Below are 57,671 nucleotides of genomic sequence, written 5' to 3'. Positions count from 1 at the left end.
TCACCGGCGTCGGGCAGCGCGTAGACGTCGCCGTCCGCCGTGAGCGCGGCCAGATCCGGGCCGAGGGTCACGATCTGCGCGACCTGCTTTCCGGGCAGCTCCCAACGCCGCTGCACGGCCGCCTGGACGACGCGCGCGGCACCGCCGCTGTAGCCGTAGACGACGCGGTCACGCACGCGCGTCACGCTCAGGACGGGCCGGTCGTCGAGCCGGGTCCAGCGCCGCAGCGCCGGGTCGTAGGCGTACACCCCGGTGCGTCCGGCGACGACGAGCGTCCGCCCTTGCAAATCGGCGAAGAACAACGCGGCCGAATCCAGTTCGGCGTACCGGTTGCGCTCGTCCATCAGGAGGCTGACGCTCCCGCCCGGCCGGTCCAGCGCCGACACGCGCAGGCAGCCGTCGCCGCCTTCGGCGCAGGCGCGCTTTTCCAGCACGAGCAGGCGCCCGGAGTCGTCCACCAGCAGATCGGCGATGGCACCATCGATCGCCGCCAGGCGCCGGGCGCTTGGGGTGTTGCCGCGCGGGTCGAGGAAGGCGAGGCCACCCGGCCCGCCGACCGCGAACTCGCCGCGCCACGAGACCGCCCGCTCGAGGCTGCCGTCCGGCAGAACGTCCTGCGCCTTGTCCAGTGGCGTCCAGCGCCGTTCGCTCACGCTGTACAGCCCGCCGCCCTGCGCCTTGGTCCCGAGGAACAGCCACTCGCCGTCGGCCGACAACGCCGCGGTGGTCAGCGCGTCCCCGTCCACCGGCTTCCCGTCGCGACCGACGAAGGCGCTGTCACCGAGGACGGCGCGCCAGCGCCCGTCCAGGCGGCGCACCAGCGCTCCCCGTTCGCCCAGGCCCCACAGCGGCGCCGCATCGGCGCAGCCCTGACGCGCCGCCGGATCACCGCCGCACCCGCCTCTCAGCTGGACGAGGTCGCTGGCGAGACCGGTCGCCTCGGCGGCGGGCCACTCGCGCGACCAAAGGCCGGTGGCGGGATGGTAGCGATGCACGGCGCCGCCGGCCTGGCTGATGGTGAGGACGCCGTCGTCGGCGTGCCACGCGCCGGCGAGCAGCGGCCGCCCCGGCAGATCACCGCGCAGGTTGTCGAGGATCCGCTCGTCCGGAACCGGCTCGACAACGGCCGGGTCGAGCCAGCCTAGCCGGCGCGCCGCCTCCGTTCCACTGTACGCAGCGGCACCGAGGCCCGCCACCAAGGCGAGCAGGAAGCCGAGCATGACGGCATCGAGCCGGCCGCGCAGGGGCAGTCGGCGGGCGCGGGCGTCCGCCTCCTGCTGCCGGGAGCGGCGCCACGCGCGGAACCGCGGCAGGAAGGGGTGATCGGTCATGGCGTCGTCTCCGCTGCGCCGGCCGTCCAGGCGAGGCGGCGCATGGGGTCGTTCAGGTGCTCGCGGCCGCCCGGGGTCATCAGCGTCGGGTGCTCATCGGCGGGGGACGGTGCCCCCACCAGCAGCGCCGCCAGCCGCCAGTGCGGTTGATCGGGCGCCTCGGCGAGCCAAGCGTTCGCAAAGGCCTCCGCTTCCGCCGGCAGGCCGGCGCCCCGCGCGAAGTCCACGCCGGAGACGCTGTCGAGATAGGCCAAGGCCACGTCCGGCTCGTCCGCCTCCCGCGCCGTCGCCAAGGCGATCAGCGCGGCCAGCCGGCCGCACGCCGGGGGCGGAGGGGGAATTGCGGTCGCGTCGCCGCCGTGGCCGCGCAGGCGGCGTTCCACCACAGCGCGCAGAGCGTTCAGGCGGCCGGATCGTTCGGCGACCGCGGCGGCCAACGGACGAAGCGCGACCGGGGCGCTTCGTTGACCGGACGTCCAGCGCGCGCGGATCAACCGTGCCACGGTCCGCGCCTCGTTGGCAAGCGCGGGTGCCGAGAACGCACCGTCCGCGGGTTGGGCCTCGTCCCGCGCGAGGCACTCGTCCAACAGCCCGGACAAACGGTCGACCGCCGCGCGGGCATCGCGGGCCGAACTGGTGGTCGCGGCCCGCTCCACGCGCATCACCGTCTCCAGAAGATCGGCCGCGACGGCCATGCGCGACGAAGGACCATCGTCACAGCGTAAGCGCAACGCGGTGGACAGCGCGGTCGCCGTGGCCAGCCGGGCGACGAGCGCCAGGTGGGGCGGCTCGCCGGGAACCCCATCGAACGCCTCCAGCAGGTCAACGCGCTCGCGCTCGACGATCAACTCCAGATGGCGCGCGCGCATTGGGGTCGACGCGGTCAGCGCGTGCCACCGATCGAGCAGCCCCGCGCCCCACGGACGCGTCAACGCCAGCCGGGTCAGCGCCGCGTGGGCGCCCCGCAGCAGCGGCCGGCCGCTCAGGAACCCCAGCGCTCCCGTGACGAGGAGCGTCGCGAGCACCGTCCACGGCACCAGCGAATAGGGCAGTCCCCACGTCCACAGATGCCCCTTCAACGGCAGATACACGGCGTCGTGCAGCCAATAGGCCGCGTAGCCCGGTCCATCGGGATCGAACCACCGCGCGCGCGTGCCATAGGCCAACAGCCCGGCACCGCCCGCCACGGCGGCGCACACGCCCCAACGGCGGGCCAATCGGCTGGGAAGGTCGGCATCCCGCTCGGGGCGCAGTGGACGGAGGTACCGCGAGAAGGCGCGGGGTGCGCCGGCCGAGGGCGTTGCCATCATAGAAGGCCCTCGAACAGCTGCCGCACGGCGCCCGCAACTAACGCGAGGACGAGCAGCGCCGCCTCGGCGAGTTCCCGTCTGTAGACATACCCGGCGACCGACGCCCCGACGAGCCCGGACACGACGAGAACCGCCACGATGTTGATCCACAGCCACATGCCGACGATGGCCATGCGCATCGTCACCGCGGACCGGCCCCACAGGACGCGAGGCGCAACGCGCCGCGCCGTCACGCGTTCCGCTTCGAGCTCCAGGCGAAGCCCGATCAGGCGCCGGTGCAGCGTGCGGAATCTCGCGGTCCACCGCTGGAGGTCGGCGACGAGCGCGTCGCTCATGCGAACGCCCCCGGCCTGGCGCCGGCGGGCATGGTCGCCGCCGTCCGCCAGGGCCCGCTCGGCCCGTTGCAGCGCGTCGTCGTGACGGGCCAAAGCGAGATGGAACTCACGCGCGTGCGGATCGTTCATCGGTAACTCCGGCGGGCGACGAGCATGGCGTGGAGCCGCTCGTAGGCCCCCTTCAACCGCTGGATGCGCTCGCCGACCGACGCCTCCAGGCTCGCAAGGGTGGCGTCGGAGGCCTCGAGCACGTCCACCACGTCGCCCTGCAGCCGCTCGCGCCGCTCGGCGAAGCTCGTGCGCTCCAGCTCCAAGCCGGACACGGCGGTCTCCACCGCGCGGGTGCGCTTGGTCAGCTCCGCGACCGCCGCCTCGATCACGTCGAGGTCCGCGTACAAGCGGTCGAGCGTCTCGACCGCCGACGCGGCGCGCGAGGCCGCGGTGCCCGCCTCCTCGGTCAACAGGTCCAACAGCTCCTCGAGTTGCCCGCCCATATGCCGCTCGACTCGGCGATCGGCCGCGTCGAAGGCGGCGAGGGCCACCTCTTCGTCCGCCGCCACCCGATCCGCCAAGGCCGCGCGCCCCGCCTTGTCGGCGAGTTCGACGACCAGGCCCTCGATGTCGAGGCGGTGGCGGAGCTCCAGGTTCCGGTTCAACCAACCGATGCGCTGGCGCAGCGGCACGAAGGCCGCCGCATCCAGCACCTCGACGACCACCCGGCCCGCGCCGCGGTCGTCGTGGCGGAACAGATAAAACGGCCGCTCGGGGATGGTCTGGGCGCCGCGCTGCCCATGGAACCAGACGGCCAGGGTGTCGCGCAGATAGGCGTCGATGTCGGCCTGATCCCAGCTGTGCAGCGGCGGGAACAGGGTGGCGCGCTCCGGCACGAACACCACGCTCTGCGGTCGCGCCTCGGTGTAGAACCGCGCGAAGAACGGATCGACGCGGAAGACCATCGGCTCGGCGTCGAGCATGTCCCGCCACAGCCCTTCCGGCAGCGGCGAGGCGGGCGCGGTCTCGTCGGGCGAGACCAACAGGTAATGGACGCCACCGTCCGCGCCCGTCGCCTGGAAGCCGTAACGGAGTCGACCGTCGTCGACGTCCATGAGCGGGAAGCGCCGCAAAGCGTCGGCCAAGGCCGGCAGCGCGCGGTCGTCGAAGCGCATGAGAATGGGCTGCGGGCGCGCGAGACCGGACAGGTAGGCGGCCAGTTCCGTGTAGTAGGCGATCTTCTCCTGGACGCGCAGCAGGTCGGTGTCGGCCCCCGGCGCCGGAAAGCCGTCCCGCAGTTCCAACTCATAGCCGACCAGCGGCTCCGCCGCGCGCACGCGTGCGGCGAGCGCCTCGACCATGGCGTCGGAGCCGGCGAGATCATGGACGCGGACGATGTCGGCGCGCCCGGCGGCGTTTGGCCACACCCCCGTTTTGTCGCGGTAGCGCAGGCGGTTCAGCGGGTACACGTCGATGCGCCGCGCGTCCCCGGCGCCGGCGACGGTCAGCGCCAGCACCGGGCCGCGCTCGCTGGGCCGGGCCACATCGGCGATCACCGCGCAAGCCCGAAAGAAAGGATCCAACGCCTGGGCGTCGGGCGGGTTGCCCGACGGCAGAAAGACGCTGCGTCCGCCGAAGGCGAAGCCTTCGAGAACGGCGGCGGCGTCGAGGAAGCCGCTGGTCCGCAGCCCTTGGAAGGACGAGACGCGCGCGTCGTCGTCGCGCACATGGAACAGGTGGATCCCGCCGCCATCGGCCGCCTGCGCCGCGGTGACGCGCACGGCGGTGGCGTGCACGTTCAACTGGTCGAAGATGGACCACGCGGCCTCCTCGTCGGCCGAGGCCAGGAGCACGACCGCTTCGCCGGGCACCGGCTGCGCCGTCTCTCCCCGGCGGCTCCATCCGCTTTCCAAAAGCAACCGCGGAACCGCCTCGAAGGCCTCTTGCAGATCGCCGCCATCAAGGTCGAGGTGCGCCTCCTCGTCGTCCGGTTCGCGGTCGAGCGCCGCGGCCACCGCCCACCGCAGGTGGTTGAAGACCTCCTCGCGCTGTTTCCGGTGGGCGGACGAGCCGGTCTGCACGAACGGGTCCGGAATGAGGAGGCGGGCGTACCCGTCGCCCTCCAGCCGGACGCGCAGGCGCGCGGCCCGCGCCGCCTCGGCGTGTGGGGCGAGCACCGCCAGCGCCTGCAGAGCCTCGGTGGCGGTCAGGACGGGCATGAGGAAGCAGCGTTCAGCCACCAAGAATCGCCTCGTGTAGGTGAGTGAGCCAAAGACCGATCAGGCCGCCGGCCAGCCGGTGGGGGTCCGGAGCGTCGGCGCCGCCCTCCGGCGCCTCCGCCGGCGGGGCGAGCGCGTCCATCACCCGGAGGAGCGGTCCGTCGTCGAACGCCACGCACCAGCGCGCCAGGTCGTCGGCGCGTTCGGGAATCCACAGGACGCTGGCGGTCTGCCGCCGCCCCTTGTCCAGGCCGAGCGCCCGCGCGGCGGCGAACACCGCCGAACGCGCCGCGCCATCCTCCAGCCCCTCCGTCGGGTGCGGCAGGACGACCATGACGTGGACGAAGCCGTAATCGTTCAAATCCGGCCGGCGGCCGTCTCCGTCGCCGGCCGGCGGGGCGCCACCCAGGGCGTGCGCCAGCGCCCCGTGCGTCCAGCGGGCGCACGCCGCCGCGACATCGTCGGCGTGCTCGCCTTGCGGAGGATCGAGGTTGTCGGGATAGGTCCGGCGCCGGTCCAGCAGGCCGGGCAGCCAATCCAGGGCCCACACGAAGCGGACGCGGTCGGCAGGGCTCAGGGTCCAGCCGTCGCCGCCGGGCAGCGGCCGCCCTTCCGGCAGTCCGGCGAAGCCGTGCGCCACCCCACCCAACCGGTCGCCATCGAGCCAGGCGAAGTCGCTGCGCGGCAGCCCCGACGACTGCAGGACCGGGGCCAACCGGGCCATGGTGTCGATCCAACTCACCTTGGCGAGGCGCCGCGCCGCATCGCGCGCGCCCAACGGCAGCGCCCCGACGAGCAGAACATCCCGCCGGTTCTGCCGGCGCGGCGGCCGATGGCGCACCAGAAAGCCGGTGTTGACCAGACGGTCGAGCAGGATGAGGCGTTCGTTCGCGAACTCGCTCACCAGCATGTCGTCGACGTCGTCGATGCTGCGCGTCGCCCGGATCCCGGCGACCCCGCCTTCCCGTGGCCGCGCCCCGCTCGCCTGCAGCGCGGCGCGGTGCGGCCGCACGCTGCGCGCGTGCCGGCGGACCGCCGGCCCGAGCACCGGGTCGAGTTCCTGGAGCAACATCACCGTCTCCGCGTCCGCTTCGGGCAGGCCGCCGGCCGCCGGGCCACCGCGCCGCGACAGCGCGGCCACGTCCGTCCCTTCGTGGCGCCAGAAGAGCCGCGGCGGCTCCGCCGCCAAGCCGGCGCACAGGCGGCCGAGCTCGGCGTCCAGGTCAGCCTCGTAGGCGTCCAGCAGCCGCGCCCCGTCCGCCGGCGCGGCGTGCCCCTCGGCACCAAACAGGTAGCAGCGGCCGAGTTGCCGTTGCGCCGCGGCCGCCAGCGGCAGCGCGACGCGGTCGAGCAGCGCGTAGGGAACCGCCGACGGGACGATGGTCGCCGGCGACCGCCCGGCCCGCCCGTCGCCGCCGTCCGCCACCGGCAGCACCCCGTCGGCGAGGCGCTCGAACGCCAGGACCCAGTCGGCCACGCCTTGCCGGCGTGCGCTGAGCACCGGCCGCCGCCCCCGCCCGTCGCCCAGCAACGCAAGCGCGAGCCGGCCAGCCGGCCGCGGCGCGAGGCCGACGTGGCGGTCATGGAGATAGCGGACGATGGCGCGCATGAGCGCGGCCGCCCTCGGCGGCAGCTCCGCCGCGGCCGCGTCCATCGCCGGCCGCCACACCTCGGGCGCGAAGACGGTGACCTGCACGCGTGTCACTCCACCGGGTAGGGCAGCTTTTCGAGTTTCTGCACCACCATCGGGTCGATGGTGTCGAGGAAATGCGTCCAGAACAGCGCCAACTCCGGCCGCCCGAGCCGCAGCTCCGCCGCCGGCTTGGCCTTGCCCTGCGCGCTCTCCTGGACGGCGCGCAGCATGCGGTGGACCGTCATGATGTAGCTGAGTTTGACGAGTCGGCGGTTCGATACGGCGCTCGCGCTGTACTGGCGGGCCGTCCGCACGAGGTGAGCGAGGTTGCCGAACAGCCCCTTGTCGTCGGGGCGCTTGACCGTATCGGGCGTGGTGGCGCGGCCGATGTCGGCGCGCAGCGCGTCGAGCTTGTCGAGCAGACGGGCCAGGTTCTCGTGCGGATGGCCGACCGCGTACGTCTCCAGCCAGCCGCGGTGGATCAGGCCGCCGAGCTCCTCCGGCGTGTCGCGGACGCTCTCCACCCAACTGCGCAGCACGAAGCGATCGTAGACGGCGCGCAGTTCGCCACCGCGCGGGACGTCGTTGGTCGCCGCGAACATGCAGCGCATGCGCGCGGGACGGAGTTCGCCGCGGTCGTGGAACAGCCGCTCGTTCATGAAAGCGAGGATCGAGTTCAGGATGGCGCTGGACGCGTTGAACACCTCGTCCAGGAAGACGACGGAGGCGTTCTGCATCATGCCCTTCTCCAGGCGCACCATGCCTTCGCCCCTCTGCAGCGCCGCGATGTCGTAGTGCCCGAACAGTTCGCCGGGCTCGGTGAAGGGCGTCAGGAGGTATTCGAAGTACCCGTCGCCGCGCTTGGACAGATCGTCCTCGTCGATGAGCCCGATGGTGCCGCAGAAGGCGCGGATCAGGCGGGACTTGGCGGTTCCCGGCGGTCCGACGAGCAGCAACGGCTCGCCGCACGCCACCGCCAGGATGAGCGCGCGCACATGGGTCTCCATTCCGATGAACCGACCGTTGAGCACGTCCTCCACGTGCAGCAGGCTCTGCAAGGTGTTGTGGTGCGCGTTGACGAGGGAACTCAGGACTTTGGGATCGAGCATGTCGGCCGCCGTTGGTTCAGAAGGGGACGCGGGAGGGAGCAGGCATCCAGTCCGGGCGCTCCGCCGCCCAGCCTGCACACGCCAGGGGATGGTCGGCCTGCTCGCCGGCGGTGAGCGGCAGGCGCGCAAGCGGATCGGCCAGCTCCGGCCACAGCCGCCGCGCCAGGTCGGGCGTGCGCGTCAGCAAGCGGTCGAGCAGCCATTGGTCCCAAAAGCCGGCCCAGGCCGGGGAGCTCAGCGCCATCAGCGACGCCAGCTGTTGGACCGTCTGCGCCCGCACGGCGCGTCGGCGCGCCAGGCCCAGCCTCCACCAGCGGAGCGACTCCGCTCCGGCGTCGGCGCCCGCCGCGAGCAGGATCCAGCACGTCTCCGGGGCGAGGCGCACGGACGGCGCCACGCCCGACGGCATCAGGTGGGCTTCCCGCAGATGCGACACCACGCGCGCGGCGACTTCGCGCCGGAAGCCGAGATCGTCCCACGCCATGGCGGCCACCAAGCCCCACATCGGCACCGGCATGTAGACGCCTGTGCCAACCCCGCGGACCGGCCGAGGGTCGGGAGCGGCCGCCTGCGCGACCAGCAACTGAAGGGGCTCGCCCTCCGGGCGAGCGACAAAGCGCAGCCGGCCGAGCAGCCGGGACCACGCCGAGCGCAGCCGGCGCGGGTCGAGGCCAAGCGGCGCGGTCAGGAGATCAAGCGCCTCGGGAAGCGGCGCCGCCGGCGCCGCGGGCCGCCCGAGCGCCCGATCGAGGGCACCGAGCACCGGCGCCCGCAGGCCGACCGCAACGGCCAGCAGCGGTGCCTCCGGCGTCGGCAGTCCGTGGACGGTGCGCAGCGCCGCCCCGTTGAGCGCGGGCGGGGACGCCGTATCGGAGAGCAGAACCTCATCGGTCACCGGCGCACCTTCCAGAAAGCGATCATCGTCACGTACACGAGGGCGGCGAGCGCCAGGAACCAGGTCCACAGCGGGACGGCAAGGGGCGGCTTGGGCGCGGCTCCGCCGAGGACCGAAGGTGGCGGATCGTAGGTCCCGCCGCTGGCCGCGGCAACGGCTTTCAGCAACTCTGCATTGATGCCGAAGGCCCACTGCTCGGACGATGCCGCAACCACGCCTCTCTCGGGCCCGCCGAGGCGTATCGGAATGCGCTGTTCGCGATCCAGGGCGTCCGGCCCGGTTTCGCGCAGCACCAGCGTGGCCGCGTCCACGCCGGATGGCACAGGCAAGCGGACGCGGAAGCGTCCCCACGTGGTCGGATCGGCGTCGGTGCGCAGCGGCAGGTCACCGGTCGGTGCGCGCAGACTCGCGGAGAGTTGCTCGACGGTGGGCGTGCGCCCGTCCTGCACCGCCAGCGACACGAGGAGCGTCGGGGAGCCGCCGTCGTCGACCAGGTCGAACAGGTAGCGGTCGCGCCGCGGCCAAGCGGCCAGCCGCTCCATCCAGGCCGCGATCGCTCGGGCGCCGCCGCCATGGCCCCACCCCGCCGGAACCTCGGTGGTGAAGGCGGCGGCGGTGCCGGCGCCGCTGTCGAGAAAGGCGAGCACCGGATCCACCGGATACGGCCGCGTCGCCGCAAGCTCGACGCGTTCGCGCGGAAAGGAGACCGCGTTGCCGTCCAGCTCTTGCGGCGGATCGGGCAGGTAGCCGGACGTCGGGATCAGGGCGTCCGGCCGGTACCGGCCGGGTTCGAACGTCTTGTTCCGTTTCTCCGGATCGAAGAAGCCAAGGCGCAAGCCGGCCATGTCGCGGCTGTCATTGACGAAGTGCACCTCGCCCAACTGGTGGATGGCGCCGTTCACCGACGACGCGGTCTGCCCGATGGCGAACACCGTGGTCATGCACCCCGGCTGCCGGGTGCGAAGGTCGAATTCGCCGTCGCTGATGAAGAACAGGCCGCATCGCCGGCCGTCCTTGGCGCTCAGCCGCTGCAGGGCCGCGTTGGGATCGGTGCCGCCGCCGCACGCCAGCGACCCGATGGCGCTGCGGGCGCGGGCCTTGCCATCGGGCCCCATGCCGGCGTTGGACAGGACGTCTTGAAAGCCGCTCGCGAAGGCGGTGACGGTGAGGGTGTCGCGCGCGCGCAGTTGCTCCACGATGCGCCCGGCCAGCTCCTGGGCCAGCGCAAGGGGCGCCCCGCACATCGAGCCCGACGTGTCGATCATCACGACGATCTGCCGGCCCGGCGGCTCGACCCTTTCCTCGCGCGGCTTGCTGGACACCGGAAGCAACGGGTCGAGCGCCGTCGCTTCGTATCCCATGAGGACGGTGGGATCCTCGCTCCGTCCGCGGTGCGGCCCGTTGACGAGCAGAAGCCCCAGGCCCTTGCCGCGCACCGCCGCAGCGATGCGCTCCGCTTGCCCGGAGGCGAGCCGGTCGGCCGGAACGCCGTCGATCACGACGACGTCGAGATCGTCGACGTCGAAGGCCTCGCCCGGCGCGGGACGCATCACGCGGTAGGCGCCATCGGGCAACCCGGACAGCCAGGGCGCCGGGCCGAGCGCCGCAACACGGGTCGGCGCGTCGACCTGGGTGTAGAGCCGGCGCCGTTGCGCCGGACCTCCCGCGATCGGCGTCAGCTCGACATCGACGAACTGCAGTCCACGACCGGAGAACTCAAGCGGGAGCATGGCGCTTCCCACCGCTTCGGGCGGCACGGTCTCCGCCCCCTCGGCGGGCGCGCCGGTCCCGTTCAGCCAGGCGCGCAGGCGAAATCCGGCCGCCCGGTCGTGCGGGTTGGCGATCATCAGGCGGAGCTGCGTGCGGAAGCCGGCCGCCACCCGCGGCGGCAGATGGCTCGCCACCAGCCCGATGCCGGGCGATGGACTCGCCACGGGCACCGTGTGCACGGGGATTCCCAGGCGCCCGGCCTCCCGCGCCGCGGCGGCGGCATCGCCACGGGTCTCCAACCCGTCCGACAGCAGGAGCACCGCGCCCGAGCCGCCCGCTGTCCGGACGTGGCGGGCCGCCGCGCGGATGCCGGTGGCTAGGTCGCTCTCGCCATCGGGTGGTCCCGGCTCCCCCGCCAGACCGGGAAGGGCGCCGGCGAGTCCGGCGAGCGGCGCGCGCTTGCGGACCTCCGCGATCCCGTCGGCGACCAGAAGGACGCTGGCCGTGTCCAGGGGTTGACTCCGGCGCGAGGCGTCCCCCAGCCGCTCGCCCAAGCGCTGCAAGGCCGTCGGCAGCTGCTCCGGCGTCCGACGGGCGCTGGCGGAGGCATCCACCACGACGGCCAGGTGTCGTCCCTCGGCCGTCCCGCCGCCGCGCGCCAGCCACGGGGCTTCGGCGGCGGCGGCCAGCAGCCAGCCGATCCCCGCGACCACGACCGGAAGCGCCCACACCCAGGCGCCGCGTCCGCCGCGCCGCGCCCGCGCCGCCTGCACGACCGACGCGGCCCAGGCCAGCACGGCGCCGCCGATCGCCACCGCGCCAACCCAGCCGCCGCCGTCGCAGCCGACCGCACCGCCCAGGAGGGGGACCGCCCAGCAGGTCAAGCCGTCCTCCAGCGCCATGCGGCGTGGCCGCGCTCGGCGGCGAACAGCAGCGACGCGGCCGCGAGCAGCCACGGCCACACCGGTTCCGGGGCGCCGCCGGCCGGCCGCGGGACCAACGCGTCGAGGCTGCCGTGCGAGCGGTGTTCCCCGCCCGTGTTCCCCTCCCCCTCGGCGGCCGCAACCACCGCGCCCGTCGGCGTCAGCCAGCGCGTCGGCACCGGCGCGGTCTGGCCGGCCAGAAGCCAGCGCACCGCGTTGAAGAACAGCAGCGTCGACGCGTCATCCAGGGGGCCGCGGCCGGTCACCGGCAACCCGGGGAGCAGGACGACGCGCGGCGTCTCGCCGGTGGCGATCCAGACATGGCGCGCCGCATCGGCGGCCACCGTGCGGAATCCGGCCGGAAAGCTGGCCGGAAAGCGGGCCGCCGCCATGCCGGCTCCGTCGAGCACGTCGAAGTTCACCCCGTCGAGGATGGGATGACGGTCCGCGAAGAGCGCGACGCGCGATGCGCCGCCGGCCCGGTATCCGGCCCCCACCACCAGCGTCGGCTCCGGTCCCGCCTGCGCGGCGTCGCTGACCACCTTCAACATCGGGCGGCCGGCGTCGTTCGTCCACCCGAGCCGCTCGGGCAGCCGCTTGTCCGCAAGCCGCCAATCGACGCGCAGTCCGACACCGGCGTTCACCTCCACCTCGGCGGCGTCGTCGCCGTCGTAGGCGCCGGCGGGTGACACCGCGATGCGATAGGTGCCCGGCCGGTCCGGCTGGAAGGCGACCCGCCACGGGCCGTACGGCGACCACGCCGCCTGGCGCTCCGCGACCGGCTGGCCGTCCGGTCCGAACACGGTGGCGCGGGCGTCGGCCGGCCGCCCGCCCCAGGCGGTGATCGACGCGACAACCTCGCGCGCCGCGCCGGTGAACGGGTCCCGCTGCACGTCCACGGCTTCGATGCCGATGTTGTCGACGGGCTGTCCCACGTCGATCCAGACGAGCGCCCGCTCCGCGTCGGGCGGGAGCGCGGGAGCCGGCCGGTCGGTGATGACCACCACATGGCTGATCGGACACCCGTCCGCGGGCGGCTCAGCCAGCGCCGCCGTCGCCGCGGACAGATCGGTGCCGATCGGTTGCGGGGTCAGGCCGGCCAACGCCGCGCGGGCGGCGTCCGCCCCGCCGTCGGAGAGACGGTCGATGCGCTTCAGGTCAAACGAGGAGATGCGGAAGCACGCGGTGTCTCCGGTCCGTTGCGCGTCGGCACGCGCGATCGCGCGGCCGGCGGTCTCGCGCGCGAGGTCGAAGCGCGTCGTCCCGCCTTGCCGCGTGGTCATGCTGTAGGAGGTGTCGACGACAAGCCAGACACCAAGCCGAGCCCGGGGCGCGCCGGCCACGCGCCACGTTTCCAGAAGGACCGCGGCGAGCAACAGCGCCAGCACGGCGGCCTGCATCCAGAAAGATGGCGACCGCAGCGGCACCGCCACCGACCAGCGCCGCCGCGTCGCGGTCGGCTCAGGCAGGTCGAGCAGAAAACGCGCGGCCGAGAGCGACAGCGCGCGGAAGCTCGGCTGCCGCATGTAGATGACGACCAGCGCCACCAGCGCGGCCGTGAGGGCGGCGGCGGTCATGCGCGCCTCGCGAACAGGCGGGCCAGCGTCAGATCGCGGGTGAAGCGTTCGACGAAGTACGCGGCGCCGCCGTCCGCCATCGGCGCCGCGGGCCAGCGCCACGGGACGTGATCGAGCCCACCGCGACGGACCGGCCGCCACAACGCCGCGGTGTGCGCCTCCAGGCGTTCCGCCACCGCGGCCGCCTGGTTCTCGTCGAGGTCGCGGCGCAGCGGCCCGGCCGGCAGGCCCGGCCCGTCCACCAGGGTCGGACCACCGGTGAGCAGCGCACGCTCAGCCGGCCAGCTGTCCAGCTCGACCAGAATCACCCAGCGGGCCCCCTCCTGGGCCCGCGCGAGCAGATCCCGCCAGCGCCCGTCGGCGTCCTCGAAATAGAAGTCCGACACGACGATCCACACGGAGGTGGGAGGCAGACGGCTTTGCATGGAGGCGCCGTTGAAGGTTTCATCGGCTGGACCGGTGGCCGCGCGCTCGAGGAAGTCCAAAGCGCGCCGCGGCAGGCCGCGACCGGTGACCTCCTCCAGCGCATCCCCATCGCCGAACAGCCGGTGCAGCAGCACGCGGTCGCCCGACGCCAGGGCGACGGTGGCGACCGCCCGGGCCAGCCACAGCGCCACGTCCAGCTTCCGGCCCTGGTCCGGCAGCCGCATGGTCGCCCGTGTGTCGATGGACACGGCAACGGTCACGCGCTGCTCGGCCGCGAAGGTGCGCACCAGGGGGGGCGCCGCAGGCCCCAGGCGCGCCGAGGCGCGCCAGTCGATGTGCCGGAAGTCGTCGCCCGGCAGGTACTGGCGGTGCTCGCGGAATTCAAGGCTTTGCCCCTGCTGCCGCCGGAGATGCCCGCCCACCTGCCCCGCGGGCAACCGGCGGCGCGCGTGCACGCGATAGGCCTCCAGCAACGCCGGGCTCAGGGGGAACGGGGGAGTCGGCCGTGCCATCGGCTCAGCGGTCGGGCAGAGCGGCGCCGGCGGCCCGCAGGGACTGGCGGACCAGGTCTCGGTAACCGGGTTCGTCCGGCGCCGTGCGGAGCACCAGCTCCGCCAGCAGGGCGTCGTGGCAATCGTCGCGCCCGACGGGCGGCTCCCGGTAGCGCTTCGCCGCGTCCTCGGCGAAGTGGTGCTCCCACCCGAACACCAGCTTGAGGCGATGGCGCAGCACCGGCAGGGCGATCCGCGCCAGGGCGGCGCCGGCCTGCTCGGCACCACCGAGGAACAGGCCGGCCCACCCCTTGGCGCCCAGCATGAGCGCCGTCGCCGCGCGCGGCCCGGCCCCGTATTCGACGTAGCGCCGGCGCCACGCCTCCAGCGCGTCCGTGGTCCGGCGGTCGACCCCGGCCAGTCCGTCCGCCGCGCCGTTGGTGGCCAGCACGATGTTGGCGACGTGGTCATAGACGACCGGCGGCGCTTCGAGCGCGCGGATCGCCCGGCTGATGCGGTCGAAGCGGACGAGCGCGTCGTCTTCGCCGATGCCCGGCTCCGGGCTCCCAGCGGCGGCCTTGGCCCCGGGCAGCCCGGCGTCCTTTTCCACGATGCGCTTCAGCGTCTCCGCGGACGGAAACGGCATGCGGACCTTGAACATGAAGCGGTCGGCTTGCGCTTCGGGCAGATCGAACACGCCCTCCTGGTCGATCGGGTTCTGCGTCGCCAGCACCATGAAGGGCGGACGGACGGTGCCGGCCGATCCGCGGACCGGCGTCTCGGGGGTGAGGCTGTGCGTTTCGCCCAGCACCGTGACTTGGCGCTCGGCCATGGCTTCCAGCATTGCCGACTGGGTCTTCGGCGTGGCGCGGTTGATCTCGTCGGCGAGGAGCAGCCACCGGAACACCGGCCCGGGCTGGAAGGCGAAATGCGAAAAGGTGCCGTCCTTCGGCATCTTGGTGCCGGTGATGTCGGCCGGCATCAGGTCGGGGGTGAACTGGATGCGCCCCCACCGCTCTCCGCCGAAGCCCAGACTGGCGCACAACACCTTGACCAGCTGCGTCTTGCCGAGGCCGGGGTTGCCCTCCAGAAGCACGTGTCCGCCACCGTAAAGGGCGACGACCAGCAAGCGGACGACCTCGTCCAGCCCAAACATGCTGCGCCCGACGCCGTCGAGCACCGCGTTCACGTAGTCGAGTTCGTTCCGGTGCAACGCCGGACTTCTGTGGCCTTCCATGAGAACCTACCGAGCCCCTTCCAGGATGTGGCCGACCCAGGCCGGCAGTGGTTGCGGCGGCTTCGGCTGGGACGGTTCGTTGTGACGCGCCAGCGCGGGGGCGGCGGGCACCGGCGCGTCCGCGCGCGGCGCCGCGGCGGCCCCGCCCCGCAACACCGGCAAGTTGATCGTCACCGTCGGCGTCCCGGGCGCGCCGGCGGAGTCCGACACCAGCGGATCGAATCGGCGCAACGGCGGCATCGGCTCCGTCTCCTCCCATTGCCCGCCCATGCCGGGCACGCGGATGGTCATCCCCGACGCCGCGCCCGCGGGATCCGGCACGGAAGTGCTTGCGGCGACACCGGTGCGCCGTTCGGATGCCCCAACGCCGCCTCCAGCCCCGCCCTCGCCGCTCGCCGCTCCCGTCGCGCCGTTGCCGCTTGTGCGGGGTTCCTCGCCGCGCTTGCCGCGGTCCGTCTGCCCACCCGACTGGCCAGCCCCGGAACCCGGCTGGCCAGCGCCGGAACGCCCCGCTCGCTCTGGCGCCGCCGTTGCGGCGCCCTGGTGCTGGTCCTTGCCCTGCGGCGCGCCGTCGCGCGCGGAGGTCCCCGAACCAGCCCCCGGGGTTTGGGACGTCGACGGTTGCGCATCGCCGTTCGTTTTCGGTCCCTGCCCGGAAGGGGCGTCGGGACGGCCCTGGTTCGGCGCGCCGGTCGCGTCCGGGGTCCCGGCGGCGGCGCTCGGCGGCGCTCCAGCGCCCTGCCCCGCGTTCGGCGGCGCGGCTTCGGCCGACGCGCTCCCGGGCGCGTTTCCTTGGGGAGCGCCGCCGCCTCCGCCCCTGGAACCACCGGCGCCGCTCGACGCGGCGGTCTCCTGGGGCTGGGCGGCGCCTTGGCCCTGCCCAGCGCCGGCGCCGGTGCCCGGCGCCCCACCGCCGGCACCGCCTTGGCCGCTGCCGCGCCCCAAGGCGCCGCCTCCGGCAGCGCCACCGCCCGAAGACGGAGTTCCGCCTCCCGGTCCGTCCGCCCCCGAATCGCCACCGTTTGGACCGGCTCCATTCTGAGCGCCGTTTTGCCCCTGGCCGGCGTCACCGCCGTTGCCACGGCCGGTGTCGCTCGTTCTGCCTTCCGGCCCGCCGCCCGATGCACGGCCGTCCGTCGGCGAGGGCCGCTGGCCGTCGTTCTGCGCACCGGCGCCGTGCGACGCGGGCTCCGCCTCGCGCGTGGCAGCGGGCGGTTCGTCCGGCAGAGGCGCGAAGCGGATGAGCCATGCGGCTCCCGGAAAGCCCACCACCAGCACCATCACAGCGAACGGTAACAGAACGCCGACGAGGCGCAGGGTCCCCGCGGCTCGCCACCGGGTGTCGTCGAGCAACCAGCCGATCCCGGTGGGCAGGTCCGATGGCCAGGCGGCACCGCGGCCGGCCGGGCCACGGCTCGCCGCCGCCACCAAGCGGCCGAGGCGCGTCGGCCCCACCAGCCCGTTTTGGGCCATGTCCCACTCCAGCGCCGCCGCGTGGCGGTGCGCGGCGACGTGCGCCTGTGCCGCCTGTTCGGCCCAGTCGCCTCTGGGCCAGCGTGGCTTCATCCACCAGTCGAGGAGTGCGACGGCGGCGGGTGGTCCTCCGGGAATTCCGATGACCACGTAGACGGCGATGCTGACGGCGAGAAGGACGAACGCCAGCACCGGATGCAGCGGCCCGGCCACGCGCAGCAACAGCACGGCCAAAGTCAAAAACAGCAGGGCCCAAACCACGCCCGTGATGGCGAACCACAGCTTCTGCAACCGGCCGAGCCGATGGAGCCCGTCCGCGCGGCTGCCCATGCGGCGTCGCCAGCGGCGCCGTGCCCACACCGACAGCAGTCCTCCGATGGCAACGATCAACGCCGTCAGGCCCCACCCCGCCAACACCGCGGCTTGCCCCCGCTGCGCCACCGCCGCCGGCACCACGGCCGCCGCATACGCTGCTCCGATTCCCACTGCCAATGCGCCGGCAATGCGCGGCTGTAGCAACCGACGCAGCGTGGTGCGAAGAATCGCCTGTATGGATGCGCGGGCGTGCGCCGGGAGGATGCCCGGGACAAAGCGCGCGTTGCCGTCCGTGGAGGGCACAGGGTTTCCAACTGGTTTTGGACCACGCATTCCTTGTCGCACGCATCGGAGGATCCCGGCAAAACTAGGGTAGATAATCTGAAGCGATCAACTTAGAATTTTGGCGGACGCGCGGTGCTCTCTGGCGCGTGGTGTGCTTGAACTCCGGCAGAAGGAGCTTGCCATGCAAATGCGGCTGTGGCTCGCAAGCCAGCTTGCCTCCAGCGCCTTCCACAATCCCGCTTGGACGTTGGCATGCTGAACGGTCGTGGTGTGGCGCGGCGGCGTCTCCACCGTGCGCCGGTTGGAAAAGCCTCCCCGGCGTCGACGTCCGCCCTGCCGCCGATGTTCAGCGTGGCGGACGACGGCACCGTTTGCGTGCGGCGGAGCGACGGCGCCACGGTCGACGCGGCGGAGGCCGAAGCGTTGATCGCCTCCCACGCTGCCGAGGTGCGCGCGCACCTGGACGCGTTCGTGGCGGAGCGCCGCGACGAGCATCAGCGCCGCCTCGCCGAGCACCGCCTCCTGCGCCGCACGCCCTTGGATCCGAGTCGGCATCTGGCGCGCTTCGATGCGCCTCGTCCGGCGGAGCCGTTGCCGGCGCTGCGCAGAGGAATGCTGGATCGGCTGCGTCGCCGCTGCGAGCGCGCGACGCTTGGCCATTTCCGCGCGCTGTGGACGCACCGCCAAACGCTCGCCACTTGGGAACGAGCCAAGGACGAACACGGGTTGCGGACCGCCGATCAGCGGGCCGAAATCAGGCGCCTGTTGGCTGGGGACCCCGACACGATTCGCACCACGCTGGAACGGCAGTTGAATGGCCTCCGCTGGGTGCTTCCCGTCAAGATCAGGGTATCACGCGTTCTGAAGGGCGTGGTGACCCTGAACGTTGTCTGTCCCAAGGCCGAGGCCTTTCCGGCGAACTTGCCTTCCGTCACCGGTGACGGGCGATCGGCCCGCCCGACGCAGCGTCCTCGGGACGAGCTTGAGGCCGAGGCCGAACGCTATCGCTTGGCGGTCAGCGTGCGCCTCGCCGCGGAGTGCTTCGCCCAGGTGCCCGCAATTCGGGCGGTTCATGTCGCGCATGGCTCCCGCCTTGCGTCCCGGGCCGCACCGGCGGTCTACGAGCGTCACCGTTGGCTTGCGGCCGACATGCGGCTCGCCGACGAGTTGGACCCAAAATCCCTGCACCACCAAATGGTGGGAATGCTCCATAGCGGATGAGCGGCACTCCAGGACCGGACAGAAAGGCGAAGCCAGAGCGTCGATGACGAAAGCGGTCGCCGGCGTTGGCTTTTCCCCCGATTCTGCCGAGGGAAGCTCGCCGTCCCGCGCCTCGCCGGCCCACGCGCCGCGCCCCCGTCGCTCGGTTGCCGCGCCAGCCATCGGTGGTGGCGCACGCGCGCAAAAGCGCCGTGTGATGCTCTATGGGAGTCCCCCGACTCGCGCGTGCCCGCGCGTCCGTGGTGCCATCATAGAAATCCGTGTGGTGGCTTCCGCGACCGCAGGGTCGCCGCCGACGCGCGCGCGATAAGCCCCCAATAATGCCACTATCGGGGCGTTATCACGCGTCATCGCCTGTTGTCGGGGCAGGTGTCGTTTGGCTCAATAACGTGAACTGAGCGCGTTTCCGGCCGGTTTTCGGGCCCAATAAGCTGAACTACGCCTCGGCCGTGGCCGTTTTGAGCTCAAAACCCTGAACTGCGGGTCACAATACCCTGAACTGACGCCGTCCGACGCACGCGCCGCTTCCCGATGCCCTTTGTCGTGCCCACGCTGATCCAATCAAGGCGGTGTCCTGCCACCGCATTGACCACCGGCGCTCGCCCGGCACCCGCAACGTCCGACAAGCGTCCTTTTCGGACGTTGCCAACGGGCAAATGTCTCGCTAGAGCTACCAGACCGCGAAGCGGCGGCCAGACCTCCGGCTGTGCCTCGACCGGACCACTGACGACGGCCCCCATGGACAGCCTCACCCCACTCCTCGCCGATCCCAATACCGGCAGCAATACCGGCGCCGGCGGTCTGGTCATCGCCACCGGCCTGTTCGGCGAGCTGGTGCTCCCGGCCGGCGCCTTCGACCCCGCCCGCGCCAACGAGATCCGCGCGCTCGCGTCCCAAGCCGCCGTCTACGCCACCCAGGCCCGCGGCGCCGGCACGTTGCGCGCCTACCGCTCGGCGTGGCGCCAGTACGAGGCGTGGTGCGCCCGCCTCGGCGTCGCCGCGCTGTCCGGCGACCCGCGCCTCGTCGCCATGTACCTGACCGCCGCGGCCGAGCGCCTCGCCGTCGCCACGCTGCAGGTCCACCTCGCCGCCGTCGTCACCGCCCACCGGCTGGTCGGCCTCTCCCTCGACCCAGGCCACCCCAGCATCGCCTTCCTGCTCGACGGCATCCGCCGCCGCAAGGGCACCCGCCCGGCCCGCCAGGCCACCCCACTCACCCCGGCCCTGCTCGCCGACCTGGTGCGCGCCCAGCCGGCCGGCCCGCTCGGCCTGCGCAACCGCGCCCTGCTGCTCGTCGGCTTCGGTGGCGCCTTGCGGCGGAGCGAGATCGTCGCACTGAACGCCGGCGACGTCGCCTTCGTCGACGGCAAGGGCGTCGTGCTGACCATCCGCCGCTCCAAGACCGACCAGGTTGGGGCCGGCGACGCGGTGGCCATCTGGGCCTCCGACGACGACGCGCTGTGCGCGCCGACCGCGCTGCACCGCTGGATGCGGCACCGCGCCGCCGGCCACGGCGAGGAACCGCTGTTCGTGGGCTTGCGGGCGGGCGGGGTGCTGACCGACAAGCGGCTGTCTGACAAGGCGGTGGCCCGGCTGGTCAAGGACAGCGCCACGGCGGTCGGCGCCGGCGACGCCGGCCTCCTGGAGAAGACCTTCGGCGCCCTGTCCGGCGGCGTCGAGCGCCATTACTCCGGCCACAGCTTGCGCGCCGGGCTGGCCACCGCGGCGGCCGAGGCGGAGGCGCAGCTGCACGACGTCATGCGCCAGACCCGCCACAAGTCGGTCGAGGTGGCCCGCCGCTACATGCGCTCCGCCGACCTCTGGAAGAACAACGTCACCGCAAAAGTCATGCGTCGCAGGCCAGACTGAGCGGCCATGAACCAGTTCTCTCTCCGGCCGCCGCGCAGCATGCGATCCAGATGTATTGCCGGTTCAGGTCGCGCAGCCATGGTATTGAGGAACGTTTGAGCGGACGCGGGGTGGAGGTGTTCCGCAAGGCCGTGATCGAATAAACGTTAAGCCGATGAAATACGGTGCCCGTTTCTGGCGTGATTGGCCTAAGAGTTTTCGTCAGTCGTTTCGCGGAGGAGGGCTTTCAACTCCAGTGGCGCCGGAAGATCCATGATGAGAGCGATGTAACCTTCGGTGTAAGGACGATAAACGATAAAATCGACGTGGACGAACAGAACTGGCACGTCGGCGCGCCGGTGGTCGGTCCCAAGCAGGAGGAATTGCCCAGAGCCTCGCAGAAGCTCAGGCGCGGAGAGGTTCAGTGTCTGGCGCAGGCTGTTTGCCAGAATCGACAGGCAACCGTTGAGCAAAACGCTCCCAATCTCGGTCAGAGCCTCGGGTTCGAGGTCCTCAATTTCCTCGATCCGCGTTCGGTCTCCGACGACGGCCTTAACGATTCCGAGGCTCATGGTCTCAGGAAACATCAGCAGCGCACTGCCGGAGAAGCGGCCACTAAACCGTTCGCGGACGGCAACAACCGGTATTGTTCCAGACATCGGAAGCAACTCAACCGCTTGTCGGTGTGGAATGATATGCACGACCCGAGTGGACAAGGCGACCTGCTCAGCGGTTAGCTGGCTCAGCTGCGTCGCCGCTCGAGCAACTCCGGCATTGACCAACGCGGTCAGCGCGCCGTGCTCAACGTTGTCAATCATGACCATTCGGCAACGTTCGGGATCATGCGTTAGAAATTTTCCTCTGCCGGGGGCTGATGTATGACGCGACAGCTTGGTGGACGGCCCTCGTCGCGAAAAGCCGGTGAGCCGCGTTGGGGCCCCAAGGCATCCGCTTCCACCAGGAAGCATCACAGTTCATTCGTTCTTCTTTTGAATTCCGCCCTAAGGATCACCAGTCCTGCGAACAAGCTCTGGTGATCATGCGAAGTCACGGCTCGGTCGTATGCCGCGGCCGTGACGCGAAGCCAGGATGCGATCTCATTGTCCGACAAATCGGCCAACCTGTTCAGCACTGAGGAAATTTCCTCAACAGTGGTTACTTTCAACGGTTCTGTCATGGAGCTTGTGATCCAAGCGGTGCGGTGTTCGGGAAAGCTAGCTGAGCGCCGCAGCGGAACTCGAATGTTCTGGACGTCGCGGTGTCTTTTTGCGAATCCTGTAGCAACTCCGCATTGTGCGCTCAAAATAAACCAGTGCAGAGGTGTGCCGAATGCTGCATAAACTTGGGGTTGTCCGGTGTTCGTTCGTGAACTCGCGCGCTGGCGCCCCCGTGTGACTGCCGCATTGGGTTTTCCTTCAGCATAAGGACCCGAGCACGAGCTTCCTCGGGTTCATCGCAAGGCGGAAGCACGTCCGGAACCCCCGGGTCCTGGTTTTGTTGGAGCGGCGGCGTCCTGCCGTCGTCTTACAGGAGACGTTCCGCGACGGTCTTGTTATCTTCCGCCAAAGGCTTGCCCATCCAAGCCACCGGCTCGGAAACCCAGGATTTGGTTGTGGTGAAAGACGCGCCCAATGCAACGCTCTCCCATGACCCCACTGGCGGCACCTCCCAGCACGAAGGGCACCATCACCCGTCTGGCGGTGGCTCGAGCCGCCACGGCCGGCGTTGATCCGGGACCGCTCCTCCGCAAAGCGGGCTTGAGTGCGGCTCAGGTTCAGACGCCGAACTCCCGCATGGACGCTGCGGGCCAAGTGACTTTCCTGAACCTGGTGGCGGACACTCTCCACGACGACCTGCTCGGCTTTCATCTCGCCAGGGATTTTGAACCACGCGAAGCCGGTCTTCTCTACTTTGTGCTCGCGTCGTCGGCGACGCTCGGCGATGCGCTGGCCCGCGCCGAGCGGTACAGTGCCATTACGAATGAGAGTGTTCGGCTTTGGTGCCAACAGGAGGGCGGTTTCAGCATCCGGCACGGCTACGTCGGTGTGTCGCGACACAGAGACCGCCACCAGATGGAGTTCTGGGCGACCCTGCTCGTCCGGCTCTGCCAGACGCTGACGGCGACCACGATCAATCCCGTCCGGGTCGCTTTCGCCCATCCGCGATGCGGTGCTTCGGAGCAGCTGAGCGCCTTCTTTGGATGCGACGTCGCCTTCGCCTCCGGCCAGGACGACGTTGTCTTCGCTCGCCACGCCGCGCAGCTCCGTCTGATCGGGGCTGAGCCGTATCTGAACGAGCTGCTGGTCCGCTACTGCGAAGACGCCCTGCCTCATCGCGCTGGACCGATCAGCACCCCACTGCGGGCCCGCGTGGAGAACGCCCTTGCGCCACTCCTGCCCCATGGCAGCGCACGTGCCGGTGAGGTTGCCCGTATATTGGGCATGAGCGAACGAACGCTGGCACGGAGGTTGAGTATGGAGGGGCTCACCTTCGCCGAGATAAAGGAAGACATGCGCAAATATCTGGCGCAGCTCTATATCGCCGACGCCAGCCTATCTATCTCCCATATCGCTTGGCTGCTGGGATTCCAGGAAGTCAGTGCCTTCACTCATGCCTTCAAGCGATGGACAGGGCTGCCTCCGACCCAAGCGCGCATTGCCCACCGGTGTTCTCCCGGTCTGTAGGTGGGGCGCCTCGCGATCATCGACGAGCCGACAGGAAATAAAGCATAGATCAGCGCGAAGCCTCTCGTATCATGCGCAGGTGTTCACGTGCGTGATCGCACGCGGTTCGAAGTATATCCAGGGCTGCCTTCGCTTCACATACGGCACCCATATCGCCGTGGCGGAGCAGCCTAATCAGAATGCGTCTTTGCTCGGTGAGCCGTTCTTCGGCTTCCCTAACACGCTGTTCGGCTTCCGCGAGTGTCCTTTCAGTTGGATGCATGACCAATTGCCTCAAGCCAACCATCAGTCAAGCTGACAGTGCACCAGCTTGCCGTTAACAGCAGCGGCGCCCAGACGTTTCGAGACGAAACCTTTTTGCCTAACTGCCCGTTCTCTAAACGCGGGCGACGGATCAAGCCCTCGAAAGCGGTAGGTGGGTGCTCTTGCCGGTTCCGTGGTTCTCTCCGAGGTCGGAACAGGTCCGCCTCATGATGGTGTCAGGAGCACTGGCGCCCCAATGTTTGAGTCGCGGTGTTGTTGCTGATGTTGATCGGCGGCAGCCGCAACGGGCAGTTCGGGGTCACCACTGCTGCGTCCCGGCAAGGGACACCGCTCCGCCTTGCGACGGAACTCGGTAAGCCTGATCAGTGGACGGTCATGCGGTGACCTCCTGGTCTGACCAGCGGAAGCTTTCCCCGGTGATCAGCATGCGATGCATGAGAACCGCCAACTTGCGCGCGACCGCGACCTTGGCCTTCTTGAAGCCGATGCGCTTGGCCAGACGGGTGGCCCACGCTTTCAACGCCGACCAGCGTTGGATTTTGGTCAGCAGCACGTTGGCCGCTTCGAACAAATAGGTGCGCAGCAGACCATCGCCGCACTTGGAAATCCGGCCCGCCCGGTCGATCTCGCCCGATTGGTAACGTTTGGGCGTGAGCCCCAGATAGGCCCCAACGTCGGCGGAGTGGCGGAACCGAGTGGGATCCTCGATGGTGCTGACGTCGGTCAGCGCGTTGATCGGCCCGACGCCGGGGATGGACATCAGCAGGTGGCACTCCTGACGGTGGCGGGCCTCGGCCCGGATTTGACGGGCCAGAGCATCACTTTGCTGGTGGGCGGTTTCCCAGACCGCCAGCAGCGCTTCGATGATCGGACGTAACCTGGCGTCATCGCCAACCAACTCACGGACCCGCACGGGAAAGCGTGCGCCGCAAGCCGAGCCGAGGAGCCGGCCGAAGGTCTTCAGCGTGCCGCGCACCTGATTGGCGACGGTGCGCTGCAGGCTGACCAGCTGGGCCCGAGCCCCGATCAGGGCTCGCAGGCGGTGTGCTTCCCACCCTTTGACGGTGACCTCACGATACCAGCCGGTGCGCACGATCTGGGCCAGGCCGTAGGCGTCGTTGCTGTCGGTTTTGTTGACCTGCATCTTCAATGCCGCCTTGGCATGGCGCGCGTCCAAACAGACCACCGGCAAGCCCATGTCGCGCAGCCGGTGAACGAGCCAGGTCGTCACCGGCCCCGTCTCCAGCCCGAGGCGAACCGCCCCGGGAGCCCGAGCCTGGACCGTGCGGCTGATGCCTTCCGGGGTGGACGCGCAGCGTCCTTGCCAGACGACTTTCCCCGTCTGATCGACCACACACACCGAAGTGTCCTTGAGCGAGACATCCAGGCCGACATACTGCTCCACGGCTGCTCTCCTTGATGGCTGCTTTCTGAGGCTGAAACGGCTCAGACCTCGCTTTGCTTCCAGAGGGCAGCCACCCGCCCGCGTTTACTCCATGTTTTGAAAGCGGCGCCCACCTCGTTTGAGGGCCGGCGACGACTGGCGCCATCGGCTGTGCAGAAGGGCATTTTCCCGTGCGAAGGCCGCCGATGTGGACACCGTCGGATCGCGCTCTGGTCGGGGACTTCGGTCGACATTGGCTTGGAAATCCGTTCACTTTATTTGACCCTAAAGCTCCCACCAGTTTGTGTTATTGATGTAGACTTCGCAATATTGCGTCCTGGCTAAGATGTCGTATTTACGACATTCATCAGTTCACGTTAATGGTGCAAATGACACAAACCGTTGCCCAATTGTCTTACGCGACCACCAGCGCCTCCTTGCCCCAGCGGAACGCGCTGCCATCCACCCACATGCGGCGCAAGACGGTCATCATGCATCGCATGCTGATTACCGGGGAAACCTTCCGCTGGGCGGACAAGGACGCGGCCGCATGATCGTCCGCTGAGCAGGCTTTTCGAGGTCCGCCGGGAGGCGGAGCGATGTCCCTTGCCGGGATGAAGCGGAGGCGACCCCGCAGTGTCTGTTGCAGCTGCCGGTAACCAAAGTCGGCGACAGCACCACGATGCAAACATTGGGGCGCCGATGCTCCTGACACCATCATGAGGCAGGCCCGTCCTGACCCCGGAGAGAACCATGGCACCGGCAAGTGCATCCAAATACCGCTTTCGAGGGCTTGTGCCGGCGCCCGCGTTTAGAGAACAGACACTGAGTTTTCGCCTGATCAACCCGATCGCGTCCCACCGCGTGGTGTCTGAGGCGTGAGGCTGGCCCGCCGGAGCGCTCCCCCATAGCTGGCGCAGGCGGGCCGGCCGTTCGGGAGCGGCGGTCACCGTGTTCTTCGGCTAAGTTGAGGTTGCTTAACGACCATCAACCAAGACGGAGACCACGATGACCGAGGACAGGATCGCTCTTCAGGAGCTGATTGGGAAGAGCGCCGATGCCGACTTTCTGCGCGAGATGGTCGGCTTCGCCGCCCAGCGCCTGATGGAGCTGGAGGTGGAGAGCCTGTGCGGCGCCGGGTATGGCGAACGCAGCGAGGACCGCCAGACCAAGCGCAACGGCTACCGGGAGCGGACCTGGGAGACGCGCGCCGGGGCCATCGACCTGCGCATCCCCAAGCTGCGGCGCGGCTCCTACTTCCCGGCCTTCCTGGAGCCGCGCCGCACCGCGGAGAAGGCGCTAATCGCGGTGATTCAGGAGGCCTACGTGCAGGGCATCTCGACGCGCAACGTCGATGATCTGGTCAAGGCGATGGGCATGACCGGCATCTCCAAGAGCCAGGTCAGCCGCCTGTGCCAGGACATCGACGAGCGCGTGCAGGCGTTCCTGAACCGGCCGCTGGAAGGCGACTGGCCCTTTGTGTGGCTGGATGCGACCTACGTGAAAGTGCGCCAGGACGGCCGCATCGTCTCGCTCGCCGCCATACTGGCCATCGGCGTCAACAGCGATGGCCGGCGCGAGGTGCTGGGGCTCGGCCTCGGGCTGTCGGAAGCCGAGACCTTCTGGACCGATTTCCTGCGCACCCTCACCCGCCGGGGCCTACGCGGCGTAAAGCTGGTGATCGCCGATGCGCATCTCGGGCTGAAGGCCGCCGCTTCCAAGGTGCTGGGCGCCACACTTCAACGCTGTCGTGTTCATTGCATGAGGAATCTCCTCGCCTGCGTCGGCAAGGCGCACCAGACGATGGTCGCGGCCACCATTCGCACCGCCTTTGCCCAGGAGACCGCTGAGGCGGCGCATGAGCAGTGGCGCCGGGTGGCCGACAGCCTGCGGCCGCGCTTTTCCAAGCTGGCGGCGCTGATGGACGAGGCGGAGTTCGACGTGCTGGCCTACATGAAGTACCCCAAGGACCTGCGCACCAAATTGCACAGCACGAATCCTCTGGAGCGGCTGAATGGCGAGATCAAGCGGCGCACCAACGTCGTCGGCATCTTCCCTGGCGAAGGGGCGGTTGTGCGCCTCGTCGGCGCCTTGCTGCTGGAGCAGCATGATGAATGGGCGGTGGCCCGGCGCTACATGACCATGGAAAGCCTGGCCGAGCTGTGCCACCCTCACACCCCTGATCCGCTGTCCATCGCAGCGGAGTAGACCGGCGGCCTCAACCCGCCGAAGAGCACAGAGGCCCCCTCAGACACCACGCCTCGGGGCACGATCATCAACCGCAGCTTGTCGCATCATGCCTCTCCCTCGATTCAGTGGGGGAAGCTCATCATTAGCCCAGCAAAACAGGACTGGTGAGCGCGAAAAGCGGCTGAAGTACCGAATTTCGCCAGATTGGCCCAGCAACGACAGCGAGCCTCCGAACACCCGAGCGGGTCCTTTTGGTATCCCAGTGATGGACCCGCCAATCGATCACATCACATCCACCAGGGCTGCGCGGAGCGTATCGGCGGCCACCGGCTTGTGGAGCACGCGGAGCTTGTGCCGCTTTTGCATGTCGCTGAGCACGGTGGGGCTGGTATCGCCGGTCACCAAGATGGCGGGCAACGCAGCTCCATACCGCTGGCGCAGCGCGGCGATGGCCTCCACGCCCGTCTTGCCCTCGGGCAGTCGGTAATCGGCGATGATGACATCGGGCGCCGTTCCAGCCGCGTCCATCGCGGCCAACGCGGCGTCACCGGACGGTGCCACCACCACCGTGTAGCCCCAGCTTTCCGCCATCATGGTCATGCCGACCAGGACGATCTCATCGTCCTCGATGATCACGACGCGCCCGGGGTTCATGCCCGGGGCGGCAACGCTGAGCGACGGCGCGCTCGCCGCGATGGCGGTCGCCGGGACCAACGGCACCGCGATGGAAAAAGCCGAGCCCCGCCCCGGCGTTGACACCACCGAAACGGGGTGGTCGAGCAGCTGCGCCAAGCGCTTCACGATGGCGAGCCCGACGCCCAGTCCCTTCTCGCGCGCCCGTTCAGGATTGCCCACCTGGACGAACTCGTCAAAGATCGCGCCCAGGGACTCCGGTGCGATGCCAACGCCCGTGTCCCAGACCTGAATGACAAGGCGGTCGCCGCGGCCCCGGCACCCCAGGAGGATGCGGCCCCGCTCCGTGTAGCGCAGCGCGTTTTCCAGCACATTGCGCACCATCCGGGACAGCAGCATGGGGTCGGTCCGAACACTGGCCGAACACGGGACGGCGCGGAAGTCCAGATCCTTGGCGGCGGCCCGGCCGCGATACTCGGCGGCGATGGTTTCAAGGAGATCCGCCACGGCGACGGTTTGTATCTGCGGGGCGACGATGCCGGCGTCGAGCTTGGACATGTCGAGGATGCCGTCGAGAAGCCGTTTCATCGCGTCCAGGGAGCGTTCCAACTGGGCCAGCAACGTGCGTTGCTTCGGCTGCAATTCGGTCGCCGCCAACCCCGCGGCAAACAGAAGCACCCCCTGCATCGGTTGGCGCAGATCATGGCTGGCGGCGGCCAGGAACCGGGACTTGGCGTGGTTCGCCTGTTCGGCCTCCTGCCGGAGGGCGTCGGCGTGCAGGGCAAGGGCGCGTTGATGGCGCTCGCTGTCCCGCAGCCCGGCCTGAACCGCGTGGAGGCGCTGCGCAACGTTGTCGATTTCCCGAATGCCGCTGGCGCTTCCTGGGCCCTCCTCACCGGCCAAGCGATCGACTGCCGTGGCAAGACGCCGGCCGTGGGCGATGGCCAGAACGGCCGCGGCAGCCAATGCGGCCAACGTGGCGGCGACCACGCCGGCCGTCAGCAGCGCCACCGGCCTCTGCAGGGCAGCCTTGGGCACCCCGACGACAACGGTCCAAGGGGCGAGGTGAGAGCGCCGCAGGATGTTGGTCACGGGGACCCCTTCCCGCGTCACCGTGTCCACCCAGCGGTCGGTGCGGGTGGCGATGGCCTCCACCAAGGCGGGGTGGGCGAGTTCGCCAAAGGCCGGGTTGCGGGTGCGGGCCACGAACCGGCCTTGTGTGTCGAGGACCGCGACGCCCCAGCCCTCGGGCAGCGGGATTTGCGTCACCAGCTCCTGGACGTCCTCGGCGAGCAGATTGAGCGCCAGGACGCGCCGCGCCTGGCCGCCAATGGTGATCGGCACGTCAAGGTTCACCATCGCCTTGCCAAGGACCGCGCCGACAAAGACGTCGCTGACGGCGGGCTGGCCGCTGGCCAACACCCGTTCCAGCGTTTCGCGCGCGTTGGCAATCGGCAGCGACGCTCCCAGAGGCTGGGCGGTGTGCAGGACGATGCGCCCATCCCGCTCCTTCAGCGCGATGTTGCCCTCCAGCCGATGCGCGGTTTGCGAGGCGGTCGCGTAGAACTCCGCAAGCCGCTCCGGCGGTGCGTCACTGTCAGCGGGATGGCTCAGCGCGAGGACCGCCAGCCCGGTGAGCTTCGCGGTCAGCCCGGCATCCAGGCTTTGGCGGACGTTCGCGGCGAGCCCCTCGGCGTCCGTTTCAATGGCGTGATGTCGGGTCTCGATGTCGGCGGTCCCGAGCCAGACCGCCACCAGAAGGAGCGGCAGGCTGCTTGAGAAGGCCGCGGCGAAGAGGTGCCATCGGATCGCTACGTTGCGCGTTGCCACGGTTGCGACGCTCCGCCCATGGGTGTTCGTGCCAGCGGATGCAGTGTACCGCGTTTGGGCCTCAGCGCCCACCGGTGCCCGGCATCATTCTCACCGGCGAGACCGGGCCGGACTGCCAGCAGGATGCCCAGGCCCATGGGATCGACGTGCTGCAAAAGCCCACTGACAACGGGCGAAACCCTCGCACGTTATTGCTGAACCCATAAGGTTCCGTTGGGACCCCCAGGAGGGTGTCACGGGGTAATGACGCAGTTTAGGCAAGAGCCTTGCGCTGGAGCGAAATGCCGGGAAGACGGTGCATTTCTGGCTGGGCCTCATCGTTGACATGGAGATGGGCAAACAGAGCCATACGGCGGTTCACCATGGCCTTGCTCTTGGAGACGATGATCGACTTGCGGCGGCAGGTTCCGACCCAATGCCGCTGGCGGCTATTGTTGCGCTCCAGGGCGACACTCTGGTCCTTGCCCTGATAATGCCGCCCGAGACCGGCAGGACCGCGTCGGAGACGGCGAACTGATCGGTGCAAAACAGGCACGCCCCCCAGCATTGCAGACGCTCGTACAGACGCCGGAAGGTGGCTTCGTCGCGCTTGCCGCATTCCCAGTCGATCAGGCGTCCGCTGTCGCGGTCGTACGCCTTCCAGATCCAGAGTTTCTGCGCCTTGCCGCCGAGATCATGCCACATCTCATCGATCGCGATGACGGTGACCGGCTCCGGGGTCGGCTTGGAGCAATGCCGGTCCACAGACTGGCAGACCCACCGCAGCACGGACTGGCCGGTCGTGCCGAGCAACTTGCCGACGGCGCGCAACGACAGCCCATGCCCGGACAGCGTCACCGCCGCTTGCTTCGTCGGCTCCGGCACCGGTATGTCCGGCAGGCGCGTGAACTGAAAGCCGCACCTGCGGCACAACCAGCGTTGCTTGCCCAGCACGTGGCCGGATTTCACCACCCGCACGCTGCCGCAGCGCGGGCACCACGGTCGCTCACCCAAATCAGCCCTTCCTCGTTGAATGAGCCGATTACATGGGATGCGTCGTTATCCCGTGACACCCTCAAGCGGCTAGGATCATTGAGGAATCCATCCTTATCGGACATCTCAATCGCGCGATTGAAACTGCTTAGACTGTCATAGAGTCCGATCAAGACAGACCCGTGCTGAGAGCGAATACCATCGACCGTGACCCGGAGTTCTCCCGCATTCGCGGCGAATGCAAGAAATACCAGAAAAGTTGTGGGAAGGAGTGATATGAGAAATGCCTTCTTCGTTGAGATTTTCATGATCATGCCCTCCAAAGGATCATGGACTCTCAGCAGGATGAGGAAGACTCCCGAGTTTCGTCAGTCCCTAAGCTCACACGAAGCCGAAATGGGTGCGCTTCATGGATTTTACCCACGGTTTTGAAACGTCTCACGAAGTACAGGCGGAGCATGATGACTGCAGGTTCATCTTGTCCGGTAGATTATTGCTCGGACACAGTTTGCCAATCGGCCGGAGGGACGATCGACCAAAGGGAGAGATTTTTAAGCGCGGTTTTCAGAACCCCAGCACGGCACCGAGGCATCCTCCTCGGGCGCTTGGGAGCGCAGGAGAAAGCCATCAGTGCTCTCCTGCGGCGAACCAGCGGTTAATCCGCAGCCTCCCGTTTGGCGCTTTCCACAAAATTCAGCACGTGCAGGGCGGGCCGATCAGCACCTCCTGACGCACGGAAAGCCCTATTCTTCCCGAAGAGCATCGAGCACCCGTTCAGGGATTCGCTCATAGGGCATCGAGAAAAAGTGTATTCTTATTCCTCGTTTCGATAGTTTTCCAGGGCAAGCGTGAGCAGAGCCCGGCTGAGGGGCACGACCAACGCGGCGGGGAAGCGGCGCTGTATAAGCGGGATTTCGTGTTCGGACGAGCCGTTGGTGGCGACATATACCGCTATGGCAAGAGAGCAGCAACCTTTGCGCTTACCACCTGTCCTTCAAAATGAATGCCCCGTCCGCTCGCGTGTGCCATGCCCAAGTTTGGGCGAGTCTATTCTGCGTGGTATCGGTGAACGCTGGCCCAACGACATCAGCGACAGCATTGGGAGGTCGCAATGACCATGACCCGACGCACGGCAGCCGAGTTCCTCGGAACGTTCTGGCTGGTCTTCGGTGGCTGCGGCAGCGCGGTGCTCGCCGCCGCCTTCCCGCAAATTGGCATTGGCTTGCTTGGTGTCGCCCTGGCGTTCGGCCTCACCGTTCTGACAATGGCCTATTCCGTCGGGCATATCTCCGGCTGTCACCTGAACCCGGCGGTCACCGTGGGCGTGTGGGCGGGAGGTCGGTTTCCGGCCAAAGACATTCTGCCCTACGTTGTCGCCCAGGTCGTCGGGGCCTTCGCCGCCGCGCTGGTGCTTTACGTCGTCGCCATTGGCAAGGCGGACTACAGCTTGGCGGTGAGCGGGCTCGCGGCCAATGGCTACGCGGCGCATTCGCCCGGCCAGTACGGGATGGCTTCCGGCTTGCTGATCGAAGTCGTCCTGACGTTCTTCTTCGTCCTGATCATCCTTGGCTCGACCGACCGCCGCGCCCCGGCGGGTTTTGCCCCACTCGCCATCGGACTGGCCCTGACCCTGATCCACCTCATCAGCATCCCGGTCACCAACACATCCGTGAACCCGGCGCGCAGCACCGGCCCGGCGCTGGTGGTCGGTGGCTGGGCGCTCCAGCAGCTGTGGTTGTTCTGGGTGGCGCCCATCCTGGGCGGCGTGCTCGGTGGCTTTGCCTACCGGGCCGTGGCCGAGGAAGTGTCGGAGAAGCCCGCCATCACCGGCGAAGCGAAGCCGTCCACCTGATTGGACTATCATCACCCTCTTCAAGTACGCTCCAGAGCGACGTTTGCGCATAAATCGTCGGAAGCTGGCGGTGTTATGGTTTTGGCGGGTATAGAGGCGTCCCGCTGAAGCCGAGAGCCAGATGCCCTACAAGGCCAACGAGAGGCGCCGCCACAAGATCCCGCGCGCCCGCTACCGGGTCGAGAACTGGTCGGCCTATGATGCGGCGCTGCGTCGGCGTGGCGATCTGACCGTCTGGGTGACGCCGGAAGCGATCGCCGCCTGGACGCCGGCCAAGACGGGGCGGCGCGGCCTGAACCGCGCCGGGTTTTTCGGAGGCCCCGTTTCCTGAGAGGATGGGGTCATCATGACGAAGCAGGCATCCCCCAAATACGCCCCTGAAGTCCGCGAGCGCGCGGTTCGGATGGTGTTCGAGCACGAGGGGGAACACGCCTCGCAATGGGCGGCGATCAGCTCGATCGCAGCGAAGATCGGCTGCACTCCGGAGACGCTGCGGGGCTGGGTGCGGCAGGCCGAGCGTGACCAGGGCAAGCGGCCGGGGCCGACGACGGACGAGCAGGAGCGGATCAAAGCGCTGGAGCGCGAGAACCGCGAGCTGCGCAAGGCGAACGAGATCCTGCGCAAGGCGTCGGCCTATTTCGCCCAGGCGGCGCTCGACCGCCCGTTTCGGAAATGATCGCCTTCATCGACGCGCACCGCGCCGTCCACGGGGTCGAGACGATCTGCAAAGTGCTGCCGATCGCCCCATCCACCGACCGTGCCCATGCCGCCCGGCGGGCCGATCCGGCCAAGGCGCCAGCCCGCTCGCAAAGCGATGCGAAGCTGAGGGGGGCTATCCGGCGGGTCTGGGAGGAAAACTTCCAGGTCTATGGGGTTCGGAAAGTCTGGCGGCAGTTGCGGCGGGAGGGCCTCGATGTGGCGCGCTGCACGGTGGCCCGGCTGATGCGGTCCATGGGCCTGAAGGGGGCGACGCGGGGCAAGACGGTGCGGACCACGATCAGCGACCGAGCGGCGCCATGCCCCCTTGCGGCGGCAGCGGTTCCGAAGGGAACCGCGAAAGCCGGCCGACCGGGTGAACCGCCAGTTCCGGGCGCCCCGCCCGAATGCCTTGTGGGTCGCGGACTTTACGTACGGCGCGACGTGGCAGAGCTTCGTCTACGTCGCCTTCGTCATCGACACCTTCGCCCGCCGGATCGTCGGCTGGCGGGTGTCACGCACCGCTCACGCCGGCTTCGTGCTGGACGCCCTGGAGCAGGCGCTGCATGACCGCCGGCTGGCCAAGGGCAGCGGCCTCATCCACCATTCGGACCGCGGGTCGCAATACGTTGCCATCGCGTACACCGAGTGTCTGACCGACGCCGGCGTCGAACCGTCGGTCGGCAGCGTCGGCGACTCCTACGACAATGCCTTGGCCGAGACCATCAACGGCCTCTACAAGACCGAGGTGATCCGGCGCCGCGGACCATGGCGCACCCTGGAAGCCGTCGAGTTCGCCACCCTGGAATGGGTGGACTGGTTCAACCACCGGCGCCTGCTCGAATCCATCGGCAACATTCCCCCCGCCGAGGCCGAAGCGCGCTACTATGCTCAAACCGAGGACATCGCCATGGCGGCGTGACTCAAGCCGAATGGCCTCCGGCAAACCCGGCGCGGTTCACTATGGTCGTGCACCGAGATGGTCGTGCACCGAGAATGAATCGCGGTAGGGAACGCCATTACTGGCGTCCCCCCGCACAGATCCGTACGTGCGGCATTCCCGCATACGGCTCCTACCTCGGGTGTTTGACGGCAAAGCGTTGCTGCGGCCAAGGGTGAAGGATCCGCGGTTTGGGGAGCCAGTCGTTGGCGATCTTGGCAATCCTCGCCCACGTCGAGGCATCCTTCTGGCTTCGTCGCCGGAGCGTGCGTCGCCAGAGGTCGATGACGTGATAGCGAAACGCCTCCAAGGCGCGACTGTTGGTCGGCACCGCGTGGTAGTTGTAGTACCCGGTGGTGACCTGCCTCAGCCATTGCCCCTGTCGAGGAATAGGCTGGTGCATGCGCCGTCGCAGCTCCTCCTTGATCTCTGTGAGCTTGACCTGCATGCGGTCGCGACGGGTCTTCCGATGGATTTGGAAGTCACCCCGGCGCGTCTTGCCGCAGATGAAAGTGAAGCCCAGGAACGTGAAGGTCTCCGGTTTGCCGAGCCCGCGCCGCTTTCGATTGGCCGCGGCGAAGCGGCCGAACTCCAGCAGGCGGGTCTTGTCCGGATGGAGCGACAACGCGAACTCCCGTAACCGCTCGCGCATGGCCTCCCAGAAGCGCCGGGCATCCGCCTCGTGCTCGAAGCCGACGACGATAGCGTCGGCATAGCGCACGATGATCATAGCGCCCGTGGCCTCGCGCCGTCGCCAGCGCTCGGCCCAGAGGTCGAAGACGTAGTGCAGGTAAACGTTGGCGAGCAGTGGTGAGGCCACCGAGCCTTGCCCCGTCCCCGTGTCACTGGTCGTCACGACCTCATCCTCCAAGACACCCGCCTTGAGCCATTTCTGGATCAGGCGGATGATGCGCGGGTCGCCGATCCGGTGGTTCAGGAAGCGGACGAGCCAGCTTTGGTCCACCGCGTCGAAGAACGACTGGATGTCGGCATCGAGGATGAAGTTCACCTTGGTGCTGGAGATGCCGACCACCAGGGCGTCCAGCGCATCGTGCTGGCCGCGCTTGGGCCGGAACCCGTACGAGAACCCGAGGAAGTCCTCCTCGTAGATCGCGTTCAGCACCGCGACGACCGCTCTCTGGACGATCTTGTCCTCCAGAGCGGCGATCGCCAGCGGCCGCTGTCGCCCGTCCGCCTTCGGGATGTACCGTCGGCGCGACGGCAGGGCTTTGTACGCTCCCCGGTGGACCCGGTCGTGCAGGTCCTGGAGCCGAAGCTCCAGGTCCGCCTCGTAGTCCTGCCACGTCAGCCCGTCCACTCCCGGCGCGGCGTTCCGCTTGAGGGCGAAGAACGCCAGCCGGAGCAGGTCGGGGTTGAGATGGTGGAAGAGCGCGGTGAACCGTTCCTTCTTCCTGTGTCTTGCGGCCTGCCGTACGCGGTCCAGCGCCTGGGACACGCTTTCCCGGTTCTGCGCCCGGCGCGTGCTTTGCTGGCCCGCGTTCCCCTTGGTCCCCGCCCTTCGCTCCCCCGGCTCCGCGGCCGGTCGCCCGGCCTTGTTCGTCGGCTTCATCGCTACTATGGCGGGGTCTGACTTCTCCCGTCCGTGCATCATCGGCTACGGCTCCTCACCTTCCCGATGCGGACCCGGGGCAAACCTCGGGTCGGGCGGGAGATCTCCCGGTTCCCGTACAAGGAGCGTCCGTGCATGCTGGGGTCTCTGACCACGCCGGGCCGGCGGGGGCTCGCGCTGGCGCCCCCACTCGTATGGCCTTCCGTTACAGTAACAACGTCGGCACCCGGGACTGTCGCCCTTTCGCGGCTCAATGGCCAGCCTGCACGCTCCCCTGCCGACGCTTCGCCGGCCCCCTCGCGAGGGCCGACGCACGGCTCGGGGCCAGTGTGGGTCGCTACTCCTTCACTGCAATGGACTTGCACCATCTACTCCTTGCCGGTCTCCCGGCGCACTACTGCTGGCGAATTCGACGGCCAGCACCGTGAGCTCCAAGGACCCTATCCGACCCAACGTTTCGGGGCATGATTTTTCGCCCTGTGAAGCTCCCCGAAACGCCGCTCAGGAATTCGCCAGCAGTATCGAGAATGCGGGAGAGCCCATGTTCACCGGACTGTGCAGCCCATTACGGAAGGAGTTACAAGAGTAGATGAGGAGAAAAGTACAGTGTCATCCACACAGGGACAAGCCGTCGACGCGAGTGCCGGACGAGAGCAGAGACGCCACCAATGCGAAATTGACAACACCGCCGCGAATGCTACTCTCTGCGATTCTTAGGGTAAATCTGCCCACTCTGGACATGGGGGTGGAATATGGTGGCTGGCATCTTTTCGGCCGAGGTCACGCCGACCATGGGGCCACTCTCCATTAGGCAATTCTACACTGAGCCACCGTCCTTGCCTGGCAATGTCGGCGTGAGCCTCTCCGGCGGTGGATCGCGGGCGCTGACAGCGGCCATGGGCCAACTTCGCGCACTCAAGAAACTCACCGCAAACGGCCAATCGCTACTGGCACAGATGAAAGCGCTTTCTTCGGTGTCCGGCGGAGCATGGCTCGGCGTGCCATTCATCTATCTCCCGCCAGGGTCGCCAAGCGATGATGCCTATCTTGGGCCATGGATCGACAACCAGAGCACCCTGAGTCCAGCAATGCTCGAGCAACTGCCCGCGGGGAATGCCGGCGTACCGATCAGCTCACCGCTCTTTTCCCCCCGGCTTCTTGCCGTCCAAGCCCTGCTGCTGTATTCGGTATTGCGGATCGCACCGAACATGCTGTGGCAGACTATCATCGGTCTGAATATACTCGCCGATCACGGGCTGTACGCGCCAACGACCCACCTGACGCCCACTGACACCTTCTCCTTCGATGCCGCAACGGTGGCGGGCCAGATTACGAACCCGAACTCTGCCCTGGCCTGTGCGCCGATCAATATTTACGCGGACGCCTGCGACTCCAGCCGGGAACACCGTCCATTCCTAATCTGCAACAGCGCGATGTTCCTGAAAGATCCGGGCAGTACCTTGCAATCTCTCGCGCCGATGCAGACTACACCGTTCATCACGGGCATTTTTGGCACGCCTTTAGGGCAGGACGCGAATGGTCGCAATGTGGGAGGCGGCGGTCTCGATACCTTCGGCTTTCACTCGGCCTGTGCGAGTGTGAGTGGCAGTACGGCCGCTGTCGCACAGACGCGACAATGGTCGCTAACGGACGCGGTGGGGACGAGCAGCGCCTTTTTTGCCGAGGTGCTGCAAAACCTTTTCCATCGCTGGCATCAGAACCCTGCGGAACTCGCCGTTCTCATGGCCCGTGAAGCCGACCCCATCCGGCATTGGATCAGGACGAAGCTGCCGATCGATGTACGCGGTGCTGCGATCGACCACCTGCGCCTCCATGCGAATCCATTGCTTGCCCAAGGGCCACTACTGCGATCCTTGCTATCTGACCTGCAGGACATCATCCCGCGCTACCAATATTGGTCCGTGCTCGATCCGCGGCCCGGCATGCCGTCGCTGCCCAACCGGTTCGCGGATGGTGGAAACCTTGAGAATACAGGTGTCGCCGCACTCCTCGCCTATTCGGACATCGACACCGTCGTTGCATTCGTCAACTCCTCAGTGCCTATGCAGCCGGCTGCATACGGTGTCGCGGATGGGCAAGGCGGGTTTCTTCCCGGCACGGCTCTCGTTATCGACGACAGCCTTCCACCGCTGTTTGGCTATCAGCCTTATGGGGCAGGAAGGCCGGGCGAGAATGAGGGTTATGTGCCCTATGGCCATGGTCCGTCCGACAGGCACTCCGTCTATGCTAACAACCAGCTTTTTGATCAGGCCGCATTCCCGCGCCTTCTGCAAGGCCTTTGGGCTGCGAGCGGCAACGGGAGCTATGCGAATCCTGCGATCTTCACGCAGCGACTTGCGGTATTGCCAAACCTATGGTTTGGTGTGACCTCAGCGCGCGAGGTGACGGTGATCTGGTCCTACCTCGGCTTCGTCACTTCATGGGCGGCGCTATTCGCCAACAACCAATCGGTTCAGGCGATCATCGAAGCTGAACGGTCGAACAATGGGTTCCCGAATTACAGCACACTTGATACGAATCTGAGCGCCACGCAGATCAATCTCCTTGCTAACCTGACGTCCTGGTGCGTGGGCGAGGCGAAAGGGGCCAAAGTCTTCTCGCAACTGTTCAATTAAACCGAGTTTATTTTTGAATTTATATTAACTTCTCTTCGGGTTTGCTCTAATCGTTAATCCAGAGGCGATCGGCTGCGGTGAAGAAAATTTGATTGAGGCACGTCTGGAAGGCGGCAAGCGGCAACACGCCGCCCTTTGAACGGCTCTTCTGTGTATGACCTACCGCTTCGGCTGCTGAAAGGGCCGGTGTTCTGCCGGGAGTGTCCGGAGTTTGGGGGTGCTGTGCTGGGGAGGGTTTGACCGGCCGGATGTTTCACTGGCTGAGGATCAAGGATGAAGTGGATTTTGCGCTTGGTGGAGATCGAGGGCGACGGTCCGCCACGCAGCGCTGACGTTCTGGAGATCCGCCGCCCCGATGGTTCCGGCAGGTTTTGCGCCATCTTGCCGCTGGTATGATGTTTGCGTAGAGGGTCATCTCTATCCACGAGGTGACCAATGTGCTGCCCGCACTGCCACTCGACGGCGACGACCGAGCGTTCGGACCGAACGACGCATGGCTATCGGCGATTCCGTTGCCAGGAGTGCGGCCGGCAGTTCAACGAGCGCACGGGTTCGGTGCTGGACCGGCTGCAGGTGCCCACCGACGTGGTCTTCCTGATCGTACTCTGGCGGTTGCGGTTTAAGCTCAGCCTGCGCGATCTCGCAGAAATTCTGCTGTCGCGCGGTCTGGTCTTCTCCCACGAGGCCGTGCGGGAGTGGGAGGCCAAGGTGGCCCCGCTGCTCACCGATGCTCTCCGGCGCGGTACGGTGGGGCGGAGCTGGTACGTCGACGAGACGGACCTGAAGGTCGGCGGGCGCTGGTGCTCCTTGTACCGGGCGATCGACAGCGATGGTGCCCCGGTCGAGGTCTACCTCAGCGAACACCGCGACCAGGTGGCCGCCATAAGGCCGACCTCGCTCAATCCCCCTTTCAGGGCGAAGGCCACAGGAAAGTCTGGGCCCGGTGGCTACTCCGTATCGCGGAGGGCGCGATACACGGCCTCAGTACGATTGATCGCGCCGATCTTCTTCAAAATGCTGCGCACGTGAACTTTGACCGTGCTCTCCCGCATGCCGAGTTCATACGCGATGATCTTGTTGGGCTTGCCTTCCTTCATGCATGCGAGAACCGAGCGCTGCCGCGGCGAGAGCCCATCCATAGGGGGGTGGTTGCCCAAATCGTCAACGCCTAGCGATGCGTCCCCGTCCGGCTTCGTCCGGTCCGACGCACCGTCCTTGTTCTGCATCAGCCTGTGCAGAAAGCCCGCCGGAACGAAGGAGCCTCCCGCGGCGACGAGGCGGATGGCTTCCAGCGCGACCGACAGCTCAACGGCGGATGAAATGTAGCCGTGTGCTCCAAGCTGGAAAGCTTCTTGTACGGCATCGCCGTCTTCCCGGTTCGATAGCACGATCACCGGCGTTCGCCCAAACGTCTCGACCATACCCTGCGCGCGAGACGCAGAGAAGCCTCTCGAATCCAACGAACCGAAATTGCAGAGGGCCACATCGGGCTTCGTAGCGCCCTGGAGCAATTGCATCGCTTCGGACACGGAGGTAGCGGTCACCACGCGCACCCCACGGTCGCAAATGTTGATGCTGAGCGACAGACACTCCCGCGTCAACGGCATGTCGTCGAGCAACAGAACCGTGACGTCTTGGCTGCCACGGGCGTCCACCGGGCCCTGGCCGGTGCCGTCCGCGATACCAGTCGCGCTTTCCTTCTTTTCACTGGATGCTTGGGAGCCCAAGTCCCCTGAAGCCAAGCCCTCTGGCATTGAGCGCCTGTCTCGGTGCAAAATCATAAGTGCTCACCTCCTTGCACGTTTGCCGCTTGCCGGACGTCCTACCAGACTGCGCCAGTGTGGAGGCATGGCCGCCTTTCACAATCTTTGGCGCTGCCCCAACACGGGTTTGTGAATTCGCATACCGCTGCCTCACGTGCCTGCGGCGTTCTTTTTCATTCAGCATGAAAGACGTCCGGCACAAGGTTCCTCGAGAACGTTGCGAGGAGGAACCGTTTCCAGGCAACCTCATGTCGGCCGGTTGTGTCGGAGTAGCGTCACAATACAGGAGATGTTCCGCGACGGTCTTGTTATCTTCCGCCAAAGGCTTGCCCATCCAAGCCACCGGCTCGGAAACCCAGAATTTCGTTATGGTGAAAGACGCGCCCGATGCAACGCTCTCCCATGACCCCACTGGCGGCACCTCCCAGCACGAAGGGCACCATCACCCGTCTGGCGGTGGCTCGAGCCGCCACGGCCGGCGTTGATCCGGGACCGCTCCTCCGCAAAGCGGGCTTGAGTGCGGCTCAGGTTCAGACGCCGAACTCCCGCATGGACGCTGCGGGCCAAGTGACTTTCCTGAACCTGGTGGCGGACACTCTCCACGACGACCTGCTCGGCTTTCATCTCGCCAGGGATTTTGAACCACGCGAAGCCGGTCTTCTCTACTTTGTGCTCGCGTCGTCGGCGACGCTCGGCGATGCGCTGGCCCGCGCCGAGCGGTACAGTGCCATTACGAATGAGAGTGTTCGGCTTTGGTACCAACAGGAGGGCGGTTTCAGCATCCGGCACGGCTACGTCGGTGTGTCGCGACACAGAGACCGCCACCAGATGGAGTTCTGGGCGACCCTGCTCGTCCGGCTCTGCCAGACGCTGACGGCGACCACGATCAATCCCGTCCGGGTCGCTTTCGCCCATCCGCGATGCGGTGCTTCGGAGCAGCTGAGCGCCTTCTTTGGATGCGACGTCGCCTTCGCCTCCGGCCAGGACGACGTTGTCTTCGCTCGCCACGCCGCGCAGCTCCGTCTGATCGGGGCTGAGCCGTATCTGAACGAGCTGCTGGTCCGCTACTGCGAAGACGCCCTGCCTCATCGCGCTGGACCGATCAGCACCCCACTGCGGGCCCGCGTGGAGAACGCCCTTGCGCCACTCCTGCCCCATGGCAGCGCACGTGCCGGTGAGGTTGCCCGTATATTGGGCATGAGCGAACGAACGCTGGCACGGAGGTTGAGTATGGAGGGGCTCACCTTCGCCGAGATAAAGGAAGACATGCGCAAATATCTGGCGCAGCTCTATATCGCCGACGCCAGCCTATCTATCTCCCATATCGCTTGGCTGCTGGGATTCCAGGAAGTCAGTGCCTTCACTCATGCCTTCAAGCGATGGACAGGGCTGCCTCCGACCCAAGCGCGCATTGCCCACCGGTGTTCTCCCGGTCTGTAGGTGGGGCGCCTCGCGATCATCGACGAGCCGAAAGGCCATTGCAAAGTCCATCCGCATTCCCGGTGCATCCCGAATGCGGACCACCGACCGTCGATGGCAGCACGTCTCACCGCGAAAATCATGCTTGCCTTTACGTCCCGGCTCTGGAGGCTCGCCGCCGTCCTTCGGAAAGCTCTTCAGCGACGCCCCGTTTGCCATCCCCGCTCGCCATCGGACTCGAACCGATAGCGCCTCGATGGCTCACCGATGCCAACGGAGGCACTTGCTCAGGCAGTGGGGTTCGGCGAAGGCGGCTCAGCTTGCGACCGTTATCTCCACCCGACGGTTCCTTGCCCGACCTTGCGCCGTATCGTTCGAGGCGACCGGGTTCGCATCTCCATACCCTTTCGCGGCAATCATGTCCGGGCTCACGCCCTGCGAGATCAGGTACTGCATAACCGCTTCAGCGCGCTTTTGTGACAGTTCCTGGTTCGTGGTGATGCCCTGCCGCTGCAGCGCCGGGCCGATCGGCGCGTTGTCGGTGTAGCCGTTCACCACCAGCTTGTTCTGCTGATTCGCCACCAGCCTCTTCGCATAGCCGGCGATGAGCTCCTCACCCCTCGTGGTCATCTGCCAGCTGCCCGGCCGGAAGAGCAGGTCGGAGTTCACGGTGTAGGCGATCGCCCCCTGCAGCCGGGCGATATGGTCCTGCTGGGCGGAAACCTGCTGCTGGAGTTGCTGGTTTTGCGATTGCAGCTGCTGGTTTTGCGACCTCACCTGATCATAAGCGCTTTGGGACACGCATCCACTCAGCAACAGGGTTGACAGCGCCAGTGCGCTTGTCGGGCCGGATTGCGGTGAAATCGTCAGCATTGCGCAGACCTTTCCCAAATAGAGGTTTGGACGGTGGAGGGACAGGGAACCCGCTCTCGTCAGGAGGGGGCGGTCGCCAACCGCATCGTTGGCACCTCCGCGGGGACGATCAGGCTCGCCTCCGTGGCCTCCAACACTCGCTCCGGGGTGATGCCGGGCGCGACCTCCCGCAGGACAAGCCCGTCGTCCGTCGGTTCGATCACGGCCATGTCGGTGACCACCAAACTGACCCGGCGCACGGCGGTCAGCGGCAGCGTGCAGCGCTTGACAATTTTGGGCTCACCTTTCGCTGTGTGGGTCATCGCGACGATCACCCGCTTGGCGCCGGTCACCAGATCCATGGCGCCGCCCATTCCGGGCACCATTTTGCCGGGAACCATCCAGTTGGCGAGATGCCCCTCCTCATCGACCTGCAGACCACCCAGCACCGTCACGTCCAGGTGGCCACCGCGGATCAGGCCAAAGGAGAGCGCGCTGTCGAACGCCGCGGCTCCCGGCACCGCGCCAATCGGGCTGCCGCCGGCGTCGGTCAGATCGCTCCACGCGAACCCTTCTTCGGGCAGTGGCTGCATGCCAATGATGCCGTTCTCCGATTGAAAGAACACCCGCACGCCAGCCGGCAGATGCCGCGCCACCAGTGTGGGCAAGCCGATACCGAGGTTGGCCAGGTCACCATCCTTCAGCTCGAGCGCCACGCGTCTGGCGATCAGCGCCTTCTCATCCATGGCCGCGCTCCTTGCCGATAAGGTGGTCGACCAGCACATGAGGCGTGCCGACCGCGTCGGGGGAAATGACACCCACGGGCACGATGTCCTCGGCCTCCGCGATCACCGTCGCGGCGGCCATGGCCATCGCCGGGTTGAAGTTGCGCGCGGTGAGCGAGTATTCCAAGTTCCCGTAGTAGTCGGCGCGCTTGGCGTTGATCAGGGCGAAATCGGCGGTCAGCGGCAGCTCCAGCAGAAAGACGGTGCCGTTCACCGCGACGGTCTGCTTGCCCTCCGCGACCGTGGTTCCGACGCCGGTGGGTGTCAGCACACCACCCAGACCAAAGCCGGCCGCGCGGATGCGTTCGGCCAGCGTGCCCTGCGGCACCAGCTCGACCTCGATGTCACCAGCGATCATCTGGCGTTGCGTCTCGGGGTTCGTGCCGATGTGGCTGGTGATCACCCGGCGCACCAGCTTTGCCGTCACGAGCTTGCCAATGCCCACGCCGGGACGCGCGGTGTCGTTGGCGATGACGGTCAGGTTCCTCCGCCCTTGGCGCACGAGTTCGTCGATGAGGCGTGGCGGTGTGCCGGCCCCCATGAACCCGCCTATCATGAGCGCGGCGCCATCCGGAATCATCTCGACGGCCGCAGCCAGTCCGATCACCTTCTTCATGTCTCGCCACCTCGCAATGAACGTTGCGTCCCGGGCGGCCTCTCACCGCGGATCAGCGCGCCTCTCGGTTTCCGCTGGGTTCAGCAGAACCGGGAGGACGGTCATCAGCGCTTGTGCTCGACAACGATGGCCAGGGCGGCCGTGTGTCGGAGCACGACCTCGTCGCCGCGCTGGACGTTCTCCAAACCCTGAACGTCCGGTGCAACCATGATCTTATGGGGGCGGCCTTGTGGACCGCGCACCGTAACGATCCGGCGGTTCTGGTCGATGTCCTCGACCGTACCCGTGGCTTCCTGGCTCACGGCGGCGGTTCCACCGGGCTTCTCACCAGGGGCCGCGCGGCTGATGGAACTGCCCTCGGCCGAGGATGCTCCGGACTGCGGCGGTCGGGCGAAGATGCTGGTCGACTGGCTGTATTCGGCACGCACCGTATCGCCAACGGCGATCTGATCGAAATTCCTGACCTCGGGGCCCGCCGTGACCTCCTCCAGACCGCCATCCTCATGGCGCAGCGTCACGGTGCGGGACGGCTTGTCGATGCCAATGACGACCGCCGTCAGCCGCACGCTTTCCGTCAGGGTGACCTGCGGCCGGTCCGTGTCGGTCAGCGTCGTCGTTCTGGCGTCGGCGGCGGCCCGATTCCAGGGGGCCTGCGCGGCGGCCGTCGTTGCCACGATGGCCACGACGGCCACGACCTGAATGGGGACAATGCGTTGCATGGCTGTTTCACGCTGCCTTTCAAAAGGGAATGGCCTCGACCATGGCGCTGCGGGTGTCAGAGGGGTCCGGGCGAGGGTGCAAGGCCCGGTGTGTCCGAGCACGGCCCCCAATCAGCCGCAGGGCCTTCCATGTTCCAGCCGTGTCGGTGCGCCGACCGTCCAGCATCAGAACAAGCTCTTCGGTGCCGGGGTGATGGCAACGGCCAGGGCTTCGCTGACGGTGGCGGTGATGGTGTCGCCGACCTTCAGCGCAGGAAGCGCCGCTTGGCGCTCGGGATCGGTCACGTTGACGGTGTAGATCTCGCCCCCCTGGGGGCTGACGAGGTCAAGGCTGTGCGCTTCCAGGTCGATGCCGACCACCAGCCCGCTGACCCGCATCACCTGCAGTCCGACGCCGCCCGGTGCCTCGACCGGCCTTGTGATCGCCTGCTTGATCGCGTCTTCCGGTACGGGGCTGCCGGGCAGCGAGATCACGAAGGCCACGGAGCGGTAATACTGCGCATTCACGGTGTCGCCGACCTTCAGCATCTCCAGCCGGACATCGGGAGCGGCCAAGACGCTGACCGGTTTGCCCGTACGTTCCTCAAGCGTGATGTGCCGCTTGGCTGTATCAATCGCCTTGATCTTGGCGTGGATCGTCACGGCCGCATCCGCGGGCACCACGTTTGACAGGACGGGGCGGGTTTGCGCCGCGGCGGGGATCGATATGCCTGCCGGAACCAAGCCGGTGCTGCCGACAATGATCGCTGCCGCACAAACCTTAGGCCAAGCGGAGCGGAATGGCATGATCTCCTCCTCGGGCTCGCGTTGCTCTGGTTGCAGGATGAGAGACAGGGAGAGCACCCCAAACACGCATCCACGGCCATGGCGGCGCCCAGCGGCTCTTAACGGCCTGAGACGTCATGAAGGCTCCGCAATGGAACATGAAGGCTCCGCAATGGAACGGTCGGCCATTTCGATTTCGATGAGCGGTCAGAACCGCTGTCTTCACACCCATCCCGTTAGCGTTCCACGTGCGTGCGGTAATTCGGCCAGAAAGCAATGCTGGTACGTGGAGCATGCGGCGCGGCCACGGGCTGCTTTCGCTCTCGAATTTTGTTGCCCTCAACTTCAGCCCATGTCGTGGTATCTCCTAGTACCGGTGCTTTCCTAATGCTTCCTGGTGCCTCCTGGTATCGGTACTTTCTCCTTTCTGGATATTTTTTCTTTCAGAGAGGTATCCATGCATGCGGCAGCCACCAATCGAGTGTGCGAAACGGTGCGAGCGGCGCTTGACGACTGGGTGCCGCGCATTCATTGCAGCGTTCGGGTGTGCCCATGAGCTGGATTTATGACTCTACACGCATCGGGTTTGTGGATCACCACTTCTACCGTATCCAGCTACGGTATCCTGTCTGTTATGTTTTCCACCCGCCGCAATCGATTTCCTGCAACAAGCCGCGGGAGCCAGGGACGTTACCGTATCACGCGCGTAGAGCCGCGGCTGCTACTTCCAACGGCTCTTGTGGTTGAGGCTTAATGGCTCCTTCATCGCCGTCGGTCCGGTCCTCCAGGAGCTCCCCAGGAGCGGACGATGACGGATCGTGACCATGCGCTCAACCGATAGGCATCCACGGCCGGGCAGGTGTTACCGCCGCCGTGATCGCCACAATGGCCGTGTCAAGCTCGCCCTGCCCTGATCATCCCCGGCAACGCCACCATGGTCGTGGTCAGTCGCTTGATTGATGTGGGCGACTTCGTGAGGCCCCGCGCAGTTCCGCTGGACACGACATGTTTGGGACGCTGCCCGGTCTGAGGTTCTGCGCATCGCTGGGGCAGTCTCACCGGATTCCGAATTCGACCATCCAACGCGGGAGAATGAACAATGCTTTGCTCAAGGATGACAGCCACCGTGTTCGCCGCGACGATGGTGCTTCTCGGCAACAGCGCGTCAGCGCAGCAGCCATCCACCTCGGCGGCGTCGAGCGGAGCCCAAGCGGAAAAGCCGGACGCGACCATCGAGTTTTCCGGCGGCAGCGTCGCGTTGGGCGTCGGCTACAGCTGGGGGCACGGCGTCCTCCACTTCCAGGGCAAAGACTACCCGTTCACGGCGAACGGCTTCAGCGTCGTCAACGTCGGCGCCTCGTCGGTGGAGGCAACGGGCAACGTCTATCATCTGACGAAGGTCGAGGATTTCCCGGGCAACTACATGGCCGCCGCCGCCGGCGCCACAGTCGCCGGTGGCGCCACGGGGGCTGCCATGGAAAATCAGCACGGTGTCGTCATCCGGGCCACGTCGAAAAACCAGGGCCTTCAGCTCACGCTCGCGCCGTCGGGCATCGCGATCGCGCTTGAGGGGCCTCCGGCGGCCATGTCGGGATCCAGCTCGCAGTAGCGGTGGTCAGGAGCGGTGGTTCGCCGGAGCGGTGCTTCGCGGGCATGATCACGCGGGCGGTGCCGTCCCGGTGCCGCTCGCGCGGACGCCCATCAGAAAGCGTCGCAGCGGCGCGGACCGAACCGGGGCGTACGCGCTGCCGAGCGTTGCGGCACGCTGCGGGACGCGTTTTGCGGAGCGGCGCGTACGCCCGACTACCGTTGAATGGGGCGCGTTCCACCACGACCACAGCACCCCAGTCGCCGACGCCGATCCATGACGAGGGCGAGCCCTGGCTCGAGGCCATGAGCCCAGGCGCGCCTCCCACACCCTTGCGAGCCATGCGAGGGCATCCATGTCAGAGAAAACGCGGCACGCCGTCGAACGCTTCCCGGACCTGGCACAAGCGATCAAGCAGTACAGCGCGGACAACCGCTTTTTCAGCAGCTTGTGCGAAGACTACGGCGAAGCGGTTGAGATGCTACGCCAGTGGGAAAAGGTGTCCGGCAGCAAAACCGGCAGCAAAACACCGGCGCCGTTGAAGGCCTGTCGCGCCCTCGTTGCGGACCTTGAGGACGAAATTCTGCGGGAGCTCCGGTTCTGGAACGACCCGGATTCCGCGGCTTCGGATGGGGACCCGCCGATTTGACCAGTCGACAGTGTCCACGTCGGCTTGGTCGACCGCTCCCCTCCCGACATCCTCACTCGGTGCGGATATGCTGCAGCAGAACTGTGAACTCGCGCCGATCCAGGGCGCCATCATGATTGGCGTCCGCTTGGGTGAACGCGGCGTCGGCCACGCCCAGGAATTCGAGCGGACCGATTTTCCCATCCGAACCGGCGAGACGGGCGAAATTGTCGGCGGGAAGCGTGGTTTCTGCGCGCGTCAAGGCAAGGTCTTTGTTTCGATCCATGACATAAAACACCAGCATCTGGTTGTTTTTGAACTCCTCCCGGGAAATCCGGCCGTCGTTGTTGTCATCGAGGAGATCGAAAATTTTGTCATCCCGTCCAGCGTTTGCGGGAAGATCAGCGGCGGTCACTTTCGTGGCGATCAGCATGGCGAGCAGCATCATCGCCATCGCACCATTTCGCATCCCTGCAACCATGGCCAGCCATCCGCGGCAATTCGTTACCAATCCCTACACAATGCCAGCGGGCTGCGGCCCCGGACAATCGGGGCATTTGGGCAGGAGGGCTTTACGGAACAACGCTGTGGGGTTGGCAAGCACCGTCCGTTGCACGGAAAGCCGGGAAGATGATGCTGCTCGGCTGACGCTCCTTGGTCGACATGCCGGTGGGCGGAGTGGGCCATGCGGCGCCCCCATGGGAGTGCCTGTGGAAACGACAATCAGAATCCGACGGCGACCCGATCCAGTGCCGCTGACGGCGGTTGTTGCATGGCAGCGTGGCGCTTTGAGGTTTGTCCTGATAACGCCGTCCAACCGGCAGGGGCGTATCAAAAGCTGATTGCAAGGGCTGCGTCGGCACCTGTGACGCCCTCGCCGAAGCAGGCGAATGATACAGTGAACGTTACGGTAGCACGGCCACATACGTGCGGTTGTTACTTCTGAGACGGGCGCGTTTGTGTCCCAATCGTTCGCGCCCCAATCATTTCGGGGCCAACGTCGGGAGCCTTACCGGAAGCATCACACCATGATGGGTCCGGTCAAGGCCGCGCTGGAAAGTTCGGTTCGCTTTCTGGCCGCGGAACTGGCAATCCGGAAAATCCGCGTCAGCGTCCTGTTGCCACGTGCGCTTGCGACACGCGCGGCGTCCGGCATCGGCCGTTTCGACGCGTTGCTGTGGCGGAGCGCGCACCCACCCATCAGCTGGTCACCGTGGACGCGATCGGGCCGACCGCCGCCTTCCTGGCCAGCGACGCCGCGCGGCAGATCACCGGCCAGACCGTCTACATCGACGGCGGCTACCACGTCATCGACTGATCGGCGGTGTCCCATGAGAACGCTCCTGCGCCTGTCCGGCCCGCTTCTTTGCCTGTCCCTCCTGGCCGGCCCCGCGCTGGCGGCTGGAGAGCCGCTCGCCGGCGCTCCCGCGCTGGACGAGTCCGCCCAGGCGGAGGAGCCGGACGCGGATGAGGAACCGGCCATCGACGAACACGCCATGGACGTCCTGAACCGGATGGCCGACACGCTGGCCCAGGCCAAGAGCTTCCGCGTGACGATCCGGTCCAACTATGACGTGGTGCAGGACACGGGGGAGACGATTGAGTTCGGCGAGCGGCGCACCGTGATGCTGAACCGTCCCGACGCCCTGCGGGTGGAATCGGAACAGAGCGACGGGACGCGGCGTCAGGTCACCTTCGACGGCAAGGTGCTGACCGTGTTCGACCCCGGACCGAAGGTCTACGGCCAGCTGGACCGGCCCGGCAGCGTGGACGACGCGGTGCGCTCCCTGGTCCAGGACCTCCAGATCCGGCTGCCGCTGGCGCTGCTGCTGGTCACGACGCTGCCGGCGGAGCTGGACCAGCGCATCCAGGCCCTGGACTATGTGGAGCGTGACACGCTGACACCGGTGCCGACCGACCATGTGGCCGGCCAGACCGAGGACGTGGACTTCCAGATCTGGGTCGCCGCCGAGGGAGAGCCCCTGCCGCAGCGGATCACCATCACCTACAAGAACGACGAGGGCGAGCCGCAGTACCGCGCCGACCTCACGGACTGGACCCTGAACCCCGATCTGTCGGCGGAGCAGCTCGCCTTCCACCCGCCGGAAGGGACACAGCGCATTCCCTTCCTGGTGCGCGTCCGCAAGGCCGCGGGCGACCAAGCCCCGGCGGCGGACACCCCGTCCAGAGACAAGCCGCAGACATCCGGCGGCAGCGCAGAGGGAGCATCCCAATGACCACAGGCTCCACACGATCTGTTCTCGCCATCGGCGCGGCCCTGCTTTTGGTCATCACATCCGTCGCGGAAACCGCAGCGCGGGGCGGCCGCGGAGGTGGCGGCGGTTTTTCGCGCGGAGGTGGCGGCTTTTCTCGTGGAGCTGGCGGCGGCGGCTTTTCCCGATCCGGCCCGGCGGCCAGCGGCAGCTTTTCCGCGCAACGACCTTCCGCGGGCGGAGGCTATGGTCGCGCCGGGGCCGCATCGGGCGGCGGTTTTTCCGCCCAGAGATCGGCAGGTGGTGCCGGCGGCGCAGCGGCGGGAACGCGTCAGGCTGGGGCAACCGAACGGTCGTCGCAGCGGAGCGCCACGGCGCAGAACGCCTCCCGCGAAGCGGGTTTTACCGAGCGGTCCGCGCAGCGCAACGAGACGCAGCAGGTCCGGGCCCAAGAACGAGCCGACACCCGCGCCTCCGCTCAGGCGGAACGGACGGAGAGGCAAGCGGAGCGGCAACAGGGGCAGACCGAGCGCACCGAAGCCCGCCAGCAGGGGCAGAGCGAACGGACCGAAGCCCGATCCTACGCGGCGCAGAACATGGCGAACCATTGGGACTATCACCACGATTATGATGATTGGGACGATGATTGGGGGTGGGCTTTCGCCGGGGCCGCGATTGGAGCGACGGCCGGCTACATCGCCGGGGCGGCGACGGCGTCGCCGACCTATGTGACCGTGCTTCCGTGCGCGCCGACGGTCGTGGAGGCCGGAAGCGTGAGCTATTACGGCTGCAGTGGCACCTGGTACAACCGCACCTACGTCAACGGAACCGCGTCCTACATCACCGTGGCACCGCCACCCGGCTATTAGGGCCAACGGCTCGGGCGCTGACGTGTTCGGAGGCATCGGAAGAACCGATCGAACGTTGTTGGTGCTCGTAAGCCATTCCCAGCACGAGGTCATCGTCCGCCGTCGCCGGGCATGACACGAAGCAAATGGCCCGCCGTGCAGCATGCCCGTGCAGCATGCGGGAAAGGGCACCGTGTTACCGTATCATGGAGTTACCGTAGCCTGACCCGCCGCCCCTCGTGCTACTTCTGAACCGAGCCGCCGGTGCGGTTCAATGCTGGAACCGGTCCCTTCATCGCCAACATGCGCGTCACCCGAGGGCTCCGGGACATTGCCTCCGGGACACTGGCGGTCGTATGTCGGCGACGCAGAGCAAGGTGGTCTCTCGGCCATGATGGAAGACCGTCGCGATATCCCGGCCCGCCGCACCGCACGACCGGCATCGCCGAGGCACGCAGGATGCCGGGCTCGCAGGTTGAGGCTGTTCGTCCTAGCGTTGGCGATGGGTTTCCAAGCCGCATGCGCGATGCTTCCGGCCGAACGTGATCACACTGACGCCGCGCTCGAGCGGTATCGGGTCGCCTTCGCCGCAATGCGGCCGAGTGCTCTGCCGCCCGCGACGTCCGATCCCAACTACGTCCTCTTCGCCGATGTGCTGCAGCGTGTGCTGTCGTCCCACATCAGGCCGGCTGATCCGGATCGGCTGGTCGGCACGGCGGTATCAGGATTGCTCAAGAAGAAACAGGACGACCGGGCCGCCAGCGAACGGGTTCTGACCGAGAGCGCCATCGATGCCATGCTGACCTCCCTCGACCCGTATTCGGGGTTTCTCGACGCCGAGCACGCGCGCGACGTTCGCGATCAGATGCATGGCGAATTCCCCGGCTTGGGAATTGTGGTCACGCCGGATGATGGAAGCGGCCTGCTCCGCGTCGTCAGCGCCGACGCAACCACACCCGCGGCCCGCGCCGGGGTGCGGGCTGACGACCTGATCGCTCGGATCGATGGCCGCGAGGTGAAGGGATTAAGCCTGCACGAGGCGGTGATGACCCTGCGTGGTCCGTCCGGCGGTAGCGTGGCGTTGCTGCTGCTGCGCCCGGGCAGCGATGGTCCCCTGTTCGTGTCCGTAACACGGACCATCGTGCGTTCTGAGCCGGTCCTTCACCGGCTTGAGGATGGCGTCGCTTATATCCGGATCACCCACTTCAATGAGCAAACCAGCCGCCTTGTCCACGAAGCCTTCGATACGATGAGGCACCAGACCGACGGTGAACTGGCCGGCGTTGTGCTGGATCTGCGGGATAACCCCGGTGGCCTGTTCGACCAAGGCGTGAGGGTCGCCGACGCCTTCCTTGGCGCGGTGGAGATCGTGTCCACCCGGGGCCGTGCATCGGGCGTGCAGCATTATTACGGGGGTACGCGCGACGACGTGGCGCAGGACCTGCCATTGGCGGTGCTGATCGACAGCGGCACGACGTCCGCAGCGGAGGTCGTCGCCGGGGCGTTGCAGGACCATGACCGGGCGCTGCTGTTCGGCGGGCGCAGCTACGGCAAAGGCTCGGTCCAGACGATCTTCCAACTGGCCGGTGGCGACGGCCTTCGGCTGACCACGGCGCGCTACTTCCGACCGTCCGGCGGTCCGGTGGAATGCTTCGGTATTGTGCCGAACGTGGCCATCAGCCCGGCTGGCCGCCCCCCTCCGTCGGGCACATGGCCCAGGATGGCTGTGGCCGAGGAGACGCATCCCGACCCGGCAACCTGCGATCCCGACGCCGTTGCACCACCGCCGCCACGAACCTGGGCCATGGCTGAGCTTTGTCCCGAGGTGGCCAGGCGGCCAGCCCAGTCCGGAGCGGATCGTCCGCTGGACTGTGCCGTTGCCGCGATCCGCATGCACCGATTCGAAAAAGCCATGACGGAATGAGTGCGTTGGTGGTGGGTGGGTCCGGCGTTACGCCGCACAAGATGGCTTCATCACGCCGGGACGGAAAGGAAGGCGAACATGGCACAGACGCTCTCGGAACAGGAAAAAGCGCTCCTGGACGCGTACTGGCGGGCCGCAAACTATCTGTCCGTCGGCCAAATCTATCTCTATGACAATCCGTTGCTCAAAGAACCCCTTACTAAGGAACACATCAAACCGCGGCTGCTGGGACACTGGGGAACCACGCCCGGTTTGAACTTCATCTATGCGCACCTGAACCGCGTTATCCGGCGGTATGATCTGAACATGATCTACATCACCGGCCCAGGGCACGGCGGGCCGGCCATGGTCGCGAACGCTTATCTCGAGGGCACGTACAGCGAAGTCTACCCCGACGTCTCGTTGGACGAAGAGGGCATGAAACGCCTCTTCAAACAATTCTCGTTTCCGGGGGGCATTCCCAGCCACGTGGCGCCGGAGACCCCCGGCTCGATCCATGAAGGCGGCGAACTTGGCTATGCCCTCTCGCACGCCTACGGGGCCGCCTTCGACAACCCCGACCTGATCGTCTCCTGCATTGTCGGCGATGGGGAGGCGGAAACCGGGCCGCTGGCGACGAGCTGGCATTCCAACAAGCTGCTCAATCCATTCACCGACGGCGTCGTTCTGCCCATCCTGCACCTCAATGGCTACAAGATCGCCAATCCCAGCATCCTGGCCCGGATCAGCCACGAGGAGGTGGACCAGCTTTTCCGCGGCTACGGGTACACCCCGTACTTCGTGGAAGGGGAGCAACCGGACGCCATGCACGAACTCATGGCCGCTACCTTGGACGCCGCCGTTGCCGAGATTCAACGGATTCAGGACGATGCGTGTCGGACGGGCATCCCGGAGCGTCCCCGCTGGCCCATGATCGTGTTCCGCAGCCCCAAGGGATGGACCTGCCCGAAGGAGATCGACGGCAAACGCACGGAGGGGTTTTGGCGCTCGCACCAGGTCCCTATGGGAGGCATGCAGGACAACCCGGCCCACGTGCGGCTTCTCGAAGACTGGATGAAGAGCTACCGTCCCACGGAGCTTTTCGACGACCATGGGCGTCTTCGGTCCGAACTCGCCAACCTTGCGCCGCATGGCACGCGCCGCATGAGCGCCAACCCGCATGCCAACGGTGGAATGCTTCTCCGCGACCTCCGCCTTCCGGATTTCCGCGACTACGCCGTCGCGGTGCCGGCTCCCGGCGCGACGACGGCCGAGTCCACCCGGGTCATGGGCCAGTTTCTTCGCGATGTGATGACGCTGAACATGGAGGCGCGGAACTTCCGCCTCTTCAGCCCGGACGAGAACAACTCCAACCGCTGGCAGGACGTGCTGGAGGCCACCGACCGTGCGTGGATCGCTGAGACCTACGCGTGGGACGATCACCTTGCTCCGGATGGTCGCGTCATGGAGATGCTCAGCGAGCATCAGTGCCAGGGTTGGCTCGAAGGCTATCTCCTGACGGGCCGGCACGGCTTCTTCTCCTGCTACGAGGCCTTCATCCACATCGTTGATTCGATGGTCAACCAGCATGCCAAATGGCTGAAGGTGTGCAACCACATCCCTTGGCGGCGGCCCATCGCCTCGCTGAACTATCTGTTGTCCAGCCACGTCTGGCGACAGGACCACAACGGCTTCAGCCACCAGGATCCGGGATTCATCGACCACGTCGTCAACAAAAAGGCCGAGGTGGTCCGGGTGTATCTGCCGCCCGACGCCAATTGCCTGCTGTCGGTCACCGACCATTGCCTGCGCAGCCGGAATTACGTCAACGTCGTCGTCGCCGGCAAGCAGCCCGCCCCGCAGTGGTTGACGATGGACGAGGCGGTCAAGCATTGCACCGCCGGCCTCGGAATCTGGGAGTGGGCCAGCAACGACCGCGATGGCGAGCCGGATGTGGTGATGGCGTGCTGCGGGGACGTGCCGACCTTGGAAACGCTGGCGGCGGTCGATCTTCTCCGCCGGCACGCTCCCGAGTTGAAGGTCCGCGTCATCAACGTCGTTGACCTCATGACGCTGCAGCCCCCCAGCGAGCATCCGCACGGCCTCCCGGACCGGGACTTCGACGCGCTCTTCACCACGGATAAGCCCATCATCTTCGCCTTTCACGGCTACCCCTGGCTCATTCACCGGCTGACCTACCGACGCGCCGGCCATCGTAATCTTCACGTGCGCGGCTACAAGGAGGAAGGAACCACCAGCACGCCCTTCGACATGTGCGTCATGAACGAACTCGACCGGTTCCATCTGGTCGGAGACGTGATCGATCGCGTGCCGAAGCTGGGCCCCCGCGCCGCTTACGCCAAGCAGGCGATCCGCGACAAGCTCATCGAGCACAAGGACTACATCAGGCGGCATGGCGACGACATGCCCGAGATTTCCGGCTGGACCTGGGGGCAGACCACGGCGGCGCGGGGAGCCGGTTCGACCGAGCCCGACAACGTCTAAACGATCAACGTCCCGGCCCTTTCAGCGCACGATCAGAACGCCATGATCGTACGGAGCACGATGACGTGCGCCTTGTCATCCGGTGAGCCCGTGATCACCGTCTCCGGACGGTCGCTGTTGGCGAGCACGTAGTCATATTGGGCATGCACGCTCAGGCCCGGAGCGACGGTGTAGCCGGCGCCAACCTCGTAGACCTGCACCCGGCGGCTGCCCGGAGTGACCATGGAGCCCGGGTCGACGCCGTACTTGTAGTTCGCGCCCACCACAAACGGGCCGGTGGTGTACTGCACGCCCGCGGTCCAGTTGTACATGTCCTCGGCGAAGAAGCCCGTACGCTTGTTCTGGCCGGATTTGCCGAAGCTGGTGTAGCTGCCGCCGACGGCGAAGCCGGCGTAGCCGAACTGCGCGCCGACCTGCCAGGCGTTCAGGTCGCGGAAGGAGTCCGCGGGCACCGTGCTGTCCGACGACGTGCCCCAGTAATAGCCGGCGCTCGCCTTGACGTCGAAGCCGGCGAGGGTGCTTTCGTAGTTCGCGCCGATCTCGACCAGATCGGTGAAGATGTTGGTGACGCCCTGGTTGGCGATGGCCGAGGACGCCTTCAGCCGGTTGACGTCCTGATTGAAGGAGTCGTTGCGCGGCGTGTAGCTGGCGCCGAGTTGCAGCCCGGCGAAGCGCGGCGAGAAATAGAGGATCTTCGTGGCGTTGGCTTCCGGCGTCAGCGACGGCCAGACAATGCTGGCGGCGTTGACGGCTTCGGCGACGCCACCGGCCACGTCGGCCCCCTGGTACCGGCCGTTCGCGGGGTTGATCGACTGACCGGCCGTCGTCGAGCCGACGAAGTTCGTCACCTGATCGAGATCCACGATGCTGGTCGGCAGGTAATCGCCGGGAGTCGAGATGAAGGTCTCGTCGTTGAAGGAGTTGGACACGCCGAGGCGGATCTGGCCGAACGTGCCCTGCACGAAGATGTAGGCGCGGTCGGCGTTGACGTTGGTGGTGGAGCCGGCGGCGCGGACGCGGACGCGGCCGCCATACTCCAGGCCGTTGTCGGCCCTGGCGGTCGGGATGATGTTCACGCGGAAGCGGTTGCGGAACTCGGTCGAGCGCAGGCCGGAGTCGCGGTCCTGATTGACGAAGCCGGCCTCGAAGAAGGCATCGCCGCCGATCTTCACTTCGTACTTGGCCTGGGCGTTGGCCCCGCCGGCCCCCATCGCCAGAGCGACGGCGGCGCAGCCCGCCGGCAGATAGCGGTTCATGATTGTCCCCTCCCTCCTGGCAGCGATCGTTCAGCGTGTTGAGCCAAAAGACGGAACCATTCCACCGGCGCCGGTAAGACGCGACCGCCAAACTGCGGCCCAATCGATGCTCAAAGGCAAGATGGCTGACAAAAGAAGCGCAGACGAACGCCGCATCACCGCTTTGTCGTCTTGAAATCACTATGATCAATGAAACGGACGGTTTTCAAACGCCACTTCAGCAAGGCGCAAGGCATTTCGGGGCTATCCATTCCGGATGGTCAGCCCCGCAACGGCGGAGCGTCGCCCGGCGGCGTGTCCACGGCCCTCTTCCACACCCGCAGCCCGCAGACGGCAAAGAGAATGGTGATGAGCGGATTGAGAATGTTGAAGAAGCAGTAGGCGGCAAAGCCGGTCGCCGACACGCCGAGCGCCGCGGCCATGTAGGCCCCGCAGCTGTTCCAGGGAATCAGCGGCGAGGTCACGGTGGCCGAGTCCCCGACGACGCGCGACAGCAGCACGGGGGCGAGGCCCCTCTTGGCGAATTCCGCCTTGAACAGCCGGCCGGGCAAGGCGATCGCAATGTACTGATCCGAGGTGATGATGTTGGCGCCCACGCAGGTGGCGACGACCGCCGCTACCAGCCCGCCAATGGACCGCATCCGATGGATCACCGGATCGATCAGCCGATTGAGGAGCCCGGCGTGCTCCACCGTCGCGCCGAACGACAGCGCGGTGATGATCAGCCACACCGTGTTCATCATGCTGGACATGCCGCCCCGCGTCAGGATGACGTCGAGGGCTTGGTTGCCGCTGTGCGCGACATACCCGTTGGCGAGCGCCGTCCACACCCCCTTCAGCCCGGCCAGAGCGACCGGCAGCTCCGGTGCGGCGGCGAAGGCGACGACGCGCGCCGGTTCCTGGATGACCGCCAGGATTCCGCCCGCCAGAGCGCCGAAGAAGATCGTGACGAAGGGCGGGAACCGGGCGATCGACAGGCCAAGGACCAGCAGCAGCGGCGAGAAGGCCCACAGCGACACCGTGAAGTGGCTTTCGATGCCGGACAGCATGGCGCTCGCGTCGAAATCGCCGGGCGCTCCCAGCGCTCCAAAGAGAAGGACCGCGATAAGCAGGGCGGGAACCGAGGTGAACAGCGATTCCCGGATGTGCTCGTAAATCCCGGATCCCGTCACCGCGGTCGCCAAGTTGGCGGTGTCGGACAGCGGGGAGGCCTTGTCGCCGAAATAGGCGCCGGAGATGACCGCGCCCGCCGTGATCTCCGGCGACAGGTTCATGCTGGCCGCCACACCCATCAAACCAATGCCAATGGTGCCGGCCACGGTCCAGGAACTGCCGATGCTGAAGCCGATCAGGGCGCAGATCAGCGCGGTCGTCGCGTAGAAATAGTGGGGGCTGAGGATCTGGAGGCCGTAATAGACCATCGCCACGATCGTGCCGCTGAGCGCCCAGGTGCCGATCAGCGCGCCCACCGCCAGCAGGATCATGATGGCCGCGAGGCCGGTCGCAATGCCATCGACCACGGCTTGGCGCAACCCGTCCCAGGGCATCCCGTTCTTGTAGGCGATGCCCGCCGCGACGATCCCGGAGAACAGCAGGGCCACCTGATTCGGCCCGGCGGAGGCGTCCTTGCCGAACAGCAGGTAGGACAGCGCGAGCAGCCCGATGAGGGCGACCATCGGAATCAGAGCATCGATCAGCGAGGGTCGCCGTACCTCCCGCCGTTCCCCGGTCGGTGTCGAGACGTGGTTCGTCATGACCGCAGCCCCCTTTTCCGGATCGCCTCCCTATCCGTACCAACTCACCCGTGCCAACTCATCGCCGTGAAGGTCTT

Annotated in this window: 44 protein-coding genes, 3 pseudogenes and 1 other annotated feature (2 of these 48 cut by a window edge); of the genes and pseudogenes, 19 read left to right on the top strand and 28 right to left on the bottom strand. The window is 67.2% G+C overall.

Features of this window, described 5'->3' with window-relative positions; all coding sequences use genetic code 11:
• The 12 genes in view from M2351_RS38550 to M2351_RS38495 are tightly spaced (at most 30 nt apart) and all read right to left on the bottom strand, a layout consistent with a single transcriptional unit that may run on beyond the window.
• Positions 1-1,331 carry the beginning of a hypothetical protein gene (locus tag M2351_RS38550; protein ID WP_264661258.1) on the bottom strand. 6,775 nt of this gene lie to the left of the window's left edge, so 1,331 of the gene's 8,106 nt are visible here — the first part of the coding sequence; its start codon is at positions 1,329-1,331; its stop codon lies beyond the left edge, outside the window.
• Complete coding sequence (locus M2351_RS38545; RefSeq protein WP_264661257.1) at positions 1,328-2,641, bottom strand: hypothetical protein; 1,314 nt, start codon at positions 2,639-2,641, stop codon at positions 1,328-1,330. The genes M2351_RS38550 and M2351_RS38545 overlap by 4 nt, the downstream gene beginning before the upstream one ends.
• Positions 2,638-3,105 carry a hypothetical protein gene (locus M2351_RS38540; RefSeq protein WP_264661256.1) on the bottom strand — a complete coding sequence of 156 codons (468 nt, stop codon included), beginning with the start codon at positions 3,103-3,105 and terminating at the stop codon, positions 2,638-2,640. The genes M2351_RS38545 and M2351_RS38540 overlap by 4 nt, the downstream gene beginning before the upstream one ends.
• Positions 3,102-5,207 carry a hypothetical protein gene (locus M2351_RS38535; protein WP_264661255.1) on the bottom strand — a complete coding sequence of 702 codons (2,106 nt, stop codon included), beginning with the start codon at positions 5,205-5,207 and terminating at the stop codon, positions 3,102-3,104. The genes M2351_RS38540 and M2351_RS38535 overlap by 4 nt, the downstream gene beginning before the upstream one ends.
• A complete protein-coding gene (locus M2351_RS38530; protein ID WP_264661254.1) occupies positions 5,200-6,882 on the bottom strand; it encodes a hypothetical protein in 1,683 nt (560 codons plus the stop codon). Before M2351_RS38530 ends, M2351_RS38535 begins: the two co-directional genes overlap by 8 nt.
• Positions 6,883-6,887: 5 nt before the next feature.
• Positions 6,888-7,928, bottom strand: a complete 1,041-nt coding sequence (locus M2351_RS38525; protein ID WP_264661253.1) for an AAA family ATPase — start codon at positions 7,926-7,928, stop codon at positions 6,888-6,890.
• Positions 7,929-7,944: 16 nt separating this feature from the next.
• Positions 7,945-8,823 carry a hypothetical protein gene (locus M2351_RS38520; RefSeq protein WP_264661252.1) on the bottom strand — a complete coding sequence of 293 codons (879 nt, stop codon included), beginning with the start codon at positions 8,821-8,823 and terminating at the stop codon, positions 7,945-7,947.
• Entirely contained in the window at positions 8,820-11,435 is a 2,616-nt protein-coding gene (locus tag M2351_RS38515; protein ID WP_264661251.1) for a vWA domain-containing protein, read from the bottom strand. Before M2351_RS38515 ends, M2351_RS38520 begins: the two co-directional genes overlap by 4 nt.
• Positions 11,414-13,033: a vWA domain-containing protein gene (locus M2351_RS38510; protein ID WP_264661250.1), complete on the bottom strand. Its 1,620-nt coding sequence runs from the start codon at positions 13,031-13,033 to the stop codon at positions 11,414-11,416. The genes M2351_RS38515 and M2351_RS38510 overlap by 22 nt, the downstream gene beginning before the upstream one ends.
• Complete coding sequence (locus M2351_RS38505; protein WP_264661249.1) at positions 13,030-13,971, bottom strand: DUF58 domain-containing protein; 942 nt, start codon at positions 13,969-13,971, stop codon at positions 13,030-13,032. Before M2351_RS38505 ends, M2351_RS38510 begins: the two co-directional genes overlap by 4 nt.
• Positions 13,972-13,975: 4 nt before the next feature.
• Positions 13,976-15,163, bottom strand: coding sequence for an AAA family ATPase (locus M2351_RS38500; protein WP_264661248.1), 1,188 nt, complete (start codon positions 15,161-15,163; stop codon positions 13,976-13,978).
• Between the two features lie 30 nt (positions 15,164-15,193).
• Positions 15,194-17,278, bottom strand: coding sequence for a hypothetical protein (locus M2351_RS38495; protein ID WP_264661247.1), 2,085 nt, complete (start codon positions 17,276-17,278; stop codon positions 15,194-15,196).
• A 234-nt stretch (positions 17,279-17,512) separates the two neighbouring features.
• Between M2351_RS38495 and M2351_RS38490 the strand changes: the two genes are divergently transcribed.
• Both M2351_RS38490 and M2351_RS38485 read left to right on the top strand, forming a co-directional pair.
• Positions 17,513-18,481, top strand: coding sequence for a hypothetical protein (locus M2351_RS38490; RefSeq protein ID WP_264661246.1), 969 nt, complete (start codon positions 17,513-17,515; stop codon positions 18,479-18,481).
• 738 nt (positions 18,482-19,219) lie between these two features.
• A complete protein-coding gene (locus tag M2351_RS38485) occupies positions 19,220-20,350 on the top strand; it encodes a site-specific integrase (RefSeq protein WP_264661245.1) in 1,131 nt (376 codons plus the stop codon).
• Positions 20,351-20,538: 188 nt separating this feature from the next.
• Here M2351_RS38485 and M2351_RS38480 read toward each other — a convergent pair whose 3' ends face one another.
• Positions 20,539-21,147 (bottom strand): chemotaxis protein CheX, encoded by a 609-nt coding sequence (locus tag M2351_RS38480; RefSeq protein WP_264661244.1) that lies wholly within the window; start codon positions 21,145-21,147, stop codon positions 20,539-20,541.
• A gap of 828 nt (positions 21,148-21,975) precedes the next feature.
• Here M2351_RS38480 and M2351_RS38475 point away from each other — a divergent pair.
• Together M2351_RS38475 and M2351_RS38470 are read left to right on the top strand one after the other, a co-directional pair.
• On the top strand, positions 21,976-23,013 hold the full coding sequence (locus M2351_RS38475; RefSeq protein WP_264661243.1) for an AraC family transcriptional regulator: 1,038 nt from the start codon (positions 21,976-21,978) through the stop codon (positions 23,011-23,013).
• A 91-nt stretch (positions 23,014-23,104) separates the two neighbouring features.
• Entirely contained in the window at positions 23,105-23,311 is a 207-nt protein-coding gene (locus M2351_RS38470) for a hypothetical protein (RefSeq protein WP_264661242.1), read from the top strand.
• Positions 23,312-23,650: 339 nt separating this feature from the next.
• Here M2351_RS38470 and M2351_RS38465 read toward each other — a convergent pair whose 3' ends face one another.
• A complete protein-coding gene (locus tag M2351_RS38465; RefSeq protein WP_264661241.1) occupies positions 23,651-24,682 on the bottom strand; it encodes an IS110 family RNA-guided transposase in 1,032 nt (343 codons plus the stop codon).
• A gap of 368 nt (positions 24,683-25,050) precedes the next feature.
• Here M2351_RS38465 and M2351_RS38460 point away from each other — a divergent pair, with 368 nt between their 5' ends.
• Positions 25,051-25,215 (top strand): hypothetical protein, encoded by a 165-nt coding sequence (locus tag M2351_RS38460; RefSeq protein WP_264661240.1) that lies wholly within the window; start codon positions 25,051-25,053, stop codon positions 25,213-25,215.
• A gap of 454 nt (positions 25,216-25,669) precedes the next feature.
• Entirely contained in the window at positions 25,670-26,869 is a 1,200-nt protein-coding gene (locus M2351_RS38455; RefSeq protein WP_264654291.1) for an IS256 family transposase, read from the top strand.
• A gap of 264 nt (positions 26,870-27,133) precedes the next feature.
• Here the strand turns inward: M2351_RS38455 and M2351_RS38450 are convergent, their stop codons facing one another.
• The 3 genes from M2351_RS38450 to M2351_RS38440 form a co-directional block, all read right to left on the bottom strand.
• Positions 27,134-29,314 carry a hybrid sensor histidine kinase/response regulator gene (locus tag M2351_RS38450; protein WP_264661239.1) on the bottom strand — a complete coding sequence of 727 codons (2,181 nt, stop codon included), beginning with the start codon at positions 29,312-29,314 and terminating at the stop codon, positions 27,134-27,136.
• A gap of 357 nt (positions 29,315-29,671) precedes the next feature.
• A complete protein-coding gene (locus M2351_RS38445; RefSeq protein ID WP_264661238.1) occupies positions 29,672-30,265 on the bottom strand; it encodes an IS1 family transposase in 594 nt (197 codons plus the stop codon).
• A complete protein-coding gene (locus M2351_RS38440; protein WP_264661237.1) occupies positions 30,259-30,600 on the bottom strand; it encodes a hypothetical protein in 342 nt (113 codons plus the stop codon). Before M2351_RS38440 ends, M2351_RS38445 begins: the two co-directional genes overlap by 7 nt.
• Positions 30,601-31,397: 797 nt before the next feature.
• On the opposite strand from M2351_RS38440, the gene aqpZ reads away from it, so the two are divergent.
• The 3 genes and pseudogenes from aqpZ to M2351_RS38425 all read left to right on the top strand — a co-directional run bounded on the left by aqpZ (position 31,398) and on the right by M2351_RS38425 (position 33,756).
• The gene (gene aqpZ, locus M2351_RS38435; protein ID WP_264661236.1) at positions 31,398-32,138 is read left to right on the top strand and encodes an aquaporin Z; all 741 of its coding nucleotides are present in this window, start codon (positions 31,398-31,400) and stop codon (positions 32,136-32,138) included.
• 121 nt (positions 32,139-32,259) lie between these two features.
• Positions 32,260-32,430, top strand: a pseudogene (locus tag M2351_RS38430) (IS5/IS1182 family transposase); the annotation flags it as partial.
• A 54-nt stretch (positions 32,431-32,484) separates the two neighbouring features.
• A pseudogene (locus M2351_RS38425) lies at positions 32,485-33,756 on the top strand (IS3 family transposase).
• Positions 32,769-32,885, top strand: a sequence feature (AL1L pseudoknot). It overlaps the preceding pseudogene by 117 nt.
• Positions 33,757-33,907: 151 nt before the next feature.
• On the opposite strand, the gene ltrA reads toward M2351_RS38425, so the two are convergent.
• Positions 33,908-35,230 carry a group II intron reverse transcriptase/maturase gene (gene ltrA, locus M2351_RS38420; RefSeq protein WP_406567491.1) on the bottom strand — a complete coding sequence of 441 codons (1,323 nt, stop codon included), beginning with the start codon at positions 35,228-35,230 and terminating at the stop codon, positions 33,908-33,910.
• Positions 35,231-36,096: 866 nt separating this feature from the next.
• Between ltrA and M2351_RS38415 the strand changes: the two genes are divergently transcribed.
• Positions 36,097-37,980 (top strand): patatin-like phospholipase domain-containing protein, encoded by a 1,884-nt coding sequence (locus M2351_RS38415; RefSeq protein WP_264661235.1) that lies wholly within the window; start codon positions 36,097-36,099, stop codon positions 37,978-37,980.
• A 435-nt stretch (positions 37,981-38,415) separates the two neighbouring features.
• On the top strand, positions 38,416-39,009 hold the full coding sequence (locus M2351_RS38410) for a DDE-type integrase/transposase/recombinase (RefSeq protein WP_264661234.1): 594 nt from the start codon (positions 38,416-38,418) through the stop codon (positions 39,007-39,009).
• On the opposite strand, the gene M2351_RS38405 is transcribed toward M2351_RS38410, so the two are convergent.
• The gene (locus M2351_RS38405) at positions 38,928-39,761 is read right to left on the bottom strand and encodes a LuxR C-terminal-related transcriptional regulator (protein WP_264661233.1); all 834 of its coding nucleotides are present in this window, start codon (positions 39,759-39,761) and stop codon (positions 38,928-38,930) included. The genes M2351_RS38410 and M2351_RS38405 overlap by 82 nt on opposite strands.
• 384 nt (positions 39,762-40,145) lie before the next feature.
• Here M2351_RS38405 and M2351_RS38400 point away from each other — a divergent pair, with 384 nt between their 5' ends.
• Positions 40,146-41,183: an AraC family transcriptional regulator gene (locus M2351_RS38400; protein WP_264661232.1), complete on the top strand. Its 1,038-nt coding sequence runs from the start codon at positions 40,146-40,148 to the stop codon at positions 41,181-41,183.
• Between the two features lie 294 nt (positions 41,184-41,477).
• On the opposite strand, the gene M2351_RS38395 is transcribed toward M2351_RS38400, so the two are convergent.
• From M2351_RS38395 to M2351_RS38375, 5 genes are all read right to left on the bottom strand, one after another.
• The gene (locus tag M2351_RS38395) at positions 41,478-42,035 is read right to left on the bottom strand and encodes an OmpA family protein (RefSeq protein ID WP_264661231.1); all 558 of its coding nucleotides are present in this window, start codon (positions 42,033-42,035) and stop codon (positions 41,478-41,480) included.
• Between the two features lie 59 nt (positions 42,036-42,094).
• Positions 42,095-42,760, bottom strand: a complete 666-nt coding sequence (locus M2351_RS38390; protein WP_264661230.1) for a 3-oxoacid CoA-transferase subunit B — start codon at positions 42,758-42,760, stop codon at positions 42,095-42,097.
• Positions 42,753-43,415: a CoA transferase subunit A gene (locus M2351_RS38385; RefSeq protein WP_264661229.1), complete on the bottom strand. Its 663-nt coding sequence runs from the start codon at positions 43,413-43,415 to the stop codon at positions 42,753-42,755. The genes M2351_RS38390 and M2351_RS38385 overlap by 8 nt, the downstream gene beginning before the upstream one ends.
• A gap of 104 nt (positions 43,416-43,519) precedes the next feature.
• Positions 43,520-44,134 (bottom strand): hypothetical protein, encoded by a 615-nt coding sequence (locus M2351_RS38380; RefSeq protein WP_264661228.1) that lies wholly within the window; start codon positions 44,132-44,134, stop codon positions 43,520-43,522.
• Between the two features lie 165 nt (positions 44,135-44,299).
• Positions 44,300-44,920 carry a hypothetical protein gene (locus tag M2351_RS38375; RefSeq protein WP_264661227.1) on the bottom strand — a complete coding sequence of 207 codons (621 nt, stop codon included), beginning with the start codon at positions 44,918-44,920 and terminating at the stop codon, positions 44,300-44,302.
• A gap of 1,105 nt (positions 44,921-46,025) precedes the next feature.
• Here M2351_RS38375 and M2351_RS38370 point away from each other — a divergent pair.
• Positions 46,026-46,508, top strand: coding sequence for a hypothetical protein (locus tag M2351_RS38370; protein WP_264661226.1), 483 nt, complete (start codon positions 46,026-46,028; stop codon positions 46,506-46,508).
• Positions 46,509-46,842: 334 nt separating this feature from the next.
• Positions 46,843-47,136, top strand: a complete 294-nt coding sequence (locus tag M2351_RS38365) for a hypothetical protein (protein ID WP_264661225.1) — start codon at positions 46,843-46,845, stop codon at positions 47,134-47,136.
• Positions 47,137-47,188: 52 nt separating this feature from the next.
• Here M2351_RS38365 and M2351_RS38360 read toward each other — a convergent pair whose 3' ends face one another.
• On the bottom strand, positions 47,189-47,569 hold the full coding sequence (locus M2351_RS38360) for an EF-hand domain-containing protein (protein WP_264661224.1): 381 nt from the start codon (positions 47,567-47,569) through the stop codon (positions 47,189-47,191).
• 574 nt (positions 47,570-48,143) lie between these two features.
• Between M2351_RS38360 and M2351_RS45420 the strand changes: the two are divergent.
• From M2351_RS45420 to M2351_RS38330, 5 genes and pseudogenes are all read left to right on the top strand, one after another.
• Positions 48,144-48,433: pseudogene (locus tag M2351_RS45420) on the top strand (SDR family oxidoreductase).
• A 13-nt stretch (positions 48,434-48,446) separates the two neighbouring features.
• Positions 48,447-49,352: a DUF2092 domain-containing protein gene (locus M2351_RS38345; protein WP_264662421.1), complete on the top strand. Its 906-nt coding sequence runs from the start codon at positions 48,447-48,449 to the stop codon at positions 49,350-49,352.
• Between the two features lie 572 nt (positions 49,353-49,924).
• The gene (locus tag M2351_RS38340; protein ID WP_264661223.1) at positions 49,925-50,197 is read left to right on the top strand and encodes a hypothetical protein; all 273 of its coding nucleotides are present in this window, start codon (positions 49,925-49,927) and stop codon (positions 50,195-50,197) included.
• Positions 50,198-50,651: 454 nt separating this feature from the next.
• Complete coding sequence (locus M2351_RS38335; protein WP_264661222.1) at positions 50,652-52,100, top strand: S41 family peptidase; 1,449 nt, start codon at positions 50,652-50,654, stop codon at positions 52,098-52,100.
• The gene (locus M2351_RS38330; protein ID WP_319801969.1) at positions 52,101-54,584 is read left to right on the top strand and encodes a phosphoketolase family protein; all 2,484 of its coding nucleotides are present in this window, start codon (positions 52,101-52,103) and stop codon (positions 54,582-54,584) included.
• A 32-nt stretch (positions 54,585-54,616) separates the two neighbouring features.
• Here the strand turns inward: M2351_RS38330 and M2351_RS38325 are convergent, their stop codons facing one another.
• From M2351_RS38325 to arcC, 3 genes are all read right to left on the bottom strand, one after another.
• On the bottom strand, positions 54,617-55,840 hold the full coding sequence (locus M2351_RS38325) for a porin (protein WP_264661221.1): 1,224 nt from the start codon (positions 55,838-55,840) through the stop codon (positions 54,617-54,619).
• Between the two features lie 260 nt (positions 55,841-56,100).
• On the bottom strand, positions 56,101-57,594 hold the full coding sequence (locus M2351_RS38320; RefSeq protein WP_264661220.1) for a Na+/H+ antiporter NhaC family protein: 1,494 nt from the start codon (positions 57,592-57,594) through the stop codon (positions 56,101-56,103).
• A 44-nt stretch (positions 57,595-57,638) separates the two neighbouring features.
• Positions 57,639-57,671 carry the 3' portion of a carbamate kinase gene (gene arcC, locus M2351_RS38315; RefSeq protein ID WP_264661219.1) on the bottom strand. Its footprint extends 906 nt past the window's final position, so the window shows 33 of its 939 coding nt (coding positions 907-939); its start codon lies off the right edge, out of view; the stop codon is at positions 57,639-57,641.

Source organism: Azospirillum canadense (genome assembly GCF_025961225.1).
Lineage (GTDB): Bacteria > Pseudomonadota > Alphaproteobacteria > Azospirillales > Azospirillaceae > Azospirillum > Azospirillum canadense.
The sequence above is the reverse complement of the archived record's forward strand: the minus strand, read 5'-3'. Positions and strand labels throughout refer to the sequence as shown.

Excerpts from the sequence above, each read along its gene's own strand:
- M2351_RS38400 (WP_264661232.1), top strand. The coding sequence starts at position 40,146 with ATGACCCCACTGGCGGCACCTCCCAGCACGAAGGGCACCATCACCCGT.
- M2351_RS38480 (WP_264661244.1), bottom strand. The coding sequence starts at position 21,147 with ATGATTGACAACGTTGAGCACGGCGCGCTGACCGCGTTGGTCAATGCC.
- M2351_RS38460 (WP_264661240.1), top strand. The coding sequence starts at position 25,051 with ATGACACAAACCGTTGCCCAATTGTCTTACGCGACCACCAGCGCCTCC.
- M2351_RS38405 (WP_264661233.1), bottom strand. The coding sequence starts at position 39,761 with ATGATTTTGCACCGAGACAGGCGCTCAATGCCAGAGGGCTTGGCTTCA.
- M2351_RS38340 (WP_264661223.1), top strand. The coding sequence starts at position 49,925 with ATGGCGAACCATTGGGACTATCACCACGATTATGATGATTGGGACGAT.
- M2351_RS38490 (WP_264661246.1), top strand. The coding sequence starts at position 17,513 with ATGCTGAACGGTCGTGGTGTGGCGCGGCGGCGTCTCCACCGTGCGCCG.
- M2351_RS38515 (WP_264661251.1), bottom strand. The coding sequence starts at position 11,435 with ATGGCGCTGGAGGACGGCTTGACCTGCTGGGCGGTCCCCCTCCTGGGC.
- M2351_RS38545 (WP_264661257.1), bottom strand. The coding sequence starts at position 2,641 with ATGATGGCAACGCCCTCGGCCGGCGCACCCCGCGCCTTCTCGCGGTAC.
- M2351_RS38415 (WP_264661235.1), top strand. The coding sequence starts at position 36,097 with ATGGTGGCTGGCATCTTTTCGGCCGAGGTCACGCCGACCATGGGGCCA.
- M2351_RS38345 (WP_264662421.1), top strand. The coding sequence starts at position 48,447 with ATGAGAACGCTCCTGCGCCTGTCCGGCCCGCTTCTTTGCCTGTCCCTC.
- M2351_RS38475 (WP_264661243.1), top strand. The coding sequence starts at position 21,976 with ATGACCCCACTGGCGGCACCTCCCAGCACGAAGGGCACCATCACCCGT.
- M2351_RS38540 (WP_264661256.1), bottom strand. The coding sequence starts at position 3,105 with ATGAACGATCCGCACGCGCGTGAGTTCCATCTCGCTTTGGCCCGTCAC.
- M2351_RS38390 (WP_264661230.1), bottom strand. The coding sequence starts at position 42,760 with ATGGATGAGAAGGCGCTGATCGCCAGACGCGTGGCGCTCGAGCTGAAG.
- M2351_RS38410 (WP_264661234.1), top strand. The coding sequence starts at position 38,416 with ATGTGCTGCCCGCACTGCCACTCGACGGCGACGACCGAGCGTTCGGAC.
- M2351_RS38510 (WP_264661250.1), bottom strand. The coding sequence starts at position 13,033 with ATGACCGCCGCCGCCCTCACGGCCGCGCTGGTGGCGCTGGTCGTCATC.
- M2351_RS38395 (WP_264661231.1), bottom strand. The coding sequence starts at position 42,035 with ATGCTGACGATTTCACCGCAATCCGGCCCGACAAGCGCACTGGCGCTG.
- aqpZ (WP_264661236.1), top strand. The coding sequence starts at position 31,398 with ATGACCATGACCCGACGCACGGCAGCCGAGTTCCTCGGAACGTTCTGG.
- M2351_RS38375 (WP_264661227.1), bottom strand. The coding sequence starts at position 44,920 with ATGCCATTCCGCTCCGCTTGGCCTAAGGTTTGTGCGGCAGCGATCATT.
- M2351_RS38360 (WP_264661224.1), bottom strand. The coding sequence starts at position 47,569 with ATGGCGATGATGCTGCTCGCCATGCTGATCGCCACGAAAGTGACCGCC.
- M2351_RS38320 (WP_264661220.1), bottom strand. The coding sequence starts at position 57,594 with ATGACGAACCACGTCTCGACACCGACCGGGGAACGGCGGGAGGTACGG.
- M2351_RS38485 (WP_264661245.1), top strand. The coding sequence starts at position 19,220 with ATGGACAGCCTCACCCCACTCCTCGCCGATCCCAATACCGGCAGCAAT.
- M2351_RS38455 (WP_264654291.1), top strand. The coding sequence starts at position 25,670 with ATGACCGAGGACAGGATCGCTCTTCAGGAGCTGATTGGGAAGAGCGCC.
- M2351_RS38380 (WP_264661228.1), bottom strand. The coding sequence starts at position 44,134 with ATGCAACGCATTGTCCCCATTCAGGTCGTGGCCGTCGTGGCCATCGTG.
- M2351_RS38505 (WP_264661249.1), bottom strand. The coding sequence starts at position 13,971 with ATGGCACGGCCGACTCCCCCGTTCCCCCTGAGCCCGGCGTTGCTGGAG.
- M2351_RS38325 (WP_264661221.1), bottom strand. The coding sequence starts at position 55,840 with ATGAACCGCTATCTGCCGGCGGGCTGCGCCGCCGTCGCTCTGGCGATG.
- M2351_RS38365 (WP_264661225.1), top strand. The coding sequence starts at position 46,843 with ATGTCAGAGAAAACGCGGCACGCCGTCGAACGCTTCCCGGACCTGGCA.
- M2351_RS38525 (WP_264661253.1), bottom strand. The coding sequence starts at position 7,928 with ATGCTCGATCCCAAAGTCCTGAGTTCCCTCGTCAACGCGCACCACAAC.
- M2351_RS38385 (WP_264661229.1), bottom strand. The coding sequence starts at position 43,415 with ATGAAGAAGGTGATCGGACTGGCTGCGGCCGTCGAGATGATTCCGGAT.
- M2351_RS38440 (WP_264661237.1), bottom strand. The coding sequence starts at position 30,600 with ATGATCATGAAAATCTCAACGAAGAAGGCATTTCTCATATCACTCCTT.